Annotated in this window: 47 protein-coding genes, 1 CRISPR repeat array and 1 riboswitch (1 of these 49 running past the window's edge); of the genes, 19 read left to right on the top strand and 28 right to left on the bottom strand. The window is 63.7% G+C overall.

Annotation, left to right across the window (positions count from 1 at the left end):
* On the bottom strand, positions 1 to 921 hold the 5' portion of the coding sequence (locus tag DR039_RS10935; RefSeq protein ID WP_111837404.1) for an ABC transporter permease. The gene continues 843 nt to the left of window position 1, outside the view; the window shows 921 of its 1,764 coding nt (coding positions 1-921); its start codon is at positions 919 to 921; its stop codon lies off the left edge, out of view.
* A complete protein-coding gene (locus tag DR039_RS10930; protein WP_111837403.1) occupies positions 918 to 2,018 on the bottom strand; it encodes a thiamine ABC transporter substrate-binding protein in 1,101 nt (366 codons plus the stop codon). The genes DR039_RS10935 and DR039_RS10930 overlap by 4 nt, the downstream gene beginning before the upstream one ends.
* A gap of 282 nt (positions 2,019 to 2,300) precedes the next feature.
* Here DR039_RS10930 and DR039_RS10925 point away from each other — a divergent pair, with 282 nt between their 5' ends.
* The 8 genes from DR039_RS10925 to DR039_RS10895 all read left to right on the top strand — a co-directional run bounded on the left by DR039_RS10925 (position 2,301) and on the right by DR039_RS10895 (position 11,216).
* Positions 2,301 to 3,674, top strand: coding sequence for a DUF418 domain-containing protein (locus DR039_RS10925; protein WP_111837402.1), 1,374 nt, complete (start codon positions 2,301 to 2,303; stop codon positions 3,672 to 3,674).
* 105 nt (positions 3,675 to 3,779) lie between these two features.
* Complete coding sequence (locus DR039_RS10920; RefSeq protein ID WP_197719041.1) at positions 3,780 to 4,847, top strand: YeiH family protein; 1,068 nt, start codon at positions 3,780 to 3,782, stop codon at positions 4,845 to 4,847.
* Positions 4,848 to 4,921: 74 nt separating this feature from the next.
* Positions 4,922 to 5,239, top strand: coding sequence for a DUF4235 domain-containing protein (locus DR039_RS10915; RefSeq protein ID WP_111837400.1), 318 nt, complete (start codon positions 4,922 to 4,924; stop codon positions 5,237 to 5,239).
* 206 nt (positions 5,240 to 5,445) lie between these two features.
* A complete protein-coding gene (locus tag DR039_RS10910) occupies positions 5,446 to 7,965 on the top strand; it encodes a (Fe-S)-binding protein (RefSeq protein ID WP_111837399.1) in 2,520 nt (839 codons plus the stop codon).
* A 329-nt stretch (positions 7,966 to 8,294) separates the two neighbouring features.
* Positions 8,295 to 8,591: a hypothetical protein gene (locus tag DR039_RS11600; RefSeq protein WP_229116963.1), complete on the top strand. Its 297-nt coding sequence runs from the start codon at positions 8,295 to 8,297 to the stop codon at positions 8,589 to 8,591.
* Between the two features lie 21 nt (positions 8,592 to 8,612).
* On the top strand, positions 8,613 to 9,698 hold the full coding sequence (locus DR039_RS10905; protein ID WP_229116962.1) for a S8 family peptidase: 1,086 nt from the start codon (positions 8,613 to 8,615) through the stop codon (positions 9,696 to 9,698).
* A 4-nt stretch (positions 9,699 to 9,702) separates the two neighbouring features.
* Positions 9,703 to 10,212: a hypothetical protein gene (locus tag DR039_RS10900; RefSeq protein WP_126622391.1), complete on the top strand. Its 510-nt coding sequence runs from the start codon at positions 9,703 to 9,705 to the stop codon at positions 10,210 to 10,212.
* Positions 10,213 to 10,379: 167 nt separating this feature from the next.
* Positions 10,380 to 11,216, top strand: a complete 837-nt coding sequence (locus DR039_RS10895; protein WP_111837397.1) for a prepilin peptidase — start codon at positions 10,380 to 10,382, stop codon at positions 11,214 to 11,216.
* A gap of 32 nt (positions 11,217 to 11,248) precedes the next feature.
* Here DR039_RS10895 and DR039_RS10890 read toward each other — a convergent pair whose 3' ends face one another.
* The 3 genes from DR039_RS10890 to DR039_RS10880 form a co-directional block, all read right to left on the bottom strand.
* On the bottom strand, positions 11,249 to 12,109 hold the full coding sequence (locus DR039_RS10890) for a MetQ/NlpA family ABC transporter substrate-binding protein (RefSeq protein WP_111837396.1): 861 nt from the start codon (positions 12,107 to 12,109) through the stop codon (positions 11,249 to 11,251).
* Between the two features lie 104 nt (positions 12,110 to 12,213).
* Positions 12,214 to 12,930 carry a methionine ABC transporter permease gene (locus DR039_RS10885; protein ID WP_111837395.1) on the bottom strand — a complete coding sequence of 239 codons (717 nt, stop codon included), beginning with the start codon at positions 12,928 to 12,930 and terminating at the stop codon, positions 12,214 to 12,216.
* On the bottom strand, positions 12,927 to 14,024 hold the full coding sequence (locus DR039_RS10880; RefSeq protein ID WP_111837394.1) for a methionine ABC transporter ATP-binding protein: 1,098 nt from the start codon (positions 14,022 to 14,024) through the stop codon (positions 12,927 to 12,929). The genes DR039_RS10885 and DR039_RS10880 overlap by 4 nt, the downstream gene beginning before the upstream one ends.
* A riboswitch (SAM riboswitch) is annotated at positions 14,018 to 14,109 on the bottom strand. It overlaps the preceding gene by 7 nt.
* A 200-nt stretch (positions 14,110 to 14,309) precedes the next feature.
* Between DR039_RS10880 and DR039_RS10875 the strand changes: the two genes are divergently transcribed.
* From DR039_RS10875 to DR039_RS10865, 3 genes are all read left to right on the top strand, one after another.
* Entirely contained in the window at positions 14,310 to 14,837 is a 528-nt protein-coding gene (locus DR039_RS10875) for a hypothetical protein (RefSeq protein WP_111837393.1), read from the top strand.
* Between the two features lie 184 nt (positions 14,838 to 15,021).
* The gene (locus tag DR039_RS10870; RefSeq protein WP_111837392.1) at positions 15,022 to 17,031 is read left to right on the top strand and encodes a PKD domain-containing protein; all 2,010 of its coding nucleotides are present in this window, start codon (positions 15,022 to 15,024) and stop codon (positions 17,029 to 17,031) included.
* Between the two features lie 185 nt (positions 17,032 to 17,216).
* On the top strand, positions 17,217 to 18,434 hold the full coding sequence (locus DR039_RS10865; RefSeq protein WP_111837391.1) for an alpha/beta hydrolase: 1,218 nt from the start codon (positions 17,217 to 17,219) through the stop codon (positions 18,432 to 18,434).
* A 25-nt stretch (positions 18,435 to 18,459) separates the two neighbouring features.
* On the opposite strand, the gene DR039_RS10860 is transcribed toward DR039_RS10865, so the two are convergent.
* Positions 18,460 to 19,065 carry a low molecular weight protein-tyrosine-phosphatase gene (locus DR039_RS10860; RefSeq protein WP_111837415.1) on the bottom strand — a complete coding sequence of 202 codons (606 nt, stop codon included), beginning with the start codon at positions 19,063 to 19,065 and terminating at the stop codon, positions 18,460 to 18,462.
* A 207-nt stretch (positions 19,066 to 19,272) separates the two neighbouring features.
* Here DR039_RS10860 and DR039_RS10855 point away from each other — a divergent pair, with 207 nt between their 5' ends.
* A complete protein-coding gene (locus DR039_RS10855) occupies positions 19,273 to 20,979 on the top strand; it encodes a DUF885 domain-containing protein (protein ID WP_111837390.1) in 1,707 nt (568 codons plus the stop codon).
* Positions 20,980 to 21,078: 99 nt separating this feature from the next.
* On the opposite strand, the gene DR039_RS10850 is transcribed toward DR039_RS10855, so the two are convergent.
* The 6 genes from DR039_RS10850 to DR039_RS10825 form a co-directional block, all read right to left on the bottom strand.
* Complete coding sequence (locus tag DR039_RS10850; protein WP_111837389.1) at positions 21,079 to 21,858, bottom strand: formate/nitrite transporter family protein; 780 nt, start codon at positions 21,856 to 21,858, stop codon at positions 21,079 to 21,081.
* Positions 21,859 to 21,998: 140 nt separating this feature from the next.
* Positions 21,999 to 22,784 (bottom strand): hypothetical protein, encoded by a 786-nt coding sequence (locus DR039_RS10845; RefSeq protein ID WP_111837388.1) that lies wholly within the window; start codon positions 22,782 to 22,784, stop codon positions 21,999 to 22,001.
* Between the two features lie 43 nt (positions 22,785 to 22,827).
* The gene (locus tag DR039_RS10840) at positions 22,828 to 24,237 is read right to left on the bottom strand and encodes an LssY C-terminal domain-containing protein (RefSeq protein ID WP_172458384.1); all 1,410 of its coding nucleotides are present in this window, start codon (positions 24,235 to 24,237) and stop codon (positions 22,828 to 22,830) included.
* 20 nt (positions 24,238 to 24,257) lie between these two features.
* A complete protein-coding gene (gene nrdF / locus DR039_RS10835) occupies positions 24,258 to 25,232 on the bottom strand; it encodes a class 1b ribonucleoside-diphosphate reductase subunit beta (RefSeq protein ID WP_111837387.1) in 975 nt (324 codons plus the stop codon).
* 221 nt (positions 25,233 to 25,453) lie between these two features.
* Positions 25,454 to 26,125, bottom strand: coding sequence for a hypothetical protein (locus tag DR039_RS10830; RefSeq protein WP_111837386.1), 672 nt, complete (start codon positions 26,123 to 26,125; stop codon positions 25,454 to 25,456).
* A 20-nt stretch (positions 26,126 to 26,145) separates the two neighbouring features.
* A complete protein-coding gene (locus tag DR039_RS10825; protein ID WP_126622389.1) occupies positions 26,146 to 26,373 on the bottom strand; it encodes a hypothetical protein in 228 nt (75 codons plus the stop codon).
* Positions 26,374 to 26,675: 302 nt separating this feature from the next.
* Between DR039_RS10825 and DR039_RS10820 the strand changes: the two genes are divergently transcribed.
* The 3 genes from DR039_RS10820 to DR039_RS10810 are packed head-to-tail and all read left to right on the top strand — an operon-like array spanning position 26,676 to position 27,798.
* Positions 26,676 to 27,179 (top strand): ParA family protein, encoded by a 504-nt coding sequence (locus DR039_RS10820; protein WP_126622387.1) that lies wholly within the window; start codon positions 26,676 to 26,678, stop codon positions 27,177 to 27,179.
* Positions 27,176 to 27,520 (top strand): hypothetical protein, encoded by a 345-nt coding sequence (locus tag DR039_RS10815; protein ID WP_111837383.1) that lies wholly within the window; start codon positions 27,176 to 27,178, stop codon positions 27,518 to 27,520. The genes DR039_RS10820 and DR039_RS10815 overlap by 4 nt, the downstream gene beginning before the upstream one ends.
* A gap of 44 nt (positions 27,521 to 27,564) precedes the next feature.
* Positions 27,565 to 27,798 (top strand): antitoxin VbhA family protein, encoded by a 234-nt coding sequence (locus DR039_RS10810; RefSeq protein WP_111837382.1) that lies wholly within the window; start codon positions 27,565 to 27,567, stop codon positions 27,796 to 27,798.
* Positions 27,799 to 27,898: 100 nt separating this feature from the next.
* A CRISPR array of direct repeats spans positions 27,899 to 28,727; the repeat unit is 36 nt; unit sequence GCCTCAATGAAGTGCAGCTCTCGAAAGAGCTGCAAC.
* A 177-nt stretch (positions 28,728 to 28,904) separates the two neighbouring features.
* On the opposite strand, the gene cas2 is transcribed toward DR039_RS10810, so the two are convergent.
* From cas2 to cas7g, 6 genes are read right to left on the bottom strand one after another with little or no spacing between them, the layout of a single operon-like run.
* Positions 28,905 to 29,204 carry a CRISPR-associated endonuclease Cas2 gene (gene cas2, locus DR039_RS10805; protein WP_197719040.1) on the bottom strand — a complete coding sequence of 100 codons (300 nt, stop codon included), beginning with the start codon at positions 29,202 to 29,204 and terminating at the stop codon, positions 28,905 to 28,907.
* Positions 29,204 to 30,811 (bottom strand): CRISPR-associated endonuclease Cas1, encoded by a 1,608-nt coding sequence (gene cas1, locus DR039_RS10800; RefSeq protein ID WP_267489842.1) that lies wholly within the window; start codon positions 30,809 to 30,811, stop codon positions 29,204 to 29,206. The genes cas2 and cas1 overlap by 1 nt, the downstream gene beginning before the upstream one ends.
* Positions 30,802 to 31,842, bottom strand: coding sequence for a hypothetical protein (locus DR039_RS10795; RefSeq protein ID WP_126622386.1), 1,041 nt, complete (start codon positions 31,840 to 31,842; stop codon positions 30,802 to 30,804). Before DR039_RS10795 ends, cas1 begins: the two co-directional genes overlap by 10 nt.
* Before the next feature lie 4 nt (positions 31,843 to 31,846).
* A complete protein-coding gene (gene cas3g, locus DR039_RS10790) occupies positions 31,847 to 34,537 on the bottom strand; it encodes a type I-G CRISPR-associated helicase/endonuclease Cas3g (RefSeq protein ID WP_111837379.1) in 2,691 nt (896 codons plus the stop codon).
* Between the two features lie 5 nt (positions 34,538 to 34,542).
* Entirely contained in the window at positions 34,543 to 36,090 is a 1,548-nt protein-coding gene (gene csb2, locus DR039_RS10785; protein WP_111837378.1) for a type I-G CRISPR-associated protein Csb2, read from the bottom strand.
* A complete protein-coding gene (gene cas7g / locus DR039_RS10780; protein WP_111837377.1) occupies positions 36,090 to 37,292 on the bottom strand; it encodes a type I-G CRISPR-associated RAMP protein Csb1/Cas7g in 1,203 nt (400 codons plus the stop codon). The genes csb2 and cas7g overlap by 1 nt, the downstream gene beginning before the upstream one ends.
* A 458-nt stretch (positions 37,293 to 37,750) precedes the next feature.
* Here cas7g and DR039_RS10775 point away from each other — a divergent pair, with 458 nt between their 5' ends.
* The gene (locus tag DR039_RS10775) at positions 37,751 to 39,211 is read left to right on the top strand and encodes an RNA-binding domain-containing protein (RefSeq protein ID WP_111837376.1); all 1,461 of its coding nucleotides are present in this window, start codon (positions 37,751 to 37,753) and stop codon (positions 39,209 to 39,211) included.
* Positions 39,212 to 39,382: 171 nt separating this feature from the next.
* On the opposite strand, the gene nrdE is transcribed toward DR039_RS10775, so the two are convergent.
* Genes nrdE through nrdH form a run of 3 tightly spaced genes read right to left on the bottom strand, consistent with a single transcriptional unit; the run spans position 39,383 to position 42,203 of the window.
* Positions 39,383 to 41,536: a class 1b ribonucleoside-diphosphate reductase subunit alpha gene (gene nrdE, locus DR039_RS10770; RefSeq protein WP_111837375.1), complete on the bottom strand. Its 2,154-nt coding sequence runs from the start codon at positions 41,534 to 41,536 to the stop codon at positions 39,383 to 39,385.
* Positions 41,521 to 41,940, bottom strand: coding sequence for a class Ib ribonucleoside-diphosphate reductase assembly flavoprotein NrdI (gene nrdI, locus DR039_RS10765; RefSeq protein ID WP_111837374.1), 420 nt, complete (start codon positions 41,938 to 41,940; stop codon positions 41,521 to 41,523). The genes nrdE and nrdI overlap by 16 nt, the downstream gene beginning before the upstream one ends.
* 17 nt (positions 41,941 to 41,957) lie before the next feature.
* Positions 41,958 to 42,203 (bottom strand): glutaredoxin-like protein NrdH, encoded by a 246-nt coding sequence (gene nrdH, locus DR039_RS10760; RefSeq protein ID WP_111837373.1) that lies wholly within the window; start codon positions 42,201 to 42,203, stop codon positions 41,958 to 41,960.
* A 522-nt stretch (positions 42,204 to 42,725) separates the two neighbouring features.
* On the opposite strand from nrdH, the gene DR039_RS10755 reads away from it, so the two are divergent.
* The gene (locus DR039_RS10755; protein ID WP_111837372.1) at positions 42,726 to 43,235 is read left to right on the top strand and encodes a transcription repressor NadR; all 510 of its coding nucleotides are present in this window, start codon (positions 42,726 to 42,728) and stop codon (positions 43,233 to 43,235) included.
* Between the two features lie 171 nt (positions 43,236 to 43,406).
* Here the strand turns inward: DR039_RS10755 and DR039_RS10750 are convergent, their stop codons facing one another.
* From DR039_RS10750 to DR039_RS10740, 3 genes are all read right to left on the bottom strand, one after another.
* Positions 43,407 to 45,125, bottom strand: a complete 1,719-nt coding sequence (locus DR039_RS10750) for an L-serine ammonia-lyase (RefSeq protein WP_111837412.1) — start codon at positions 45,123 to 45,125, stop codon at positions 43,407 to 43,409.
* A gap of 253 nt (positions 45,126 to 45,378) precedes the next feature.
* A complete protein-coding gene (locus DR039_RS10745; RefSeq protein ID WP_111837371.1) occupies positions 45,379 to 47,481 on the bottom strand; it encodes an alpha-amylase family glycosyl hydrolase in 2,103 nt (700 codons plus the stop codon).
* 197 nt (positions 47,482 to 47,678) lie between these two features.
* A complete protein-coding gene (locus tag DR039_RS10740) occupies positions 47,679 to 49,022 on the bottom strand; it encodes a Fic family protein (RefSeq protein ID WP_111837370.1) in 1,344 nt (447 codons plus the stop codon).
* A gap of 164 nt (positions 49,023 to 49,186) precedes the next feature.
* Here DR039_RS10740 and DR039_RS10735 point away from each other — a divergent pair, with 164 nt between their 5' ends.
* Both DR039_RS10735 and DR039_RS10730 read left to right on the top strand, forming a co-directional pair.
* Positions 49,187 to 50,005 carry a hydroxymethylpyrimidine/phosphomethylpyrimidine kinase gene (locus DR039_RS10735; protein ID WP_111837369.1) on the top strand — a complete coding sequence of 273 codons (819 nt, stop codon included), beginning with the start codon at positions 49,187 to 49,189 and terminating at the stop codon, positions 50,003 to 50,005.
* A 119-nt stretch (positions 50,006 to 50,124) separates the two neighbouring features.
* On the top strand, positions 50,125 to 51,855 hold the full coding sequence (locus tag DR039_RS10730; RefSeq protein ID WP_229116959.1) for a DUF5635 domain-containing protein: 1,731 nt from the start codon (positions 50,125 to 50,127) through the stop codon (positions 51,853 to 51,855).
* Between the two features lie 149 nt (positions 51,856 to 52,004).
* Here the strand turns inward: DR039_RS10730 and DR039_RS10725 are convergent, their stop codons facing one another.
* From DR039_RS10725 to DR039_RS10710, 4 genes are read right to left on the bottom strand one after another with little or no spacing between them, the layout of a single operon-like run.
* A complete protein-coding gene (locus DR039_RS10725; protein WP_111837367.1) occupies positions 52,005 to 53,249 on the bottom strand; it encodes an AI-2E family transporter in 1,245 nt (414 codons plus the stop codon).
* Between the two features lie 58 nt (positions 53,250 to 53,307).
* Entirely contained in the window at positions 53,308 to 53,787 is a 480-nt protein-coding gene (locus tag DR039_RS10720) for a response regulator (protein ID WP_111837366.1), read from the bottom strand.
* Positions 53,784 to 55,832, bottom strand: a complete 2,049-nt coding sequence (locus DR039_RS10715) for an ATP-binding protein (protein WP_170166937.1) — start codon at positions 55,830 to 55,832, stop codon at positions 53,784 to 53,786. Before DR039_RS10715 ends, DR039_RS10720 begins: the two co-directional genes overlap by 4 nt.
* Positions 55,829 to 57,271, bottom strand: a complete 1,443-nt coding sequence (locus DR039_RS10710) for an SLC13 family permease (RefSeq protein ID WP_111837364.1) — start codon at positions 57,269 to 57,271, stop codon at positions 55,829 to 55,831. Before DR039_RS10710 ends, DR039_RS10715 begins: the two co-directional genes overlap by 4 nt.
* Positions 57,272 to 57,671: the final 400 nt, after the last annotated feature.

The following is a 57,671-nucleotide window of genomic DNA, read 5'->3' as shown; positions in this document are numbered from 1 at the left end:
CAGGGCGGGCGCATCAGCGCGACGCAGTCGGCTAGGGGGCACGTCGATGCGCAGGCGCAGGGCTGCCTGGGAGGCGCGCCGCGCCCGCTCGGCCACCCCCAGGGCCAGGGCGATAACCGCCAACTGCAGCACAGATAGGACGGCGGCGGCCCGCAGGTCCAGATATTTGGTGGTCAGGGTGTAAATCTCGGTCTCGATGGTGCCGATCCCAACCCCTCCGAGCACCAGCACGACGCCGTAGGCGGTGGCGCAAAACAGGAAGGTCATGGAGGCCGCGGAGGCAATGGCGGGCGCCAGGCTAGGCAGGGTGACGGTGCGCCAGGCTCGCCAGGGAGAAGCGCCCAGGACGCGAGCAGCCTCCACGGCACGCGGATCAAGCCGGGACCACATAGTGCCTACGATCCGCACCACCAGGCCATAGTTGAAGAAGACCAGGGCGGCGACCACCGCCGTCGTCGTGCCATCTAGATGCAGAGCGCCAAGCGGACCGCCCTTGGTGACCAGCGCGTGGAAAGCCACGCCCACCACCACCGAAGGCAGCACAAAGGGCACTGTGACCAGGGCGCGCAGCAGTTTGCAGCCGGGGAAACTGCGACGGTAGAGGACCAGGGCGCCGGGCACGCCCAAGACCACACAGATTGCGGTGGAGATGGTGGCCTGCAGCAGGGTTTGCCGGATGATGCGCCAGGTGCGGGGGCGGGTGAGGACCTCCCCGAATCCGCTCAGATCTAGGTGCCCGTCGGTGAGCAGGCCCCGGGCCACCAAGGTGGCGGCGGGCCAGGCGAAGAATACGGTCAGGAAGGCCAGGGGCAGGATGGTGGCGGCGGTCCAGCCGAGCCTTTGCGACCAGGTGGGGCGGGGGCCACGCGCACGCCGACCCCGAGAGCGGGGGGCTGCCGGGGTCGGCGTCAGGTGGTTCACGCGCCTACGGTCTCGGTCCAGGTGGTCAGCCAGGATTCACGCTTGGAGGCGATGTCTGCGGGGGCCACGACGATTGGGGCGTCGCTGGTCTTGCCGAATTTGCTTAGTTTCTCCGGGAGGGTGGCCTCAGGGTTGACCGGGTACATGTACATGTGGTCTGGGATGGAACTCTGCAATTCTGCGGAGAGCATCCATTCGATGAAGGCCTTGGCCCCCTCCGGGTTGGCGGCCTTGGTGAGGACACCGGCGTACTCGACTTGGCGGGTAGAGGTGCTCAAGAGGGCCTGGGTGGTAGTGGTGCCGTCCTCCGAGATGGTGGCGGCGGGCGAGGAGGCGTAGGAGACGACGATCGGGTAAGCGCCTTTGCCTTCTCCGGCGCTGAAGTCGGTCTCGTAGGCGGCGGTCCAGCCCTCGGCGATTTTCATGCCGTTGGCCTTGAGGTCCTTCCAGTACTGGGCGAAGCCCTCCTCCCCGAAGTGGCCGACGGTGGCCACCAGGAAGGCCAGGCCGGGTGAGGAGGTGGAGGGGTTGATGGCCACGAAGAGGCCCTGGTATTCGGGCTTGGTCAGGTCTTCAAAGCTGGCGGGTGGGGTTAGGCCTTTGTCCGCGAACCATTTGGTGTCCACGTTGATGCAGACTTCACCGAAGTCGATGGGCACTAGGCCCTTGTGGCCGTCCACCAGGTATTGGTCGGCGCCGGTGGGCAGGGTGAGGGAGAGGGTGTCGTCGATGACCTGCTCGCTGAGGGCGCGTGAGGCGAAGGTGTTGTCAATGCCGAAGACGGCGTCGCCCAGGGGGGCGTCCTTGGTGAGGACCAGTTTGTTGGTGAGCTCGCCGGCGTCGCCGGAGGGGATGAGCTCCAGGGTGTAGCCGGAGGAGTCTTCAAAGGCGGTTTTGAGGTCGTCGGGGACGTTGAAGGAGTCGTGGGTTAGGACGGTGACCTTCTTGCCGCCGGCTGAGGGGGAAGCCGCGCTGGCGCCGTCGGTGGCGGTGGAGTTGGTTTTGGAGCTGGAGCCGCAGGCGGCCAGGGTGGCGCCTAGGGCGGTGAGGCCCGCGCTGGCGAGCAGGACGCGGCGGGTGGGCTGGGGGTTGGACATTGCTTCCTCCTGGTTGGGGCCGGGAGGGGCCGGGCGCGGGTGCGTCCGAGGAGTGTCTCGACTTCCTTCGCCGGTGCTAGCCGGAGCAGGTTCGAGGGTCTGCGGTTCGCCGCACTCTCAGCGCCTTTGGTGGCGGCGGGCAGGATACTCGCCGACGCCGGGGCGCTCCCCTGTCGTTGTGGGGACAGTCTATGCCAGAGCCAGCGCACCCATTTCTGACGAAAACGCCCGTTTGTGACGAGGACGCCCGCACTGCAGGCGTTTTGGGCACGAACAGGCGTTTTGGGCACGAACAGGCGAACTCGTCGCGCGGGCCGGTTCCAGACCGACGCCGTCGCCAAGCGAAGGTTCAGCACCAGAAAGCCTGCCGCCCGCCGCAGCACCGGGCGCTTCTCCTCCTTCACCGGCGCCGCCGCCGTCCGCTTCCCGGGCCCCGACGTCGCCCGCGGCTTCATGCTGCTGCTGATCGCCTTGGCGAATGTGCCGGTGTGGCTGACTTTCTTCCACCACAACCCTGCGCCGGACGCGCTAGCCGAGGGCTGGGTGCTCCTGCGCGGTGCACTGGTGGACCTGCGCAGTTTCCCGCTATTCGCGATGCTTTTCGGTTTTGGGCTGGCCACTATGAGTCGACGGCGTATGGATGCTGCCGTCCAGCAGACTGCGGCGGCGCTGCCTGCAGGAATCGACGGTGCGCTGCGCGCTCAGCAGCTCGAAGAGGCGCGGGCGGCGGCGCTGGTTGACTCTCGCCGTCTGTTGCGGCGTCGCGGCTGGTGGATGCTGCTGTTTGGGGCGGCGCATGGGGCGGTGTTCCCCGGGGAGATCATCGGCACCTATGCGGTGATTGCGGTGCTGCTGGCGGGCGTGATCGCGGCGCGGCGCTGGTGGGTGATGGTGGCGGTATCGGCGGGGGTTTGCCTGGTGAATCTGGTGTCTTTCCTGAACTTGGGTTCCTTCATGAACACCTTGGCGGGAGAAGACGGTGGCGCAGGTGCGGGTGGTGCTGGCGTCCTGGGGCAGGAGTTGGCTGGCGCGACGCTTAGTCCGCTGTATCCGGTGCTGAGTCTGGAGATGTGGGCCATTGGCACCTTGCTGGCGGTGCTGGTGTCCTTGGCGATTCCCGCCACCTGCCTGGGGGTTTGGTTGGCCGACACTGAATTGGTGCGGCGTCCGGATACTCATCGCCGGGCGCTGGCAGTGGGTGGTGTGCTGGCGCTGACTGTTGGGGCTTTGGGGTCGGTGCCTTTCGACCTGCTGGTTCAGGGGCGCACGCTGGCACAGTGGCTGGCGGTTCCGAGCATGGCCATCTATAGCTTCACCGGCTTGGTGGGGGCGGCTGGTTGGCTGGCGTTGCTGCTGGCCTGGGCGGGTTCGGGCGCGGGTGGGCCACTGCGCGGGCTGCGGTGGTTGCTGGCGGCTGTGGGAAAACGGTCGATGACGGTGTATATCGGGCAGACGGTGTTGTTCGCGCTGGTCTTTGGGGCGTGGCTGGCCTCTGGGGTGCAGGGCGTCAGTGAGGTGACGGGGGCCTTGGTGGCCGTTGGGGTGTGGACGGCGCTCGCCCTGGGTTGTGCGTGGATGGAGCGCATGGGCTTCGCCCGCGGCCCCTTGGAGGTGCTGTTGCGCCGGGCGGTGACGACGTCGGCGCGGGCGCGCTGAAGCACCCATTTCTGACGAAAACGCCCGTTTGTGACGAGAACGCCTGCGGTGCGGGCGTTCTCGTCACGAACAGGCGTTCTGGGCAATGCTGAGAGGATGCAGAGCGTGAGTCCATCCCAAACCAACGCCGTCGCCCCACCCCACCACTCCCGCGCCGCCCTCCTCTCGCGCCTACGCTCCCTCGCACCCGGCCTGAGCCTGTGTCTTGCGGCGGCCGCCATCGGCTACGGCCTAAGCCGCCTCCTGCCGGTCAGCCCGCTGATTGTGGCCATCGTGCTCGGGATCGTGCTGGCCAATATCGGCGTGCCAGCCCCTGCCGCTGACGGCATTGACTTCTCCGCCAAAAAGCTGCTGCGGGCCGGGATCGTCCTGCTCGGCCTGCAACTCGTGCTCGCCGATATCCTCGCGCTAGGCGCGCCGATGCTGGCCGTGATCGCCTGCATCGTCGCAGGCGGAATCCTCGGCACCATCCTGTTGGGACGACTGCTGCGCGTACCAAGCGGACTAACCCTGCTGATCGCCTGCGGGTTCTCCATCTGTGGGGCCGCCGCCGTGGCCGGTGCCGCCGGGGTGCTTGATCCCGACGACGAAGCCGAGGAGGACACCATCGCTGCCGTCGCCTTAGTGGTCATCTTTGGCACACTCATGATCCCGCTAGTCCCGCTAGTGGCCCCACTCCTAGGCCTCGACGTACATCACGCCGGCATGTGGGCGGGCGGCTCAGTCCACGAGATCGCCCAAGTCGTGGCCGTAGGCGGCATCATCGGCGGTGGTGCGCTTACGGTGGCGGTAATCGTCAAACTTGCCCGTGTGCTGCTACTGGCCCCGGTGGTTGCCGTGCTCAGCATTCGGCAACGGCGACTGAGCGGCAACTCAAAGGAGCCCGACGCCGTAGCCGGCGCCGCCACCAAACTGCCCCCAATCATCCCCCTGTTCGTATTGGGCTTCTTGGCAATGGTGCTGCTGCGCTCCTTCGTGCCACTGCCGCAGGCCGCGCTGACAGCCGGTGCCACAGCACAGAGCGTGCTGCTAGCTGCGGCAATGTTTGGGCTTGGTTGCGGGGTGAAGGTCCGCAATCTGCTTCGCGTGGGGCTGCGCCCCTTCGTCTTAGCCGCGCTCGCAACGCTGCTCGTGGCGACCATCGCTTTCCTGGGCGTCACCCTGGCCGCGTAGCGCTGACTGTGGGCTAAAGCTCCACCTTTAAGGCATGATCTTCCTAGCGTCAGACCTACCCCAAGGAGCACCCCATGGCCAAGAAAACCAAGCACAACGACCTCGTATGGAAGGCCACCGCCGCTATCTCCACGGTCGTCGCGGGCCTAGTAGCAGACAAGGTGGTGGCTGCTGGCTGGCGCGCGTTCACCGGCCGCCCCGCCCCTAAGGAGCAGGAACAGCTGCTGGACTACAAGCTCCTGGAGGTCGTGACCTTTGCGGTCCTGTCCGGCGCAGCCCTCACCCTCACCCGCGAGTTGAGCCTGCGCCAGGTGGCCAAGTGGTACGGCGGCAAGGATCTCAACCCGCTCAACGGCCAGCGCACCCCCGCCCCCGAGTCCCTCACCGCCTGAAACTCGGCTACCGCCGCTGGGACCCGGCGGTCCGCGCTGACAACATTCGGCTCCCAGGCTGCAGGGGCGCCCCACAAGCACCGCGTCCTAACGGTCTCACCGGCACCACCGCCACCCGCACCCGGCCCCCACACGCGCCGCACCCCAGCCCGCCCCGCGCTACCACCAGCACCAGCCCACAGCCTTGCCGCAGCTAGGCTGAGGCCATGACTCCCCTCGCCGTCGTGCAGTTGGTGTGCGCGCTGATCACCGCCGCGCTTAGCGTCGTCGGAGTTGGGCTCTTTGCCCGCGCGGCCCTGACCATCGCCAACCGCGTCCGCGTGGGCCGCCCCGTCCCCCGCGAGCGCCTGAGCCCCGTGGCCCGCCGCCTCTGGCACACACTCAGCACAGTCTTGTCCCACCAGGCCTTCAAAGGCCGCCCGTGGATTAGAGCTGCCCACTGGCTGGTGATGGTGAGCTTCCCCTTGCTCTTCCTGACCCTAGTAACCGGCTACGGCCAAGTGCTGGCGGGCCCCGACTGGCACCTGCCCTGGCTGGATCGGCAGCCTTGGTGGACCTGGACGGTGGAGTTCATCGCTTGGCTCTCCCTAGCCGGAATCATCGCCCTGACGGTGGTGCGCATCCGTCTGACTCGCCGGGGCGCTACCCAAGCCCCCTACGCCCCGGACTCCGACGCTGGCCGCCGCACTCGCACCTCTCGCTTCACGGGCTCGACGGCGTCGCAGGCCCGCTTTGTGGAGGCGGTGGTGGGCGGCGTGGTGGCCTGCGTGCTGGTGTTGCGGATGCTGGAGCACGCCCGCTTAGTGCTCGCTGGCAACCCGGCAGATCTGAGCAACACCCCCTCCTGGCTGCTGCACCCCCTGACTGCCTGGGCCACGCCCCTGCTCACTCCCTTGGGGCCGGATGGTCTGGCTATTGCCATCACCATCACCGCCACCGTCAAGATCGCAATCTCCATGGTGTGGATGGTGGTGGTGGGCCTGCAACCTTCGATGGGGGTGGCCTGGCACCGCTTCCTGGCACTCCTAACCGTTTACGCGGGTCGCAATCTGGACGGCACCAAAGCTCTAGGCCCACTGGAGCCCATCAGTTTGCCCAGTGGCAAGTCCCTCACCCTGGAGACTCTGGATGAGCTAGATGAGGCCCTGGAGGCTGCGGAGGAGGGCACGGGCCCGGAGCCGCAGCTGGGGGTGGGCCGGATTGATGGTTTCACTTGGAAGGGCCTGCTGGACTTTTCCACCTGCACCGAATGTGGCCGTTGCCAGGATCTGTGCCCCGCCTGGAACACCGGCAAACCCCTGTCCCCCAAGCTCTTTACCCTGGCGCTGCGCGACCATCACGCCGCTGCCGCCCCCTGGCTGCGGGCTGCCGCCACGCTGGGGGCCGACGTCGACTCCCTCACTCAGGAGCAGCTAGATGCTCGCCGTCCCAACCTTCTGGGCCGCTTGACCGGCACACAAGATGGCCTGGCCACCAATACCAGCCTGGGCCTAGCCCCCGGCAGCGCCCACACCGCCGACGTGCTCGGCGCCCTGCTGGAGGCCAAAGCTGCCCCCACTGAGCAGGGTGTGGCCAGGCGCCCCGCAGAATTAATTGGGGAGGTCATCCCGCCGGAGGTGCTGTGGTCTTGCACCACCTGTGGCGCCTGCGTGGACCAGTGCCCCGTAGATATTGAGCATATTGACCGGGTGGTAGACCTGCGCCGCCAGCAGGTGCTGATGGCCTCAGCCTTCCCCAAGGAACTGGGGCAGATGTTCCGCAAGCTTGAGTCCAAAGGCAACCCCTGGGGCCTGCCCGCCCGCAAACGCCTGGAATGGGCTAAGAATCTGGACTTTGAAGTGCCGGTAATCGGTGTGGATGTGGAGGATGCCACCGGCGTGGACTACCTGCTGTGGGTGGGTTGCGCAGGCGCCTACGAGGACCGCGCCAAGAAGACCACCCGGGCGCTGGCTGAGCTGCTGCACACCGCCGGGGTGAGTTTTGCCGTGCTGGGCGACGGCGAGACCTGCACCGGGGACCCGGCCCGCCGCGCCGGCAACGAGATCCTCTTCCAGACGCTGGCCGCCCAGAACGTGGAGACTCTAAATGAGGTGGGGGCTAAGCGAATCGTGGTGAGCTGCGCGCACTGTTTCAACACGATCGCCCGCGAGTACCCGCAGATCGGTGGGAACTACGAGGTGCTGCACTACACCCAGTTGCTCAACACCCTGGTGCGCGACGGCCGCCTGCGCCCAGTCCCCCCAGCTAGCAAATCGCACCCAGCTGCCAGCCCGGCCCAGGCTGCCAACTCAACCCCATCCGACGCCGAAGGCGACCACACCCCACCCCCCACCGAGGCGACGCCGTCGTCGCCCCAAAACAGCGTCCCGCAAACGGTGACCTACCAAGACGCCTGCTACCTGGGACGCCACAACCAGGTCTACTCCCCACCGCGCGAACTCATCGAAGCCACCGGCGCCCAGACCGTGGAGATGCCACGCAACCGCGAGCGCGGCTTCTGCTGCGGTGGCGGCGGGGCGCGCGCCTTCATGGAGGAGTCGATTGGCACGCGGATCGCGGTGGAGCGCTCGCGGGAAGCAATCGGCACGGGCGCCCAGGTGGTGGCCACCGCCTGCCCCTTCTGCACCGCCATGCTTTCCGACGGCGTCGCCAGCGAAGGCGCACAGGTCCGTGTAACTGACGTGGCCACGCTCATGCTTGAGGCCGTCAAGCGCGGGCAGAACTGAACGGAGCCCACTGAGCAGCGCCGACCCCACTGCGCCAAGCAAACCGGGCTGCCCTAGCTACTCCACCCACTCCGTTCTTGGCGACCTGTTTCCAGTAACCTGTTTCTGCCGCGCTGCCGCTCCCACTACCCATGCGACCCCGCAGCTGGGCGCAGAGCTCGCCGCACCATTGCAGGCCTTCGGGCCGGTGGGGCCCCTACCCATCTACCTAAGCCCAAAGGCCAGTAAGGATAGGACCATCCAAGAGAACGGTCCTCGCTGGCCAGCTCTCAACGGCTCCCCCTAGGAGCCATCCAGTCCCGCCTGAGGCCCTAACGGAAAGTCCTCCCATGACATCGACATCTCGCCGGAATGCCGGACCACTGGCTGCAATCGCCGTGATTGCAGTCGTTGCAATCCTTGCCGTCGTAGCGACCATGAGCGGCGTCTTCAGCTCCAAAGCCGCAGGCCCCGAATCCCCGAAGCAATCCACCGCACCGCAGGCTGGCGCTGCCGACGGCGTAGAGGCGGTGGAGCCTGACCTGGTGGTGGAGTCCATGGATGAGAACGTCCCCAACGACCAGTACTTCAAACACCAGTGGGACCTGACCTCCGCTAACTTCGGCATGAACGCCACCAATGCTTAGTCCCAGTCCAAGGGCCAGGGCGTGACCGTGGCCGTAATCGACTCCGGCATCCTGGCCCACCCCGACCTTGAGGGCCAGGTCCTGCCCAGCTACGACTTCATCTCTGACCCACAGGTCTCTGGGGACAATGACGGTCGTGACGCCAACCCGGCCGATGAGGGTGACTACTACGCCGACAACCAGTGCCAGCAAGGCATGCGGGGTCACGCCTCCTCCTGGCACGGCACACACGTGGCTGGCACCATCGCGGCAGCCACCAATAACCGCACCGGCATCAGCGGCGTCGCCCCGGACTCAAAGATCCTGCCAGTGCGCGCCCTGGGGCGCTGCGGTGGGCGCAGCTCAGACATCGTCGATGCCATCACTTGGTCCGCCGGTGGCCAGGTCTACGGCGTGCCGGACAACCCCAACCCGGCCAAGGTCATCAACCTGAGCCTGGGTGGCGCCCGCGCCTGCCCCGCCTACTACCAGCGCACCATTGACGCTGCCGTAGCCCGTGGCGCCATCGTGGTGGCCGCCGCTGGCAACAATGCGGAAGACGCGAAGAACGCGGCCCCGGCCTCCTGCAACAACGTCATCACCGTGGGTGCCACCACTAATACGGGGCAGCGCGCCATCTACTCGAACTTCGGTTCCACGGTTGAGGTTTCTGCGCCCGGTGGCTTCATGGATAAGAACACTCCCGACGGCGGCATCCTGTCCCTGGGTGACACCTCCGAGACCACTCCGCAGGGCTACACCTACATGTACATGATCGGCACCAGCCAGGCCGCCCCGCACGTTTCTGGCACGGTGGCTCTGATGACTGCCATCGACCCGAACCTTGACACCACGCGCGCCACCCAGCTGCTGCAGAGCACTTCCACCCCCATGACCTGTGACCAGGACTCCTGCGGCACTGGCGTTATCAACGCGGCCAGCGCGGTGGCGGAGTTGGCCAAGCAGAAAGGCGTGAACCCGGCGCCGTCGCCGGCCCCGGCACCCCCGGTTGAGACTGCGCCTCCGGCCGATCCTGCCCCTTCCCCAGCGCCTGAGCCCACTAAGCGTTCAGTCAAGGAGCGGTTGGACGACCTGATCCGCAAGATCAAGGCGAAGAAGGGGAAGTAAGCAGATGAGTAGCTCGGCCCGCCATCGAATCCACCACACCACGACGACACCACGAGGCAAGGTTTCCCCAGCCTCAGCCTCCGCAACGGTGCTGACTGCACTCATGCTGTCCGCTGCGGTCACCGGCGTCGCCACTGGGGCCACTCAGGAGCAGAACATGAAGGATGCAGGTATCAGCGTGAGCCACGAGCCGTTCCAGCCAAGCACAGCCACGCCTTCCACTGGCCCGGCAGAGGCAAAGCCCAAGGGCCCGGGGGTGCTGGTGACCTTGGACCAGGATCTCAAGCAGATTGAGGCCTCCGGGCAGGCTCAAGCGGTGTTCAGCGTGTTGGAGGAGTCTTTGCAGCGGGCCTCACTGGCCTGTGGCACCACGATTATGGCCGGGCAGGTGGCCGGTGGCGGCATCGTGGTTTACCTGCAGGATCCGTCCGCGAATGCATGCTTCATCAAGAACCTCAAGGGCACGAAGTATGTGCTTGATGCGGAGGAGGACCTGCATGTAACCGGCCAGTAAGTGGTTGGGACTGCTACAGGTCAATTTAGCCGTGGAGGCGTCACCGGAGCCCTGGACCGGTGACGCCTCCACTCATGTCTTAGGGGCGCAGGTTTTGCAGCCCTGCGATATTGGGCCCGCACGTTCTGGCGCTCACCTTTGGGGTGGGCACGTGAAAGACTCTGCGAGTGCCCTTCTCCCTGCCCTTAGCCGCGCTGGCTTTAACACTGCTCGGAGGCCTCGCCCTGATCTTGGGGCCGGTGCTGGCCTACGCGCGCGCCTATGTGGAGCGCCTGGAAGCAGCCTTTGCGGCCACAGGTGCTGCTGCGGCCACAGGTGCTGCTGCGGATACAGGTGCTGCTGAGGCCGCAGGCAGCGTGGCGCACCAGGCTAGTTCGGGCCCCACTCCGCCCCAGCCCACGGCTCCGGCGATTCGACGGCGGTGGCTCCTGCATCCCGTGGCCCAGCTGCTGCTGGCTCTGCTGCTGGGTGGCAGCACGGCGCTGTGGGCTTGGCATTACGGGCAGGTGCACGACGGCGTCGTCGCTGTGCCCACAATCATGCTGCTAGGCACCGCGGGCAGCATTGATGCGATCTGCCATCGGCTGCCCAACCGGATCCTTGGTGGGGCGGCGGCCTGGCTGGGCCTCGGCTTGATGGCGCAAATCGTGGTTTTGCTCCTGCGAAGCGGGTCTTTGGCGACGGCGAGCCTGGTGCCGCTGCGAGCTGGCCTGGTGGCTTTGGCGCTAGGCGGAGCGGTGTTTCTGATGGCCTGGCTGCGCGCCGGACTGGGCGCAGGTGACGTGAAGCTGTGCGCCGTGACCGGCCTGTGGTTGGGGCAGCTGGGCTGGAGCGCGGCCTTGACGGGCTTTGTGATTGGCTTCTTCCTGGCGGGGCTGCTCGCCCTCGTGCTGCTGGCAACCGGCCAGGCCAAGCTCAAGACCCGCGTCGCCCTGGGCCCGGCGTTGATCCTGGGAGCTTGGTTAGCTTGGTTGTTGCAAATGGCTGCGGGGGCGGCGTCTTAAATCGACCCCGCCCCCGCCTAGCCTTTGCTTACTCAGAAGGCCGGAATGACAGAGCCGTCCGTCCAGGTGCTCTTGATGTACTCGCGGAACTTGTCAGAGTTCAGTAGCTCGGCGAGCTTCTTGAGGTGCGCGTCGTCCTTGTTTTCGGTGCGTACCACCAGGAGGTTGGCGTGCGGGGAGCCTTCGCCTGGCTCCAGGGCGATGGCTTCCTTTGAGGGCACTAGGCCGCCGTCGATCGCGTAGTTGCCGTTGATGACGGCAATGTCGGCGTCGGCCATGGAGGTCACCAGCAGGGAGCCTTCAATGGGGGTGAAGGTGAGTTTCTTAGGGTTGGAAGTGACGTCCGTGTCGGCGGGGAGCTTGGCGTTCTTATCCAGCTCGATTACGCCGTTGGTGGCCAGCAGCTGCAAGCCGCGCGCAAAGTTAGCGGGGTCAGAGTTGAGGATGACCTTGGCGCCCTCGGGCAGCTCCTCGAGGCTCTTGTAGCCCTTCTTGGTGTACACGCCCATGGGCTCCACGTGCACATTGGCGATGGAGGTGAAGTCGTACTTCTTCTCGGCTTTCTGGGCCTCCAAGAAATCGGGGGTTTGGTAGAAGTTCGCAGCGAGCGAGCCGTCCGCCAGGGAGGAGTTGGGCGTCTGGTAGTCGTTGATCTCCTTGATTTCCAAGTCTAGGCCGGCGTCTTTGGCCAGGTTCTCCTTGACCCACTGGAGCATGGTGACGTGCGGTTGGGGGGTGGCGCCGATGGTGATGGTGGCGACGCCGTCTTTAACGCTGAGGCCTTTGACGGAGCTGCCGGAGTCCTTGGCGGAGCCGCAGGCGGCTAGGGTCAGAGTGAGGGCTCCGGCCAGGGTGCCGGTGAGGACGTGGCGGCGAGTGAACTGAGTGGACATGGGGGTTCCTTTCGGATGGGCGGCCAGCTGGCCAAGTCTTTTGCTTTGGGTTGGCTGGTGGGGCCCGGCGTCGTCGTTATTGGTGCCGACGGCGGGGCCGCGGCTCAGCGGTGGTCTACTGCCCGGCTGAGCAGGTCGCCGATCACCTGGATGATGGCGACGATCAGGAGGATCAGGATCACGGTGCACCAGATGACGTCCGGTTGGGAACGCTGGTGCCCGTACTGGATGGCCAGGTCACCGAGTCCACCGCCGCCGACGGCTCCCGCCATTGCGGAGTAGCCGAGCAGGGTGATGAGGGTGACGGTGGCTGACTGGATTAGGACGGGCATGGCTTCGCGTACGAGCACACCCCAGGTGATCTGGCTGGAGGAGGCACCCATCATGAGGGCTGCTTCCACTTTGCCTTGCTCCACGTTGTTTAGAGCGGTTTCAACCATGCGTGCGTAGAAGGGGATCGCGCCGATGGTCAGGGGCACACTGGCCGCCTGCCAACCCAGCGAGGTCCCCACGAGCATTCGAGTCAGGGGTAGCAGCAGCACCAGCAGGATGATGAAGGGCATGGAGCGCCCGATATTCACCAGCTGGGAGAGCACCTGGTAGAGGGCCTGGTTGGGGTGGCGTCCGCGTGGCCCCGTGGTGACTAGGGCGATGCCTAGGAGCAGGCCTAGCGCGATCACTAGGACGCTGGAGACGATGGTCATGGCCAGGGTCTCGAAGGTGGCGGGCCAGAGCTTGGTCTGGATGACTGGGTTGTTGAGCCAGGTCCGGTCTGGGTCGGAGGCCAGGGGGAGCAGCTGCGTGAGGGTCAGGGGGGTCATGCGCGCACCTCCGCGAGGGTTCCGGCTGCGGTGAGGGCGGCGAGTGCGGCGTCAGCCCGCGCCTCGGGGATAGCTAGGGCTAGGCGGCCGATTTGGGCGGTGCCCAGGGTTTGGAAGACGCCGGCGGAGACGTCAGCACCGTGGTCTTTGGCTAGGGACATGATGGCTGCGGCGGCGGGCTGGCCGGGGTGGGCGGTCAGGGCGACGTCGATCAGCACTTCGCCGTCGCGCCGCGCCTCGGCGGGCACCTCCGGCAAGGGCACTAGTTCAAGGGCTAGGCGGGAGGAGGGCTGGGAGACGATCTGCTCCACGGTGCCGGATTCGACCACGCGCCCGGCCTCAAGCAGGCTCACGGAGTCACAGATCTGGCGGACTACGCCCATCTCGTGGGTGATGATGACGACGGTGACGCCGAGGCGGTCGCGCACGTCGCGGATCAGTTCAAGGATTTGTCGGGTGGTTTCCGGGTCTAGGGCGCTGGTGGGTTCGTCGCATAAGAGGACGTCGGGGTGGTCCGCGAGGGCGCGGGCAATGCCGACGCGCTGTTTTTGGCCGCCGGAAAGCTGAGCGGGGTAGGAGAAACCGCGGTCGGCCAGGCCCACGAGGTCCAGCATCCGCTTGACGCTCTGGTGGCGTTCGCCTTTCTTCACACCGGCTAGGGCCAGTGGGTAGGCGATGTTTTGGGCGGTGGTGCGCGAATCCAGCAGGTTGGCGTGCTGGAAGACCATGCCGATCTTGCGGCGGGCTTCGCGCAGCTCGGTGTGGTTGAGGGTGGTTAGGTCTTGCCCGGCTACGCGCACTTCGCCGGAGGTGGGGCGCTCTAGGGCGGTTAGGCAGCGCACCAGAGTGGATTTTCCGGCGCCGGAGGAGCCGACGATGCCGTGAATGGAACCGGCGGGAATCTCTAGGGAGAGGCCGTCTAGGGCGCGGACCTGGCTGCCGTCGCGCAGGGTGTAGACCTTGTGGACGTCTTTCAGGGAGATCATGGGAGCGGCAGCGGCGTCAGTCTGGGGGGTGGCGACGGCGTCGGGGCTGCCGGAGGCACTGGCTGCCTGCTCAGGGGACGTAAGTGCTGGACTCATACTTTCCTCCATCGGTCCTGGCGGAAGCACCCTCACCGCTGCGCGGGGGTTGCTGCAACGTCGTCGAGCCAGGTCTCTCGGTTGCTCTGGATGGTTGCAAGCAAAGTAGTCGGAGGATGGGGCTGAAGGCAAATACCGTCTCAGGCAACGGACGAAAGTCACGTGCTGTGAGGGTGACCCGGAGCGCTTCGCGCTAGCTTCGCCATTGCCACAGCGAGTGACCTGAACTTACAGTCGATTTCGACTCAGCCAACCGCCCTCAACCTGCACAGTCCCGCCACTTAGACCTGCGAGCCTATGAACCACACCTTCCACCCTAAGGACCGCGCCACTGAGCCCGCCCTTGCTAGCCGACGCCCATCCCGCCGCGCCGCGCTAACCCTGGGCGCCTTAGGCACCCTCACGCTGGGTGGACTAGCTACCTGGGCCTACCTGCCGGGCGGCTATCTGAGCTACGACGCTCGCCTCTTCCGAGCCATGAAAGCCGACCCCATGGCAGCAATTCCGCTACTGGGACGTAAGCCGGTCTTCGTCATGGACCACGAGCCCGCTGGGCTATTGAGCATTGAGAACACCAACCCAAGCCTTGAACGGCTCTTCCGGGATGACTCGATCGGGCAGGACGCCCTTGTGCAAGAGCTAATCACCCGCGCTCAAGAGGTTGGCTGGACTCACGATCCGAGCAATTCCCAGAACGACTGGTGGTCTAGCACCCGCACACATAAGACCTTCTCAGCCTTCTCACTTTCTATCCATCCATTGAAGTCTTTGAAGCCGGAGGAACAGTTTTACAACAGCGTCTCTATCTCTATCAGTCAACGATGATCTTGACAGGTCTCGGACCGAACGATTCCCCACCCTTGCCAGGAGGCACTTCCCATGCCAATCCCTCAACAAGCCAAAAGGACCCGACTACCGATCCTGCTACTGCTGCTCACGGCCATAATCAGTCTGGGAACAGCAGGCCCACAAGTACACCGAGTGGCTAAACGATCAAGGTCATCCCACTATCCTGACAAACTTGGCCCATTCTGGAGACACCACCGCCAACCTGCTCGAGGACCAGCAGGGCCGCCCCAGTCAGATCAGCCAGCTTCCGGAAGACACTAACGTCGTTATGTTCACCGTCGGTGGCAACGACGTTAAATTCGCAGAAATCGTTTCTCAGTGCTTTGCCCTAGGCATACGCGACCCAAAGTCTTGCCGCAACAACGTCGAAGCTGCCCAGAAGGGCCTAAGTGTGGTGCGGGACAAAACGGAGCAGATCCTGAACAAGATCGACGCCCGACTCCCTGACGGCGCGCAGGTGATCCTGGTTGGTTACCCACGCCTTGCCACCGACAGGAAGTATATCCTCAATGAGTGGGGACAATCTTATGATGCTGGCACCAATGTACGCGCCCTTTCTGACCAATCCCGCCAAGTACAGTCCGACCTGGTCCGGCAGTGGAACGCCTCCCACCCCGGCCTGAAGGTCACTTACATCGACGGCGTCGTAAATGCTTTCGACGGCCACGAGCCAGACCCCTCAGCGTTCTCCAGGAACCCTCACCGTTGGATTAATGAGTTCCTGGAAACAAATGGGCGTCAAGGGCCGGACGGCACAACTATCAGCGAATCCTCATATGAGCAAATGCACTGGTACCACCCCAACCTAATTGGACATGCCCAAATCGCTGAACTCATCAAGAATCAGGTGGGGGTACCCAGCCCAGGCAACACTGATCTCGGCGTCACTAAAGGCGATATCGACATTGCCTTTGTAATCGACTCCACCGGCTCAATGCGAGACGACGTAGATGCGGTACGCAGCCGGGTACACGACATCGTCACGCGCGTTCAGAAGAGCGCCTCCAGCTACCGCTTTGCCCTGGTGGACTATAAGGACCACCCCAAGTACGACTCGGAAAACTACCTAGCCAAGACTCGGCTCGACTTCACCTCTGACGGAAAAGCACTTGAAGACACGCTAGGCACCCTCACCTACGAGGGCGGCAACATCGGCAATGTGGCCGCCTCCTCACACTCTGGCGTGATGCAGGCCCTCGGGCTCAAATGGCGTGACGGCGTGCGCAAGATCGTCATCGTCATCGGAGACGCACCACCACGCGACCCGGAGACTGAAACCGGTTACACCTCCGCCTCCGTCGCCAAAGCCGCCTGGGAGGTTGACCCGGCAGTAGTGTACGGAATCGACACTGGAGGCCTTAGCTCCGCTGCGTTTAAGGACTTGGTGGACCGCTCCGGTGGCACGATCGCTGAGTCTGCTTCACCTGACAACGTGGCCACTCTCATCAATCAGGCGATCGAGTCCGAACTGTCCAAGCCTTTTGCCTGGATTCAGGGCCCATACGTGATCAAGGTTGGTGACTCGCTCACGCTGGACGCTCGGGGTTCCTATGCCACCAGCGGCACAATCACCAGCTACGAGTGGGACTTCGACGGCGACGGCACCTACGACCAAACCACCACCGAAGCCAAGGTGACCCACACTTTCCCCAGCGAGATGAAGGGATACCTTGCCCTGCGCGTCACCCAGACCGATGGGCAGACCAACGTGGCTACCACCCCAATCATGGTGACCGACGACGAAGACTCCACCCCGGCAGCCTCTGACAACTGTCCAACGGTCTACAACTACAGTCAGTCCGACTACGACCAGGATGGCATCGGTGACGAGTGCGACCCGGAGCCCGGCTACCCCCAGGCGGACAAGCCCGGAGTCACAGAGACGACGGACAACCAGCCCGCCCCTGTTGCGCCAACCAGCCCGAGCCCGTCAGCCACTGCCACCCCGTCGGATAGCACGCAGGCACCGTCACCGACGGCTACTAGCAGCCCGTCCGGAGTGGTCCCGCAGCCAGCACCTACGGCTGGCCCCGCGAACCACAGCGGTTCCAACAAAGCGCTGTCGAACACCGGCGTATCCACCGCAGGCGGGTTGGGAGCCGTGGCGGCACTGCTACTTGCTGGATTCGGGATTCGGCAAGCGACACTGCGACGGCGGCGTCTGAGTTGACCGGTCCTTGCTGACTCAAGCTGCTGACCGGGAGCCCTAAACCCCTCTGAAGGCTTCCGTTCACAGCCGCTGCTGGTGCGGCCCAGAGGCCTGACAGGCCTCTGGGCCGCACCAGTCACCTTGTGATAGCCCACATTCAGGACACCTATCGGCCCTAGTCCCCCCTCGGATGGCAGGATCGAGTCATGACGCAGACCGACCAGTCCACGCCAACTACGCCACCGGCTCCTGAGCTCACCCCGGACATCCTGGGGGAGCCTTGGGTGGCCAGGCGTATCAACGTGACTGTCGACCAAGAGGCCGCACCCGGCGCAGACCACGCCGTACTGGTGTACCAGCGCGGCGCCACCACCGCCCCGCGATCCGCGCCCCGGCACACGCGCGCCGTCCTCTATCTGCACGGCCGCAACGACTACTTCTTCCAGACCTGGCTAGCGGAAGCCTTCCTAGACGCCGGCTACGAGTTCTACGCCCTGGACCTGCGGGCCTGCGGCCGGGCTGGCGCGCAGCACCCCTCGCCACACGACGTGCGCGACCTGCGCGTGCACGACGAGGAGATTGCTGAATCCCTGCGCATCATTAAGGAAGAGCACGGGCACCACACGGTTATCCTCAACGGTCACTCCACCGGTGGCCTACAGGCCGTCATCTGGGCGGCAGACCACCCCGGGTCCGTGCGCGCCCTAGCCCTCAACTCCCCCTGGTTGCAGCTGAACTCCAGCAGTCTGGTCCGCTCCTACGGTTCCGCCTACGTGGACCTGCTCTCCCGCCGCGACCCGAACCGGATCATCGGCAACCCTTCAGAAACCAAGGCTCACAAGGCCGCGCGCCTGGCCGCGCAAGCAGCTTTGGAGGCCAGGGCCACGCAGGCAGAGACCGCCGACCCCGCTCCAGCCGACTCCGCTCCAGCCGACTCCTCCGCAACCGAAGCCACCAAGACGCCGCAGGCCACAGCCAGCGACGCCGTCGCCGCGCTTACAGCCGCGGACCCGGGGGCAGTAGAGGATGACCTGTACGTCCGGGTACTGCACCAGCGCTGGGGCGGGGAGTGGGACTGGGACCTTAACCTCAAGGCCTCGCCCTCTTTCCCTGTGCGGGCTGGCTTCATGGCGGGTATCCGCCGTCTGCACCGGGAAATCAAGCATGGCCTGGACCTGAAAGTGCCGGTGCTGGTGTGCTGCTCTACCACCACCGGGCAGCCGGATGCCACCCCCGAAGAGGCGCTGCGCAGCGACATGGTGCTGTCTGTGGAGCAGATGGTGGAGCGTTCCGCCTGCCTGGGGCGAGACGTCACTATCCGGCAGATTCCCGGCGGGGTGCACGACCTAGTGCTCTCCCCCAGCCCGGTCCGCGAGGACTACCTAAACACCATGATGGGCTGGCTGGCGGTGCGCCTAGGTTAAGGCGCCTGAACTAGCGCATCGCGGGCTAGCTAGGCTTGGGCGGCTCAGCGCCAAGCTGTTCGAGCCGCGGGCACAGCGCCTCTGAGACGCGCTCCACGACCTGCAGAGTGTCTACAAAATCCGCCATAGTGCCGTACCAAGGGTCAGGCACGTCCAGGCCCCCGCCCGCACCCAGGCCTCGGGCAGCATCCAGGCCCCTAGCTGCAGTCGCTTCTGGACTCGCTGCCTGCTGTGGCTCAGAAGGTTCGTAGTGACGGAACATGCGTACGCGCTCCGGATCCAGGCCCAGGCTTTCACAGCGACGACGCAGTTCGCGCTGGTGGGAGGCGGTCATGGCTAGCAGCAGGTCGGCCTGTCGCAGTTCGGCGTCACTGATGCGGTGCGCCCGGTGGTGGCTGAGACGCTGGGCAAGTAGGCGAGCTGGCTGGTCCGCGCCTTGACCGTAGCCGCGCTCGGCCAGCAGGCGCAGAGCCCGGGAGTCCATTGGGTTACCGGTCTCCTCCGCGGACACCCCCGCTGAAGTGACGACGACGCCCTTCGGCCCGCTAAGCGGCACCCCGGCAGCTAACAGACGGTCCGTAAGCACCATTTCCGCCATGGCCGAGCGGCAGATATTGCCGGTGCACACCATAACGATGCGGTAGGGCTGACCGGGATGGCGCGGGTTGGGCAGGCTGGGTGGCTCAGCGGGAGCGACTGGTGCATTCACGCCACAGAGGGTCTCGCGCCTGGCCCCAGCCCACAAGTCCAGGCCGCCGCAGCGCACCCCCTGGCCACGAGCCAGCAAACCCTGAAGTACGCGCAAACCCGGAGCTTGGGCATGCCCTAACCTCAAGGCATGACTGCTACCACCGCACCAATCCGCCGCCAGCCCACCGCCGTCGACGCCGTAGCTGAGGCGCATGTGGCCCGCCTAGCTGAGCTCTCCCCCGAGTTCGCTGTCTACAACGGCCTGCCAGGCCGCCGCGGCGCCCTAGATGACCACTCCCCCGCGGGCCTAGCAGCACTCACGGAGCTTTCACGGGCCACGCTGCGCTCCCTGGACCAGCTCCAGCCTGCCGACGACGTCGACCGTGTAACTCTGGCCGCCATGCGTGAGCGCCTGGGCCTAGAGCTGGAACTGGCGGAAGCCGGTGAGAACCTGCGGGTGCTCAACAACATCGCCTCCCCGGCCCAGAGCGTGCGCGACCTATTTGACAACCTGCCCACGGACACCGTGGGCGACTGGGAGACTTTCGCTTCCTGTCTGCGCGCTGTGCCCGGCGCCCTAAAGGGCTATCTCAGCGCGCTTGGTGAGGCGGCCTCGCGTGGCGACGTCGCCGCCCGCCGTCAGGTTGCGGCAGTTATCGCCCAGGCCCGCGACCAGGCCGAGGCGTCCACCTCCTCCTACAGCGTCCTAACCGCCCAGCCCACAACTGGCGACGGCACCACCCTCCCCGCCTCCCTGACTGAGGAGCTGCGGGAAGCTGCCGCTGCCGCACGCGCTGGCTACGCCACCTTTGCCGAGCAGCTGGAACGCGAGCTCCTGCCCCAAGCGCCCACTGAAGACGCCGTCGGGCGTGAACGCTACCAACGCTTCAGCCGTGAGTTCCTGGGCGCCACAGTGGACCTAGATGAGACCTACGAGTGGGGTCGCGAGCGCCTGGCCGCCATTGATGCCGAGCAGCGTCAGATCGCCGCTGAGCTCTATGGCCCTGGCACCACGGTGCGCCAGGCGCTTGAGCGGCTTAACGCTGACCCAAGCCGTTTGGTACACGGTACCCAGGCGCTCCAGGAGTGGATGCAGGCAACTTCTGACGCGGCAATCGCGGCCTTGGACGGCACCCACTTTGATATCCCCTCCCCGCTGCGCACCCTGGAGTGCCGCATCGCCCCGTCCCAGACTGGCGGGATCTACTACACGGGCCCCAGCGACGACTTCTCGCGCCCGGGCCGCATGTGGTGGTCGGTGCCTGCGGGCACAGCAGACTTCGCGACCTGGCAGGAGCGAACCACGGTGTTCCACGAGGGGGTGCCTGGCCATCACCTGCAGTGCGGCATGCAGACTTTCCTGCGTGAGGAGCTCAACTCCTGGCGGCGCCTGGCCTGCTGGGTCAGTGGTCATGGTGAAGGCTGGGCGCTTTACGCGGAGCGGTTGATGGCGGATTTGGGTTTCCAGGCGGATCCGGGGGACCGCTTTGGGATGTTGGACTCCCAGCGGCTGCGAGCAGCCCGCGTGGTGTTGGATATTGGTGTGCATCTGGGCAAGGAGCGTCCTGCGGAGTTGGCGGGCCTGCCCGGTGTGGGTGAGGGGCGTTGGGACGCGGAGTCAGCCTGGGCTTTCTTGCGTCACAACGTGGCTATGAGCGAGGGCTTCTTGCGTTTTGAGTTGGACCGTTACCTGGGTTGGCCGGGGCAGGCGCCGTCCTACGCGATTGGGCAGCGGTTGTGGGAGCAGACGCGCGACGCGGCTTTGGCGGGCGGTTCCTCCCTCAAGGAGTTCCATATGCGGGCGCTGCGGCTGGGGTCGGTTGGTCTGGAAGTGCTGCGCCAGGCTTTGGCCTGACGACGGCGCGGCAGGCTGGCGGCGGCCCGGGCGCGCATAACCCGGGCTGCCTGGTTTTCTCTTGGCTGCCTGCGCCCTCTTAGCGCCGCCCTTTAGATCTCAGTGCTGCTCGGTGCGTGCGGCCAGCAGGTAGGCGGCGCCCACAAAAATCGCGCCACCCACGAGGTTTCCTATGCCGGAAACCAGCAGGTTGCGCAGAGCCAGGGTCACAGAGGCGCCGTCTACGCCGTAGAACAAGCCCAGGCTGAAGAAGGTCATATTCGCCACCACGTGCTCAAAACCGCAGGTGACGAAGGCGCTGATGATCGCGAACACCGCCACGGCTTTGGCGACTTCACTGCTGAGCCGGGTGACGCACCAGATGGTCAGGCACACCAGGATGTTGCACATGATGCCGCGGAAGAAGATCACCGTCAGCGGCAGATTCCCCTTGGTGGTGACCACCGCCGCCAGCATCGCACCGGCAGCGTTCCCGGAGTTGAGGATGTTGGTGCCCCAGAGCAAGGCGGCCAGCAGCATGGAGCCAGCTAGGTTGCCCAGCAGCATTAGGAGCAGCACTCTTCCGGCTTTCAGCCAGGTAATGGCCTTGCGGAAGGAGCCGATGGCGAAGGTCATCATGGCGCTGGTCCCCAACTCGGCCCCACCGTAGATACACAACAGGAGGCCCACACAGAAGGGTGGGCCGGAGATAAGCGCGGTGGCCGGGCTGCTTGCAGCTTTAAAGGGGCCTGCGGCCATCAGCATGAAAGTTCCGCCGATGCCGACGAAGGCCCCGGCGAGCATGGAGGAGACCAGGAAGGGCAGGAGGCGGCTGGCGCCGTCGGTGCGGGCGACGGCGGACTTGGCCTGGGCCTGCAGGTTCTCGGTAAGGGTGAGCATGTCTCAACCTTCACCTGTGGGGGCTCAGGCGAGTAACCACTTTGGGCCTAGGCTGCCGGTGAGGTCAGTCACCGTGAACTGCTGCGGTTGGGCAGGCTCTGTGCATATTGGCTGGGCGGGCCTCGCTGGCCTCGCAAACTTCACTGGGCTGGGGTCGGCGTCGCGTCCTCAGGCAGGATGAAGGAGTAGCCCAGGGCGAAGGGGAAGCCGGGCTTGAGCAGGCAGTCCACCACCGGTCGGGCCATATCCACTAGGCCGCCGGCGTCTAGCCCGGGCTCACCCTCATTGCTTCCGGCCACCAGCAGCGGCTCGAAGGGCACGTCTAGGTCCAGCAAGCTCATGCCGTCCTGGCGGGTGGCCTGGTCCCAGGCGCCGCCTTCCATCTCTAGGAGGGTCCCTAGGTGGAAATGCATGACTAGGTCGTCGTCCACTTCGGCGGGCATTGACAGGAGGTGGTGGGCCTCCGGGTCGCGGGGGGCACGCAGGGTGAACAGCAGGATGGCGGAGTCGCGGGCGGCACGGATCATAAGGCGCCCCACGTGGACCGCCATGGCGACGTCGTCGACCTGGCTCTGCATGTATTCCTGGGGGCTGAGTGGGCCACTCAGGGGTATGGGGGCGCCGTCTCCAGCCTGGTTGACGGCGCGCCGTCCGGTGGGCGCTGCGGCCTGCAGGAACAGCGTGGGTGCGCCGTCGTCGTCGTATCTCAAGGTGCCGATTTCAACCTGCTCGCTCCAGCCTGGGGGCGTAGGCGAGGGGCCCCGGGTGGTCTGGATGTGTCCCAGTCCCAGCAGGGTGGAGAGGTCGGCTTGCAGGCTGTGGTGCCAGGTGATGTTTTCACCCTCGTACCACAGCGGGACGACGCCGTTAAAAGGCAGGCCCATGCGGACCGTGTCACCGCCGGGAACTTCGGGCTGCTCGCTCATGCCCTCAGCCTAGCCAGACCGGTGCCACCTAGGGCTGCCTGGCTCAGGCTGGCAGTTGCGAACGTTCTTCCTTGCGCTCACGCACCCAGCGGTGGCAGGAGCGGGTGGAGATAGTAAGCAGGGCCAGAACGCCTAGCGCGCAGGAGAGCAATACGTTGACTGGGGCCTGCCCAGCGCCGGAGGCCGAAATCTCACTCATATCTGCGAGTACACCCAGGGTGAGCACTGCCATCAGGGCGATCCGGCTGCGTGGATGCCCACGCCATACCGCTACCGCCAGGATGGCGGTCAGCAGCGTCACTGTGACGACAATTATTGCTAGCACAAGCCGGACGGCCTGCGCCGGGTCGATCTGTGAGAGTTCCTGCGGGTCTAGTTCGACTTGGGCCAAGGCAGCTCGGTCATACAGGGCTTTGCGCACCAGATCTCCGGTGTCCAGGAGCACGCGCAAGGTCATCAGCACCAGGGCGGCAACCAGGGCTAGGGGGCGCCTGCGGTCGGCCTCGGCGTCAGCCTCCTGTGAGGACGCCAACTCTGCTGCGCCCTTACCTGTGACCACTTCGGATAGGTCTAGGACGTAGAGGTCGCCGTCGGTGAAGACGCGGTCACCGCCACCGTTTTTGTCGTGATAGGAGGTGAAGAAGTCAGCCCAGGAATACAGTTTGGCTTCGGGGTTGGCCCACAGCACCTCGTCAACCACGAAGTTGCGCTCAATGTCGATATTCGCGTCGATTTTGTGGGTGACCTGGAAGGTCAGGGTGCTCAGTCCGACGGCGCGGTCGTAGGTGGCTGCCGCCAGCCAGTCCACCCGTTTACCTCCTGGCAGCACCCAACCCTCCGGGGCGTGCCAGAAGCGGATGTGGTGGCGCTGGGCGGGGTTGCCTTCAACCTCTTTCTGGTAGGCAAAGTTCTGCTTTCTGCCAAATAGCGTCAGGGTGGATACTGGCGCCGCCGGGTAAGAGCGTCTCATCAGTGAAGAGGCGATGATTCCCCAAGAGCTGCGCAGGGTGATCGGGTCTGCGCGCACCCAACCTGCTGCCCGCATGCTCTCGTGGATCGCTTCTTCGCTGCCCCATACCGCCAGGTTCACCGGGTCTCCGAGCAGCCCGTCGGCGGTGCGGGTGCGCCCAATGAAGTAGTCGGGGACGTAAAGCCAGGTAAGCACTTGGTGCATGCGGGGCAGTGCCAGGTAGGCCAAGACGGCCCAGAACAGCAGCGCGCAGGCCACGGCGCGTGGGCGCAGGTAGAGACCAGCACTCAGGAAGATCCAGGCGAGCCACAAGGTGAGCAGGGCGGAGACCACGAAGAACACGGCGTCTACGACGTCGTCCAAGCGCCAGGTACGGGTCCCTAGCTCACCGATTTTGGTTGCGCCAGAGTGGTAGACGGGAGGTGAGGTGGGCCGGGGGCGAGGCACGATTTCCTGCTCGGTGGTGGGCGGGAGCTCGTGCATTTGCGGCTGCGCACCGGGCATCAGAAGTCCCAGTCCTCGTCCTCAGTGGCCTCAGCGGTGCCGATCACGTAGGAGGACCCTGAGCCGGAGAAGAAGTCGTGGTTCTCGTCGGCGTTGGGTGACAGGGAGGCCAGGATCGCCGGGTTGACGTCTACAGACTCTGCGGGGAATAGCGCCTCGTAGCCCAGGTTCATTAGGGCCTTGTTGGCGTTGTAGCGCAGAAATTTCTTGACGTCTTCGGTTAGGCCAAGCTCGTCGTAGAGGTCCTCGGTGTACTGCTCCTCGTTGTCGTAGAGCTCCATGAGGAGGTCAAAGGTGTAGTCCTTAAGCTCTTGCTGCCGTGTGGCGGAGGCCTCCTGTACCGCCAACTGGTACTTGTAGCCGATGTAGTAGCCGTGGACGGCCTCGTCGCGGATGATGAGGCGGATCAGGTCAGCGGTGTTGGTGAGTTTGGCGTGGCTGGACCAGTACATGGGGGCGTAGAAGCCTGAGTAGAACAGGAAGGATTCCAGCATGGTGGAGGCTACTTTGCGTTTCTCGGGGTCATCGCCGCGGTAGTAGCTGAGGATGATCTTCGCCTTGCGCTGGAGGTGTTCGTTTTCTTCGCTCCAGCGGAAGGCCTCGTCGATCTCCGCGGTGGAGATGAGCGTGGAGAAGATGGAGGAGTAGGAGCGGGCGTGCACGGACTCCATGAAGGCGATGTTGGTGTAGACCGCTTCCTCGTGGGGGGTGCGTGCGTCTGGGATCAGGGAGATGGCGCCCACGGTGCCCTGGATGGTGTCCAGCAGGGTTAGGCCGGTGAACACGCGGGTGGTCATGTTCTTCTCAGCCTCGTTGAGGGTGGCCCAGGAGGGGACGTCGTTGGACAGCGGTACTTTTTCCGGCAGCCAGAAGTTGCCGGTGAGGCGGTCCCAGACCTCCAGGTCTTTGTCGTCAACAAGGCGGTTCCAGTTGATGGCCTGGACGCGGTCAATGAGTTTGAGCGGCTCGGGCATGGGGGCTCCTCCGAAAGGGCTGGTGGTGCACTCATGCTACCGACGCCGACGGCGCTAGCCGCCCAGCCTGGCTGTGAGGTACAGGTTGTGATGTACGGGCGGTGGTGTTCTTGATGGCGTCGTGCGGACTGGGGGCTCATGCTCCGGGCGATGCGGGGGTTAACCTGCGCGGGCCGTGGCCGTGACTGCGGCCCCGCCTCATACTCCAGGCGATGCGGGGGTCAACCACCTAGGACACTGTGCAACTCCCTGGTGCAGACCCCGCCCCCGTCCTTCCTGGTAAAACCGTCCCAAGAACCCGTGAAGGGAACATAGGTGAAAAGCTCACCTTTATGGCTGGGGATGTCCCCGGTGAGGCGAACACGTAATTCGTTCTTGCCAATGCTGCGCAGCTTCGCTTTGCCAAAACGTTTGTCTGCCCCAACGAGTAGCTCGCAAACGTCTTGATCAGAGACGCCTGGAGCCAGCCTAGCTTCTATCTGCAGATAGTATCCGTGCAGGAAGTCGCCGCCAGAGGTTAAGGATGCGTCCTCAATGATGGCGGAGTCATCAAAGTAGTCCTCAATCTGATACTCTCCCCACCCCCGCTGCAAGGCTTTAGCGCATTGCACCCCGAGAAACATCATCCCAGGCAGACATATAAACGCATAGATAATCGCGACCGCAAACCATCTTTTGTCTCTGGCTGACCATTCAAAACCCTCATTGTCCTCTTTTGGTTCGTCTGGGTCTTCGAGGTCTTCGTCGGCCTCCGCAGTGTCGTCGGGGTCAGGGGTGTCGGGTTCGGCGTCGGGTTCTTCAAGGGATGCTTCAGGGGCTAGGGCTGGGACTTCGGCGTCTTCAGGCAGTTCAGGGCGCATGTAGACCAGGCTAGCCAGCTGCTCTTTATCCATCTGCTGATTCGCGAAAGGTCTTACAAGCTTTCTCCACTGAGCCTCACTTGTGGAGCGCTGGCCGAGCGCTGCCGGCCCTGGCCTTTAATCTCGGTAGAGGTGCCAGCAGCGCATTGATCGATGCTCCGCAGCAGGTCTATGGCTTTGGGCTCCAGTTGCGAGCCCTCCTGAGCCTCGGCGTAGGCGAAAACACGCTCTATTCCGCCTAGGTATGCAGTGTTGTAGACGGAGCTGGCTTTGGTGCTCACCCGTTCAAAATAACCAGGAACTCCCAACTGTTCCAGGATGACGGAAGCCAGGCCACGGACTGCCTGGCACACCCAGCCTCAGGGCGAGCCCTCGTGGGCGGGCTGGCGCGCCCGGTAGGCGTGCCAGCGCCGAGAGACGGCGCTGCCAGAGTCCCCTAAACCAGCACGGCCCTAAAAGGCGCTGCAACCTGAGGGGCGCCCGTCACCGTCACGTGCGAGGAGCCAAGCTCAATGAAGTGCAGCTCTCGAAAGAGCTGCAACCTGATCTGCCAGACCTTCGAAGCAGCCAAAACCAGGCCTCAATGAAGTGCAGCTCTCGAAAGAGCTGCAACGAGGCCGACAACCAGCCAGGCAGAGAGCACTGCCTGCGCGCTGCCCTAGAGGGGGCTGCGGAGGACTACGACGTCGTGCTCATCGACTGCCCACCCAGCCTAGGCACCCTAACCCTGGCCTGCTTGACGGCAGCCAGTCACGTCCTGGTGGTGACAGAGCCCAGGGCCTCCTCCGTGGAGGGCGTGGACGAGCTCATGGCCACCATCAACACCGTGAAGCGCTACTACAACCCTAGCCTGGAGACTCTGGGGGTTGTCGTAAACAAGTGGCGCAAGGACCGGTTGGACCGTGAAGCTTGGATGGACGTGCTACGGGAGGTTCACGGAAGCCTCCTGCTGCCTGAACGCCTGCCCGAGCGTGAGGTGGTGGCCACAGCCGCCACCAACCGTGTTCCCGTGCCCAGGGCCGAGGCTCGTGACTACACGAACGCCTTGGAGTCCATCGTCGAGCTGCTCACCAAGGAGAACGCATGAAGCCAAAACCCAAGCCCCGCAAGGCAATCACGGTCCCCAAGGCCACCGGCCCCGACCCCGCCGAACTCCCAGCTGCCACCAACGCCAGCAAGACCAGCAACGCTGGTCAGGGTGAGATGCGGCGGCTGACCGTCCGAATCAGTGCCGATGACCTTGGGCGCGCGCGTAGTGCGTGGCGCCTCGTCTGCGCACGCGGTGCGGGTGACTATCCGGCTTTTGGTGCGTGGGTGGTCGCCGCCTTGAACTCTGCCACCGCCGAGGTGGAGGAGAGCCTTAACGGCGGCGAGTCGTTGGCGCCGACGCCTGCCGGCGTCATCCCAACGGGGAGGACCCCACGATAGGCGTTAAGCGGGTAGTCTCAATTACTGGAGCCAAGGAGGAAAGCATGACAGGAATGCAGTTGGAGGAGCGTTGGCCAGACCTATTCGAAGGTCTTGATGAGGGCCAGAGAGACCGTATCATTGAGGCGTGCGCCGATAACTGGCACGAGGGTTGGGAACCTAACCGTGAGGATCTCGCCTTTCTAGTCATGCGCGTTCGTGGCCAGATCACGACGCAGGAGTACCTGCACCGCATCCTGAAACGTGCAGGTGTGGACGCGGTTGCAGCGCATGTCTGATGGATGATGAGCTCGCGCGGTGGAAGGCCTACTTCTATCCACCGCCGCATGACGCGACAATGCTCAACCTGCCAGGCATTACTAGTCCCGGCGACCTTCGGGCCTCAATGAAGTGCAGCTCTCGAAAGAGCTGCAACACTGCGTCCATATGAGCACGGCGTGTCCAGGCAGGTGGCCTCAATGAAGTGCAGCTCTCGAAAGAGCTGCAACGATGAGGGTGAGGGTGGGAGCGAGAGTCCCCTCTTGCCTCAATGAAGTGCAGCTCTCGAAAGAGCTGCAACCGGGGATGTGACGGCGGGATATGCTGAACCCCACTGGGCCTCAATGAAGTGCAGCTCTCGAAAGAGCTGCAACAAGTCTGAATTGATCGCACGTGAACGCGATTTCGTTGCCTCAATGAAGTGCAGCTCTCGAAAGAGCTGCAACTCGGCGTCCGTGATCGTGGGGCTGGTGGTGCTTGCGCTCGCCTCAATGAAGTGCAGCTCTCGAAAGAGCTGCAACTCCAAGATGGTGAGCAAGGACGTGCCCGCCGCATAGCCTCAATGAAGTGCAGCTCTCGAAAGAGCTGCAACAACGTTTGTCCAGGCTTTGTTTCCCACTATACTTTTGCCTCAATGAAGTGCAGCTCTCGAAAGAGCTGCAACCAGGAAGTCCGTGAGCGCACGACGGATAATTTCGGGCCTCAATGAAGTGCAGCTCTCGAAAGAGCTGCAACAACGCCTACAATGTCGGATTCTAAGTCTAACGACTTGCCTCAATGAAGTGCAGCTCTCGAAAGAGCTGCAACCCCACAACAGGGCGGTAACAGCGGCGGCCGTGCCGAGGCCTCAATGAAGTGCAGCTCTCGAAAGAGCTGCAACTTGCCGTCGACGCCAGCATTGCTGGCCGGTCTGGCCTCAATGAAGTGCAGCTCTCGAAAGAGCTGCAACAGTCCCTTCAGAATACCGCAAGTTTCCGCCGCTGTACGGCACTCCCGCGAGCGCTCCACCAACTGGCCCCCTTGAACAGCCTGGAAGCAGTTGCTTCCTGCCCAAGACCCTCGCAACCGCAGGCCAAACGGACCGCGAGCACTCCCCGGGCAAATCAGGACCATCGGAGCGCTCGCGTCAGGCGATGAGCGGACCGTCAGGCGTGATCGTGCGAGTCAGCCCCACGTAGCTGAAGCGCTTGTTGTCAACTGAGGACAGCAAGCCCACGTCACACAACAAAATCGAATCCTCATCGGGTTTGACGATCGCATTTAACTCATCACGCATCCGCAGAAGCTTCGCCGGGGTCGCATCCACTACAAAAACCGAGTACTGGATTCGATCCCCGTAAGTGAGAAGCTTCTTGGCTACCTTTGACCGCCTCCGGTCAGACGGCACATCGTAAGCAACAACAAGCCTCCGGACGTCATCGCGCATCAGCGGACAGTCACTCCCTTGTATGCGGGCTGTGTACCGTCAATAACCCCAAGGATCATCCGAGCCTGAATCTCAATACAGCGCCGCCACGTCGTGTCATACCCATACACCGGATGCCTGAAGGCCGTCTCCACACGCCGCTCAAAACTAGCGATGAGCTGCTTGCGTCCCCGATCCGTCATCCGACACGCACGCATGACGCTCAAGAAGTCACCCTCACCCAACTCCCCATTCCTAAACGCCCTCACTACCGCGGAGTCCGCAACCGGCGCCCGGAACTCCTCCATAAGATCCAAGGCGAGAGCTGGCTTGTTCCTTGAACTTGAGTGCAGAAAACCCGCATGGGGATCCAGACCACACGCGACCAGCCCACGCACACACTCCCCAAGCAACAACGCATAGGTGTAGTCCAGAGCCGCATTAGCGGGATCTGTTGCCGGTCGACGTCGTCGCCCCCGCCACCTCTCGGCCGCGAAACCAGCCGCCTTTCCTTCAAGCATCGTGGCGAAGGACCCGAAGTACGCACCTGCCGCCTCCCCTTCAATTCCAAGTAATTCGGTAAGCGAATGCGCCTCGCACGCCTCACGCTGCAATCGACGCATAACAGCCACGTCTTCCGCAGCATTACCATTTCTACGCAACAGGGTCGCCTGGTTAGCGATCTTCGCACTCACCATCTGTTGTGCAATGTCCAAACGGCCCTCTGAACTAGCCACATGCTGCTGTACCCGCTGCAACCCATTGGGTGCATCTGCACCCCGCGACCAGCCCACAACCCTGCCAGACCAAGAGCACCACACAACACACCGGTCCCGCCAGCACAGTTCACGTAACAACGCAGAAGAGACATCGGCGTTCCCATGCACCACAAGCCCAAGCACCCGCTCAACCGGCACGCTCAACAGGGTCTCCCCGGACTTCAACACCTCCAACCGTCCGCCCCTAAACGAGGCCCTAGATCCCGGCGTGGCCAGGTGAACAACCTGCGCATCGGGAGCCGGGGCCACCACCCGGCGTCGAACCGCTTCATAACGGTGCTCATCAGGCAGGCAAACCGAGGCGTGCGAACACCACTGACAACGACGGTCCTCCACCAACGGCGCAGGTGCCTGCTCCGCAGCGATCAACTCCCGAGTGCGACCAACCAGAGCCTCAGCCCCAACAAGATCCTCGGCAGTGAGCTCTACCTCCACCCGTCGCCGATGTCCCGTGAAGTAAACCTCCGTGCCCGCAAGCTCGTAGCCCATCTCCTCCAGACACAAACGCTGCAACGCCAACTGGACGCGGTTTGCCTCTGTCACTTCTGGCCGGTTTCTAACTGGAGTCGCCTTGTACTCCACAATCGTCAGCGGTCCTCCCGCCAGGCCTTCAACCACGTCACAGCGCCCCGACAAACCCAACCGTTCAGAGCGCAGGTCCACAGAGCGATGCTCGGATGGCGTGCTCTGCTTAGCGTCATCCACACGCCGATGCGCCGAAGTACCTGCCTGCATCTGCATGGTGTCAGTGTGTTCACCCACCGACTCAAGCCATGCGCGGCGAGGACAGAAGACCGTGTGAAGCACCAGACTGATTGGAATCGGATCAGCACTAGCCTTCAGTTCCACCGCTCCTGCCCCCCGTCAACCACCAGAACCTTGGGTTCTAGGCACTCACCAAGTGAGCGCTCTGGAGCGTTAGCACTGCCACCAAGCATCACTGGGTGGACTGCCAGCGCCCAAACCCCATGGTCTAGAAGCCACCGCTCCGCTTCAGCACAGGCAACACCGCTGCTCCCCACGCAGTCATGGAGTTGCCCTGAGACCAGCACTGACCGCCATCTGGCCAAAGAGTGACCGCCAACCAACAGCGGCAGCACCAGATACTCCGGTGTGTACTTGCCAACTGGCAAGGCGGCAGCAGTGACTGACGCCTTGCCCAACTGATGCAAGACAGGGAAGCAAGATATCCCCCACAAGGCACACCAAGCTAAGGCACTATCCGTGAAGCGAGGCCCCGTGAGGCCAGTGGAAGTACGCGACTCATCAGAGCGTTTGCCCTTGTAAGCCTCATCAACAACAGAGACGCCGGTCAGACCGTCACGCACCTGCTCCACCGACCGCTTAGACACAATCGCCGTTAATTGCCGCAAACGATTTCCCACGAACTCTTCGCCCCGGTTGCGGGTCTTCATCTCCCAGCGACTCGCTCCCTCATCGGGTTTGATCTCATTCATGCGCACCGGCCAGTAGGCCGGCTCACCAAGTGCACCAATTAACTCAAGTTCAGTCCCAAAACCGCCTAGAGCCCTAAGCCGGTCAATGCCGTCATGACGAGCCTTCTGCAGGTACATCCACTGCTCTGTCTTCTCGGCCTTCTTGATCCGAGGACTGAACACGGCTCGCTGGCCGCCCCACGGAGCGGAGTCAAGATTCGCTTGAATCCAAGAGTCCGCTTGAGCGTTGGACTGTGCGTGTTGAAGCACCGCAGCGGCCACGGCGTCGTCGTCATAGCCAGCGGCGCTCACCACCAACTGTGGTTCCAGCGAGTCTGTCCAACCTACTCTGACCCGGCTGGCTCCCGCCCCTTCCAGGATGAGACCCAGCCCCAGGCCCCCGAAGGTAGTCAAGGCGCTCGATGTAGTTCCGGTAAGAATCATGGTGCTACTTCCCTTCCGCCGAGATCGTGCAGCCAGCCGCTCGCAGTAGGCCCTCCAAATAAGCGGTGCCCCAAGGCCCCCAGTTGCGGTCCGTCCTGGCCACAACCGACTCCCATTCGCCCTCGCCAATCAGTTCGGCTAGTGCTTCCACAGGTCCCGGCCCGGCCTGCTCAACGCTGTGGTCGAACATAGGGCGCCCTCGGCCATGGCTAGTGCCAACCAACCTGGTGACGAGTTCACGGTCCTCCACAGGCTGCCCGGCGGCCTCACAGCTGTCCCAATAGGCTGCCGCTGAAGCAAGTTCATGCCGCCAACCTCCCGGCAACCCCGAGTCCGCCCATGCTCGCTTGATCACCTTGGGATTGGTGGCACCGCTCTTTGCGAGCAGTTCGCACCCTTCAGGATCCTTTCGCCAAAGCGCCCGTTGGAAACGCACATCCGCCTTGCCGACGTCGTGCCATCGCCCCGCCTCGGCCAGCAGCCCAGAAACCTGCTCTGCCACCCCCAGGCTCCTCCCAAAGGCCAGTGCCCGCTGGGCAACGGCGGCATTGTGTTCCTCTAGGCCTACACGCCCCCGAGCTGACAACATCGAGTGCTGGTCAGCTTCGCAGGAGACCGTGTTTGCGTCACGCACCACCACCCAGGCTGGGGCTTCTCCCTCTTGCCACCCAGGAGGCAAGGCGATTGTCCCGCCGAGTCGCGCAGCAATCTCCTCTTCTGTGAGATCGGCAAAGGCCTTTAACTCCTCGGGATCCGTCACCACGCCTACGACGTCGCTGACCAAACTGGCGCCCTTGCCAGCAAACTCACGGAAAGCCGCCAACGGCACCGCGTGCCCCTTCTCCTTGCCGTCCGAAGTGACGACGTTCTCCGTCAGCAATGGGACTCCGGAATCCAGGACCAACAGGTCACCCGGGCGCAGCTCCCGAGAAGCCTTATCCTCACCCTGATCAACTAGCGCCTGCCAGCTCGGGAATGGCGCGCCGTCCCGCCAAAGCACTGAACGTTCCAAAGGCCCGGACTTAACTTCCGCAATCCGCCGAACGAGTTCGCGGAGCGCACCGATGTTGGTCGGGAAGACCTCCTCGTCCTGCGGCTCCAGTTCCCTCAGCAGCGACTCACAAGCCAAGGAGTCTGGCAGTTGCGCCAACTCCCTCAGCACAACTCCCACGCCATCAACCTCTGGGTCCAGGTCATCGCGCAACCACAGGTCAAGCTCTGGCTCAATCACGAGTCGCTGTGAAGTCCTAGCCCACAGGTTCACATCCCATGGCTCAGGCCGCTGCCAAAGGATTCTGCGAGGCTCTTCTGCCGGTGGCGGCGCAGACACCACCGCCAACGGCGAAAGGTCACCCACAGCCTGGCGTTCCAGCACCCAAGCCCGCGCGGATCGCAGATCAGCTGCCTGGTATGGCAGAACATCATCCGCAAGCTTGGCTTTGAGCTCTGGCCCGACCACCACCACCGGCCCGCGCTGCCTGCGCGCCATACGGTTAACTCGACCAGCCCGCTGAGCGATCGCGCTACCTGAAGCTAGCTCAGTCACCAGGGCCGCTAGGTCTAGATCCACCCCGACTTCCACAGTCTGGGTCGCGATCAGCACATCAACTTGATCTGAACCCACTGTGGTGAACAGGTCAGGGTCCTCCCGCCGCATCATCTTCAGATCCCAGGGACGCATCCTGCCCACCCAGGTGCGGCAACGCAGGCCTCGCTCGCGCAGAGCCTGTGCCACACGGATCGCTGAATCAACCCGGTTCAGGACGCAGCCCACTGTCCGCGGTCCCGTCGCTGCCCAGCTCTGCGCCTCAGCCACCTGAGTAGCCACTTGGTCCACGATTACCTCAAGGTACTTTTGAGTCATCTTGCCGTTGGTGGGCCAGGTGCCGGTCGGGACATATAGGACCGACTTGGGTGCACCGACTCGTGCAGCCAGACACGAGTCCTTTAAGACCGCCTGCTCCGTCACAGCGACGACTCGGCCCTGGTTGCTCGTCGGCGTCGCCGTCATCTCCACTGCTTGTAGGGCCGGAACGCCGAGCTTGTGCGCACTGGCGCCCACGAGTTCCGCGACCCGCCGGGCCGTCACAAGCAACTGCCGACTCAGGTGAGCCTCGTCAACGACGACGGCCGCATCTAAGGCAAGCAAACCAGCCAGGCGTGGCCGTGCGAAGGGCCAGGCCCCATATGACCGGAATAGCAGGCTTGACCCCCACATCGCAGGAGTCATACACAAGACCCCACAGGCCTCAGGCGCATCCAGCCAGTCACGGTCAATCGCCGCTGCGCCGCGCATTACTGCCAGCATCAGCGGGCCGCTCTGATTGCGCCCCTCCACCCACAAGCTCGCAAGTGCCTCCCGGACTCTTGCCACAACGCCGCCATCTGGGGCCTCTTTAAGCAGACGCTGGAGTTGGGCGGCCCGGTCTGCGTGCGCGTCAGTTAGCGCGCGCCGATTCACGACGACGGCGAGCCGCCTAGGTACACGCGCCCCCTGACCGCAGGCCGCAAGAGCGTTGGCAAAGACGTGGATCTCAACGACCGCTGACTTGCCAGAGCCTGTTGGTGCTGCGATTTGGTCTGGCCAGCACCCATCGTTCACGAGGGCATGGAGCAATTCCTCCTGCCAAGCAAAGGGGCGTTCGCCGTCGTGAATGGCCGCGAAGAAGTCAGCAAACTCATCAACGCTGATCATGTTCCTCACCTCTTCAGGGATTCAGCTAGTTCTGCGGGCAGGTCTACCGGCGCGAGCAACCCACCGCCCAGGTGTCGGCTCTGTCCGATTGCCACAAGTTCCTGGTTGCCCGTGAGCTCCCCAGAACTCAGCACAGCCGTATATGGCTGGGCGACCATGCCTTCGGGCATGCGGTGCGCATACGAGGACGGGCTCTTGACAGTCCGGCGATACCAACTCACCCCGGCGCCACGCTCCCTAACCTGTTTAACCAGGGACCGGTACCCCTGCGTGCCTTTGCCCACCGGCTCAAGCCGGTCCCGCCAGACAAAACCAAGGGACAGCAAAATGGCGTCCTCAAAGGTCCATGGGCCTTTTTGTCGAGTCACCTCTGGCACGGCGACGGGCGTTGGGGACCACAAGCGCACCGCCCCCGCAGCCGGGGCATGCCAGAACTCTGATGTCAGGACCAACTCATCGTGGCGCCGCAGGCGCAGCCTTCCCCAACGCGAGGTCACGTAGGTCATGCCTGCTAGAGCCGCAATAAGGACATTCAGGTCATCCGTGCTGATGTCACTTGGAATCATCACCAAGAAGACGCCTGGTGCCGGATGATCCAGCTTGATATTCGACAGAGAGAGCAAGCTCTCCGGAAGATACTGAATAGCTACGCGGTTTGCTGGCACTGAGCGGTCAGTCGGGTAGCGACCAGTGATGACGGACGGCGTCCCGTCACCAATCCGACTAACTAGCGCGCGGTGGAAGCCGACACACCAATCAAGCCGCTGCTCGGCAGGAAGCACACCCGCGCCTGCCTCAGTGCGGAATACAAGCACATCACTCCAAGGTGAGCCCATGCTTGGACGTTCCAGGCCCCTGGGCGCGTAGTGAAGCACTCGTGTGCACTCTATGGACACAGGAAATGGCCTGACGGCGTCGCTGGTCTCACCTAAGCGGTCAGCGCTCTCTGTCGGTGCCTTGCGTGGCCGAGAATCTTGGTGCAAAGCCTCCAACACGGCCCGGCGCCCAACAGCAGGCACGGGCACGCGCCGTCCACCGGGGGTGAAGGCCGTGGCTTCTGGCAGCCAGGTCCAGTTCGGCTCGGCCTTGCTCACCTCCAACACGACCGGACTGTCCATCTCACCAAGGCAAGGAACATCTTCACAGAGGCGGGCCAGGATTTCTCTTACGGAGTCCGGCATCTCTTCCCAAATCCAACCGAATTTGCCTGCCAGGGCAATGCCATCGGAGATCATCTTGGGGGCGATCTTCGGTTGTTTCTTTTCTATGGTGCCGGTCTTGCGGTAGGCGACCCTGCTAGTTTGACTTGGATTAACAGGACTGCTTGGTGGCAGGTACAAGCCCCTTGGCGGGTTGTTTTCCAGCCAGTTCAGCGCTTCCAAGGTCGCTGCTGACAAGGCGCCATCGGGGCCAGTGGTTGTGCCTGTGTAAGCCGAGTTAACCAGGGCGGAAAACAGGCGCAACGGCGTCGGGAATGAGTCGGCGCTGCCGTCTGCTGCATGCCCGTGGTACACCCCCAGCGGAAATCTCGCGGTGATGCCGACGCTTGTCATCAGGCGTCCTCGTCACGGTCAGCGTCGCCCGCCGCCTCCTGAACGTCAGGGTTTCCGTCAACCCTGAGTACGGAACCGTCCCACACCAGCCCTGCTTCCTTCTCCGCATAAGCGATGGCCTCACTGAGGAGTTCCTGGGCCTGCTCGATTGTGAGGGGGGAGAACTCCTCCTTCTCGCCATAGCGCTTGTCCAGGGTCACGACGGCGGGGCCTGCCTCAACCAGGTCGCAGTTTGCGCGTAGGAGCAACTCGGCGTCAGAGCGTGCCAGGGCGTTCAGCGCGAGGGCAGCGAGCACCATCCGGCAGGCGACGTCACCCTGTGGCGTGACGGAGTCGAAGCGCAGGGCGCGCAGAGCCGCGAAGCTGAGCACATGCGAGCGGATAATCTCCCGGCAGCTGACGCCGCCGAGCTGTTCAAGCATCGGTGGGATTCCCCCCAGACCAAGGTTGGAGGGTTTGCCTTTCGGGCCGACGGCACCGTCGTAGGTCTTACGGGATAGCTCAGCCTTCTGCGCATCAGCGATCGCCTTGCGCTGTTTGTCCGGCAGGTCGATGTGCATGCCTAGGGGGTCGATCCGGGCACCACCGCGCTTCGACTGGTTGACCTCGGCAGCACCCTCCTGGTCAGCAAGAATGCCGATGATCTCGCCCACCAGGATGCTGCGGTAACGGCCCTGGTGACTCTTACGGGAGGCATCCCAGCCACCCAGCAGCAGTGTCATGGGGCTGCGCTCGAGCAGTGGGCGCGCGTGGGTGACTGTGGCATCCCGAAGGCTCCGGTACTCAGGCGCCGCCGTCACTGACTTCCCGTTTATCGCGCCAGCCCTGATCTGGCCATCAAAGGCACGGTGAGGCAGGTCCAGGTCCGTGAAGCTCGCACCATCCGGGAAGACGAGTTCGATGCGGGGGATGCGCGAGAGGATTGGGTCTCCATCGGCGATAGCCGTGGCGATCGCCGCCTCACCGCGGTTGTTCTGCGACTGCTTGGAATCAATTAGGACTACGTTGACCGGGGCGCCGTCGTAGAAGCGGCGCTCGTAGGCGAAGACCGAGTTCCCGCGGGCGCTGAACTTCGCAGGGGCGACGGAGGCGTGTGGGCCAGCCGCTGGCTCGAGTTTGGTTACGGAGGTCAGAACACTGGCGCCGCCCGGGCTGCAGGCTGCTTGAAGGTGCTTAAGAGTGATGACGTGTACGGCAGACATGAGATCTCCTCGTCGAGATAGGCCGGATCGATTACAAACAGAGATGCTAGGCCTAGATCACCGAGTGCGCAAGTCTTTCCCTACCCCTTTCAAGCACACTACATAGTAGATCCGATTGATAGGACCCCTCGCGGAAGCGGTCTGAGTGAAGTGCCACCTAGTGGCGGCAACAGCTCGGGCGCCCCATTCGACCGCACCACATACCCTCAATGAAGCAGGCGATCACGCCCAGCTAGATGCCGGACGCGAGCCTTGGCGCTCCCCCAGTCTACGGCGTCGTCGCTCACAACCCGCCGATCCCAGCCCCCACCCTCCAACGCACCTAACTTCCACCTTGATTGAGATAACTGACCGCAGTTATGAGATAACTATCCCTTGTTATGAGATAACTAGAGTGTGGACATAGATAACTACCCAACTTATTGAGATAACAACCCCTCTTGAGAGATAATCGATCCATGATCACGACAACCAACGAGCTCCAGGAGGCGCTCGCGAGGCTCTCTCTCGAAGGTGGCGACTGCCTGGACCTAGAGGTCAAGACCTTCTCTGAGTACTCAGCTAAGAGTCTGGGGCCAACGCTTTGCGCCTTCGGCAACCTGCCTGGGGGCGGCTCGGTCCTTCTGGGCGTCAACGAGCGCGGCGACGCCCCGGTGGTCGGCCTCGACAATGCACACGACACCGCTGAACGCGCCACCAATCAGGCTCGCAGCGGGTTGAGCGTGCCGCTGACAGTGGACGTCCGCGTCCTGACCCTTGACTCCCGCGAAGTGGCTGCACTCAACGTCTCCGAGGCGCCGGTTAACCAGAAGCCTTGCACCTGGAACGGCAAGGCGTATATCCGGCAGTACGACGGCGATTACACAATGTCACTCCAAGAACAGCAGCAGTTGCTACGGCGGCATAACCGCCCGCGCGATGACCGTGAACCCGTGCCTGGCACGTCTCGGGCCGACCTAGATGACCAGGCCGTCAAAGACTTCGCAATCTCCGTCAGACAGACAACCCCAGCACTTAGAGCCTGCACCGATGCGGAAATCCTGCTCCGCCTCAACGCCATCACAGACAGCGGAGAAGCGACAGTCGCTGGACTTTATGCCTTGGGCACCTACCCACAACAGCATCTTCCGCACCTAAGCCTCACCGCAGCCATTGTCTCGAAGCAGGCAGAAGCAAAAGGCGAGCGGGGTCGCAACCGCAAGGATTTCACCGGAGCACTGCCACAGATTCTCGACGGCGCCGTCGAGTGGGTGTCACAGAACATCGGCAGCACCCTGGTCGTCTCCAGGGATGGACGCTCACAGACCACCTTCGCCATCCCCCTAGTGGCAGTCCGCGAAGTTGTGGCAAACGCCCTGGTCCACCGTGACCTGTCAGAGGCAACGGCAGGTCGCGCTGTAGAGCTACGCCTAACTGATTCGGGCCTAGTTCTGACCAGCCCCGGCGGCCTGTGGGGCTTATCGGTCGACCAGCTTGGAACCCCAGATGGTAAGAGTGCTGTAAATGAGTTTCTCTACACGATCTGCCGACACGTCGGGGGTGCGGGTGACCGAGTGATCGAGGCCATGGGCACCGGCATTCGGGCAACCCGCCAAGCACTTGCCGAAGCTGGCCTTGAGCCGCCGCGCTTCACAGACAACGGCGTGCGTTTCACCGTGCGCTTCCCCAACCATGCGCTTCACACCTACAAGGACCTGGCCTGGCTAGGCTCCCTTGATCTCGCAGGCCTATCTGCCGGACAGAAGGAAGCCCTGCTCAGGATGCGTTCGGGGGCGGAGCTCTCAAACAGCGACTATCGACAATTTGCCCAGGTTGACTCAACGACCGCTCGCGCTGAGCTCGGCGAGCTCGTTAGACGTGGGCTCGCCGAAAGAATCGGGAAACACAGAGGGACCCGCTACCGGTTCCCGACGGCCTGAGGACCCCCTGGAGCGTCTTATGCGCTAACTGCACCTAGTTATCACATAAGCACCCTCAGTTATGAGATAACTAAGGTCCGAGAGGAGATAACTAGCCTTGGCAACTACATAACGTGGGGCTGGACTGAGATAACTCAGTCCAGCCCCACGCTCTGCTTACTGCTCAGACACTCACAACATGCAGGACACGCAGCCCTGGACTTCGGTGCCCTCCAGCGCGGCTTGGCGCAGCCGGATGTAGTAGATCGTCTTGATCCCCTTACGCCAGGCGTAAATCTGGGCTTTGTTCACGTCACGCGTCGTGGCTGTGTCTGGGAAGAACAGAGTCAGGCTCAGGCCCTGATCCACGTGCTGAGTGGCCACGGCGTAGGTGTCAATAATTTTCTCTGGGCCGATCTCATAAGCGTCCTGGTAGTACTCCAGGTTGTCATTGGTCATGTAGGCAGCCGGGTAGTAGACGCGCCCAATCTTGCCCTCCTTGCGAATCTCCACCTTGGATACAATCGGGTGGATCGAGGAGGTGGAGTTGTTAATGTAGGAGATCGAACCGGTGGGCGGGACCGCCTGCAAATTGCGGTTGTAAAGCCCAGTCTTCTTGATCTTCTCCGCCAACTCAGCCCAGTCAGCGCGTGTAGGCACGTGCACCGAGGACTTAGCAAATAGCTCCTTGACGCGCGCCGTTACTGGCACAAAGTCCTGCGTCATGTACTTCTCGAAGAACTCTCCAGTGGCGTACTTGGAATCCTCAAAGCCCACAAAGCTCTCGCCGCGCTCCACAGCCAGCTCATTAGACGCCGTCAGCGCCTGGAAAAGCACGCTGGCAAAGTACACATTGGTGAAGTCCAGCGCCTCCTCCGAACCGTAGAACACCCGCTCCCGAGCCAAATAACCGTGCAGGTTCATCTGGCCCAGACCAATTGCGTGGGATTCACGGTTGCCGCGGTCAATAGAGGGGGCAGAAGGCAGGGAAGTCTGGTCAGAGACGGCGGTCAGACCCCTCACCGCTGTACGAATAGTGCGGGCGAAGTCCGGAGAGTCCATCGTCTTGGCAATATTCAATGACCCCAGGTTGCAGGAAATATCCTTGCCAATGTGCTTGTAGGTCAAGTCCTCGTTGAGCTCGCTGGCCTCAGAAACCTGCAAGATCTCTGAGCACAGGTTGGACATAATCACCTTGCCCTTAATCGGGTTCGCCCGGTTAACCGTGTCCTCAAACATGATGTACGGGTAGCCGGACTCGAACTGCAGCTCAGCCAAGGTCTGGAAGAACTCGCGGGCATTAATCTTCTTCTTCTTAATGGCAGGGTTGTCCACCATCTCCCGGTACTTCTCCGTCACGGAAATATCCGCAAAAGGCACCCCGTAGAAACGCTCGACGTCGTAGGGGCTGAAGAGGTACATGTCCTCGTTCTTCTTGGCCAACTCGAAAGTAATATCCGGGATGACCACGCCCAGGGAGAGAGTCTTGATGCGAATCTTCTCGTCAGCGTTCTCCCGCTTGGTGTCCAAGAAACGCAGGATGTCCGGGTGGTGGGCATGCAGGTACACAGCACCGGCGCCCTGACGCGCCCCGAGTTGGTTGGCGTAGGAGAAGGAGTCCTCCAGCAACTTCATAACCGGAATTACGCCGCTGGACTGGTTCTGGATGCGTTTGATGGGGGCGCCCATCTCTCGCAGGTTAGTCAGCAGCAGAGCCACGCCACCACCGCGCTTAGACAGCTGCAGGGCAGAGTTAATGCCGCGCGCAATGGACTCCATATTGTCCTCAATGCGCACCAGGAAGCAGGAGACCGGCTCACCGCGCTGCGCCTTGCCCTCATTGAGGAAAGTGGGGGTGGCGGGCTGGAAACGCCCGGTCATGATCTCCTCGATCAGGTCCATCGCCAGGGCCTCATCACCATCACCGAGAGCCAAGGCCACCATGGTTACGCGGTCCTCAAAGCGCTCCAGGTAGCGCTGACCATCGAAGGTCTTGAGGGTGTACGAGGTGTAGTACTTGAAGGCACCCAGGAAGGTCTCAAAGCGGAACTTGTGGGCATAGGCGGATTTGAAGGCGGACTTGATGAACTCTGGGGAGTACAAGTCCAGCACGCGCTGCTCGTAGTAGCCCTCCTCAACCAGGTACTCGAGCTTCTCCTCCAGGTCGTGGAAGAAAACGGTGTTCTTGTTGACGTGCTGCAGGAAATACTGCCGAGCGGCGTCGTGGTCCGCCTGAAACTGAATCTTGCCGTTGGCGTCGTAGAGGTTCAGCTTCGCATTGAGGGCGTGGTAATCCAGTTCCGGGGGGACTGTCTCGGACCCAGTGTCCGTCAGAGTGTCTGCCAAAACTCATCCAATCCTTGCTTGACCCGCTCCACGTCAGTGGGCGTACCCAGCAGCTCGTACTTGTACATATGCGGGACGCCCAGCTTGGCGGAGACGATGTCCCCGGCAATGCAGTAGGCCTCGCCAAAGTTTGTGTTCCCAGAGGAGATCACGGCCCGGCAAAGCATCCGGTTGTGCTCATTGTTCAGGAACTTGATGACCTGCTTGGGCACGGCTCCACGCGTGTTGCCACCGCCATAGGTGGGCACAAGCAGCACGTAGGGCTGGTCCACCACCAGAGGCTCCTCGCGTGGCAGCATCGGGATGCGTGCGCTACGGAAGCCCAACTTGGTGGCGAAGCGGTGTGTGTTCTCCGAGGTGGAGGAGAAGTAGACGACGAAAGGTCCGTCTGAGGCGAGAGCCACGACGCAGCTCCACAGACTCAGATCGCGACGGCCTCAACGGCGGCGACAACGGCCTTGATCTTGTCCGGGCGGAAACCAGACCAGTGATCCCCGCCGGCCATAACCACCGGAGCCTGGGCGTATCCCAAGGACTTGACCTGCTCGAGGGCTTCAGCGTCCATCGAGATATCCACCGTCTCGTAGGACAGTCCAGCCTTGTCCAGGGCACGGTAGGTGGCCGAGCACTGCACGCAGTTGGGCTTGCTGTAGACGGTGATGGTCATGTCAGTCCCTTCCGGGGAGTCGCGGCCAAGTGTTTGACCCAGCCGCGAGGCTATACCTTCAGACTCCGGAACCACATGGATGTAGTTCCAGGGAGGGCAAATCACCCTCGCGAGAAAAGACACTACCCCTAGTGGTGGTTGCCCGCCAGCACCCCAAGATGATGTGTCTGCCACCAAACTGTGCATAGCGCCCTCCCCTCCTGTGGACAACCCCGACCGCCCATGTGGACGGGGTGTGGACACCACCCCGACGTCACCACCGGGGCCACGGGAGCAACCCTGCACAACCCGCAGAATCATGGTCTCCCGGACCACTGACACGAACTCCTGCACACTCCCCAGGCCCCACCCCACCCAACCGCCACCCCTATCCACCACCTGGGGACAAAGTTGACCAAATTGCCACCCGCATCTGTGCACCCTCGGCGTGTCGCACCCCGCCCCACCTTCTCCCCCACCAACCCACCCGTAAGAGACAATCACTCCAAAACCACCGCCTGTCTTCCAGAAAGGGCCGCCGCCGTGGACGCTGACAGCCGCCGCAACTGCATCCGTCGTCGTCTGGAATCCGCCACCAAACCGCTGTCCGCCGGGCGTCTGGGCCAAGACCTAGGCGTCTCCCGCCAGGTAATCGTGGGCGACATCGCCCTCCTGCGCGCCTCCGGCACCCCAGTGCTCGCCACCAACCGCGGCTACCTGCTAGCCCGCCCCACCGAACGCCCACGCCGCTCCATCCACGTGCGCCACAGCCGCGAGCAAGTAGCCACCGAACTAGAAGCCATAATCGACGCGGGGGCCGCCGTCTTAGACGCCTCCGTGGAGCACCGCCTCTACGGGCAAATCACCGTGGACCTCCAAATCCGCTCGCACACAGATATCGCCGCCTTCTGCAAGCGCATGCCGGTGTCCACCACCCTGGCTGAACTCACCAACGGCTGGCACACGCACACCATTGAGGCCGCAGATGAGGCCACGCTTGACGCGGTGGAAGCCCACCTGGGCGAACTCGGTTTTCTCTGGCGGGACCAGTAAACGCCCGGCACTCTCCGGGCCAACGTGGCACAGATTGCAGTACTTTGAAGCTGCGAGCCTAGAACCCGAGCTGGCAGCTCGTTGGAATCACGCCAAATCTGCGCGCAGCTGAGCAGCCGCGCAAATCAAAGTGCTGCATTTCGGGACACTTACCAACCTGAACAGCTGCATTCAGCACTCCACCACGTTCACGGCCAGCCCACCCGTAGCGGTCTCCTTGTACTTGGAGAGCATGTCTTGCCCGGTCTGCCGCATGGTTTCAATGACCGCGTCCAGGCTGACGGCGTGGCGCCCCTCCCCCCACAGCGCCATACGCGCCGCGTTGATCGCCTTCACCGCAGCCACCGCATTGCGCTCAATACAGGGGATCTGCACTAGCCCGCCCACCGGATCGCAAGTGAGCCCCAAATTGTGCTCCATGGCGATCTCGGCGGCATTCTCCACCTGCGCAGGCGTCCCACCCAGGGCCTCGGCCAAGCCAGCAGCTGCCATAGACGAAGCCGACCCCACCTCACCCTGGCAGCCAACCTCCGCCCCGGCAATTGAGGCATTGGTCTTGATGAGGCCGCCCACGGCTGTTGCCGCCAGCAGGAAGCGATGCACACCGGCGCGGTCAGCTCCGGGGATAAAGCGCTCGTAGTAGGCGAGCACGGCAGGCAACACCCCGGCTGCCCCGTTAGTGGGGGCAGTGACCACCCGACGCCCGGCAGCGTTTTCCTCGTTGACCGCCAACGCAAACAGGTCTACCCAGTCCATGCCGCGCAGCGGGTCGGCTTGGGCGAAAGCCGCGTCGGGCCCGGTGGCGCGGGATAAGAGGCGCTCGTGCAGGGCCTTGGCGCGGCGGCGTACGCCTAGCCCGCCAGGCAGGACGCCGTCGGTGGCTAGACCCGCGTCGATGCACTCGCGCATGGTGCGGTGCAGCAGGTCCAGGTAGGCGTCCACCTCAGTCTCAGGGCGGGCCGAGCATTCATTAGCGCGCACCAGGTCGGAAACGCGCATGCCAGTGCGGGCGCAGAGGTCCAGGAGGGTGGCGCCGCTGGTGAAGGGGTAGGGGGCAGCTTGGGCGTGGGCACGAGTGGCTGCGGCGGTTGCTAGGGCGTGGACGGCAGGCTGGCTGGGGCTGCCTGTGTCTTCCATGACGAAGCCGCCTCCCACCGAGTAGTAGGTGCGGCGGGCCAGTTGGGTGCCGTCGCCACGGTAGGCGGTAAGGGTGAGGGCGTTGACGTGGTAGGGCAGGACGCGGCCGGGTAGGAAGCGGATGTCACTGGCGGTGAAGGGCACGGGGCCGACGCCGTCGACCTGCAGTTGGCCGGTGTTGGCGGTCTGCTCCAGGAGGGTGGTGCAGACGTCGGTGGGTACGGTCTCGGGGGCGTATCCGGCCAGCCCCATGACGACGGCGCGGTCGGTGGCGTGGCCGCGACCGGTGGCCCCCAGGGAACCGAAGAGTTCAATGCTGATGCGGGCGACGGGCCCGCAGCAGGTACCGCTAAGCGTTGGGGTAGGTGGAGTTGCCGAGGCGGTGGGTGAAGCTGGTGCGGTGGGTGGAACCAGAGGTGTGGGTGAGACCTCAGCGGATGATTCCGGAACGGCGGGCGGAGCCGGGTTAGCGGGCGAAGCCGCGCTATCAGGCGACGCTGGTCCACCAGCAAGCGGTGCAGGGGCTTCGCTGTGACGCACGGCTTGGGCGAGTACGGCGGCAAAGGCTCGCCCGGCGCGCATGGGGCCAACGGTGTGGGAGGAGGAGGGCCCAATGCCCACGCGCATGAGGTCGAAGACGCTCAGCGGTCGGGCTGCTTCCTGGGCTGGCACCTCCCCGGCGACCAGGTCCGCCGGGGTGACGTCGCGGGCAGTGCTGCTCGTGGCGGCTGCTGCGGGAGCCAAGTCGTCCATGACTTGACCATCTAGGCCCAGCTTGTCTGCAGCGAGGCGCGCCGGGGCTAGACCTTCGGCCGCCGCGACGTCGGCAGCCTGACCGGTGGGAGCCAGTCCAGGGCCAGTCTGGCCGGTCGTACTGCCGACAGCTGGGTTCTGGGCGCTAGCAGCCTCGTCGGTGCTGTCGAAGGCAGGCACAAAAGGCGCGGCGGGCACGGTGGTCATCCCTCTATGATGCCGCCCCGCAGCCCAGCACCTGCAGCCGGCCCACTCAGTCTGTGGGCCGCACCAGCCACCAGGCGGCGAAGGGCGGCACGGGCACCAGCCCATCACCAGCCCCCTCCAAGGTGGTGGAGCCGGAGGGCACGGTGTCGGTAAGCACGTCCACAGCCCCCAACACCCCGTACTCGGCGAGGCGGGCTGCAGGCACAGAGCGCCACTGGCCGGTCACGTTGTACACGCCCACAAAGCTGCCGCGCGGGTGGTCACGGTAGGTGACCAGCACGCCTTCGTCGTCCACTGGTGCTACCTGGGTGCGCACCTCTGCGCTGAGTTGGGGCAGGCTGGCGCGCACCCGGCCCAGATGCGCGAGCTCTCCAAATACCCGCCCGGCTACGGTCCCGGCGTCGTGCCGCTCCGCCATGGCGGTCTGGTTGAGCACGGGGCGTCCAGCCCAGCGGCAGTCGGATTCGTGCCCCGGCTCAGTGTCCCAGTTGGGGTCATTGAACTGCCCCAGCTCGTCACCGCTCCACAGGACTGGGATTCCGCCCCAGCCGTAGACGATGGCGTAGGCCAGGCGCAGGGCGTTGAGCCGCTGCTCGTACCAGTTGCACAGTTCTTCTTCCCGCCAGGCGGGGGTCTCGTCGCCCAGGCCCGCGAGCGCCTCGGCGGCCGCCTCGATGCCGATCAGGCTGGCGGCGGTGCCGGCAATGCGGCTGTCACTGTTGTGGGGGTTGCGCTGGAAGACTAGGCCGCGGGCGTCGCTCATGGGGTAGACGCCGCGGTACCAGTCGGCTAGGAAGACGCGGTGCCAGTAGCCATTTAGGCCTGCGGCCTCGGCGTCGGCGTCTCGGATGGCCCAGCGGATTTCGTCGTGACAGCGCAGGCGGGTGATCCAGGTGGCGGTGGGTGGCGCCTCCGGGAGCGCACGCAGGGCCTGGGCACCCAAGACCACGCTGCGGCTGGCGAGCATGGACCAGATTTGCACCATGAGTGGGTTGTGCTGGGCGAGGTCGGCGGTTTTCCCGGTGTAGCGGCCTTGGCCGAGGTACTGGAGTAGTTCGGCGGGCACGGCGTCGGCGTCGGTTTCTAGGGCGACGGCGGGGCAGGCTATGCGGGTGAGGGCTTTGAGCACCTGGGTGATGGCGTGGACTTCGGGTTCACCTTGGCAGTCGGTGCCTTTGCGTTTGATGGTGAAGGGCAGGCCGTCTAGGCGCAGCACCTCCACGCCGCGGTTGGCCAGGTCTAGGACGATGCGCACGAACTCGTCCATGACGTCGGGGTTGCGCCAGTTCAGGTCCCACTGGAAGGAGTTGAAGGTGGTCCACACCCAGCCGTGGGCTTCAGCGTCCCAGGTGAAGTTGCCGGGGGCGGAGTCTGGTAAGACCTCGGGCAGGGTGGCCTCGTACTCGTCCGGTTCGGTGCGGTCGGGGAAGATGTGGAAGTAGCGGCGGTAGCGTTCCTCGCCGGTGCGGGCGCGGTGGGCCCACTCGTGCTCGCGGGCGACGTGGTTGAGGACTAGGTCCAGGCTCAGGCTGATGCCGTTGTGGCGCAGGGCGGTGGTGAGGTGGGTCAGGTCTGCCAGGCTGCCTAGGTCGGGGCGGATGGTGGTGTAGTCGGCTATGGCGTAGCCGCCGTCGGAGTCTCCGGGGCGGGGGGTGAATAGGGGCATGAGGTGCAGGTAGCTGATGCCGAGTTCACGCAGGTAGGGGATGCGTTCCGCAACCCCGCGCAGGTTGGTGGCGAAGCGTTCGGTGTAGGCGGCATAGCCGATGCGGCTGGGGTTCTGCGCCCAGTTGGGGTCCAGGCTGCGGGTCAGGTCTAGGCGTCGCAGCTCGGGGTCGCGGCTGGCGTAAGCGTGGGTGGCGGCCGCGAGGATGGTTTTGGCGGCTTGGGTGGCGGCGGGTTCGCCGTAGAGGGTGGATAGGCCGTCGGCGAGGTCTGGGTACCAGCGTTCGATGCGGGCGTGGAGGAGTTCGCGGGCGGTGGCGTCCAGGTTGGTGGCGACCGGGTTGGTGGGCCCGCTGCTGGCATTGGTGGAAGCGGTGGGGGTGTGGGCGAGCGCGGCGTCGACGGCGTCGCGCACGGCTCCTGGTAGCCGGGTTCCCCAGGCGGGGGCAGCAGGCATGGGCTCGGTGTTGCGCATCACAGTCATGTATCCATAGTGACGGATCGGCAGGCCAGGTGGGAGAGGTTCGTGGAATCCGACGCAACTTTGGCCTGCAGCTTGGCCCGTCTAGTAGGTGGCGTCGTAGACAGCGCGGGCTCTCAGCTGGCCGCTCTGCCTACCACCTAACTGCTATTTACTGCTAATTTAGCCTAAATTAGCAGTAAATAGCAGAAGACAATCCCTCAAGCCCTCACTTTGCCGCCAAGGTCCGGCGCCGGGAACCACACCACTCGCCTGCCAAGCCGGTTACTGCGCAGCAGACCACGATCCTCCAGGTCACGCAGGTCTGTGCGGGCAGTTTGCGGTACGACGCCGAAGGCTGCCCGGTGACTCTCGACTGTGGCACTAGCGCCCGGGTCCCGCAGGAAGGACTCGACCACCACCACCTGCCGGTGATTAAGGCCCAGATCACACAGGAGCCGCGCTGCTTCACGGACTCTTCTGGACTTGTCCGCTAGATATGTATCCAGTTCGTCAATTGCTTTGGCTATCACCTGGGCCTGCGCCAGGAAAAAGTAGGTCAGGTCCCCTTCATCTTGCTCAGTGAGCAGGAAACTGCGGGCGTACTGAGCTGGGGCCTTGCGCAGCAGCCTGGAGATCGAGAGGAACTCCGTCAGGAAGAAGCCTTGGTGGAGCATGGACCAATAGAAGACGGCCCGCGAAGTCCTGCCGTTGCCATCAGCGAAGTAGTGGTCGTAACCCATCATGAAGTGGAGGGTGATGGCCCGCAGCAAAGGAGGCATATAGGTGCCTTTGCTAGAAACCTCATCTACCGCATTAGCAAAGGCACAGAGTCCTTCTAGCCGTTCAGGCAGTTCTACCGCAGCAGGTGGCACATGGAGCACTTGCTCCTCGGTGATGGTGCCATACACCCTCACCCGACTGTCGCCCGGAACCTGGAGTCTGCCAGCGTCAGCGGGATCATCCAAAGTGCCGTCAGTGACGATCCGGTGAACCTCACGCACCAGGTCAGGCGTGAGCGCCTCATTCTTCAGATCGGCTATGCGCTGCATGGCCTGGTAGTTATTGGCAATCATCCTCTCGCTGCGGTCTCGTGGAGCCCGACCTTCTCGCAGCATCTCCTTGGCTCGCACTCGTGAGGTGGAGGCTCCTTCCAACTGGGAGGAGGTGATCGCTTCCTCCACTAGGGAGCGCACCAGGTAGGCGTCGCGATTAGCTGTATTTGCAACCGGTTCCGCCACTTGAACCTGCCCACGAGCCCGGGCGGAGACGTCATCAATGAGACGCAACAGTGGGTCTGGAAGGTTGTAGGTCAGGGGCGTTCCGTCCTTCATCGTGAAGGGGGTCGACCTGGCGTTTTGCGCTCTGGCGATCCGTACTGCCGCCCACCAATCTTCACGGGTAAAGCCTTTGGGGGACTCGTGCCGGAAGAACCACTCCCAGGGGTGGTAACCCTGGTCAACAGACAGTCCTGGCTCAGCCAGGACCCGCGCCAGCATCCCTCGGTCTGCCAGATTTCTGAGCAGCTCAGCCCGGGGAGCGGGCGGCGGAACTGGGGTCTTCATGCTGCTCTCCTAAAGGACAGAGTAACTGCTATTTACTGCTAATTTAGCCCAAATTAGCAGTAAATAGCAGTTACTGTGGTTTGAGCCGGGCTGCGAACTCACTCCGCCCACACCGCGCAAGGAAACGCTTGGCGGCACTGCCACCAGCGGGGCAGAGTTGGCGTATGGCCACACAGCACACCCCCATCACCCTCGCCATCGCCGGCTCAGAAGCCTCCGGCGGAGCGGGCGCCCAGACGGACCTCAAAACCTTCACACAGCTCGGCGTCTTCGGCTGCGTCTCTCTTACCTGCATCGTCTCTTTTGACCCCAAGCAGGGCTTCGACCACCGCTTTGTGCCTATCGAGCCACAGATCATTGCCGACCAAATCGAGGCCGCCGTCGGCGTGCATGGGCAGATCGACGCCGTGAAGATCGGCATGCTCGGCACCATCCCCACCATTGAGACCGTGGCGCAGGCTTTGCGGAAGCACCAACTGAGCCAGGTCGTGGTGGATCCGGTGCTGATCTGCAAGGGCCAGGAGCCAGGGGCCGCCCTGGACATCGACAATGCCTTGCGCGAGCAGGTGCTGCCCTTGGCCACCATTGCCACCCCAAACCTCTTCGAGACGCAGATTCTCGCTGGCGTCCAGGAGATCAACACGCTGGCCCAACTCAAGGACGCCGCCAAGCGCATCCACAACCAGGGCGTCCCCAACGTGCTGGCAAAGGCCGGCACGCTGCTGGGCACCGGCACCGCTCTGGATGTCTTCTACGACGGCACCAACCTGGAGGTCCTGGAGGTCCCGGCCATTGGTGAGGAGCGCGTCTCCGGGGCGGGCTGCACTCTGGCTGCGGCGATCACTGCGGAGCTGGCCAAGGGGGCGACGCCTTTGGAGGCTGCACGCACCGCTAAGGAAGTGGTGGTCTCCGCGATCGAAAACCGCATGCACGGCCAGGCCCCCTTCGATTGCGTCTACCAGGGCCGCTACGGGCGCGCCTGAGGCCCGGCCCGCGAGCTAAATCATCACGTTTCCCCCAAAAACGCCAAACCGTGTTGATTTAGGGGTATGCTAAATCAACATTCGTTGCGATCGCGGGGGATAACGTGGCTCTTACTGGCTTGGACCGCAGAGACCAGCTGCGCCAGGAAGTCTCAAGGATTCTGGCTTCAGAGGTTGCCGGAGTCCTAACCTCACACTCGGAGTCAGCCAGCATTGACTTCAAGGAGGAAGCTGGCAGACGCAACGGCACCAGCTTGGAGCCAGGAAGCACCGAGAATCCAGCAGCAGCTACCAAACTGGCCGATGAAGTCGCGTGCATGGCCAACTCTCCCGGTGGGGGCGCACTGATACTGGGGGTGGAGGATGGCTCCGGCGTCATTCTTGGTACAGAACTGAACCTGGACTGGCTTCGCCAACGCATCCACCAAGCCATCGACGTCGCCCCTGCAATCGAAGAACACCACGTAGGAGGCCAACGGCTGCTGGTCCTCTATGTAGCGGAGTCACGCGAGCCGGTCCCCGACACCCACGACCGCTTGCGCTGGAGGGTCGGGGATTCTTGCCGCCCAGTGGATCGAACAGAGTGGTGGCTGCACCGCGAGCAGGCGCAGAACCATGACTCCATGGCCGACACCTCGTCGCTCACTATCAAGGATGTCACCCCTGCGGCAATGACCCTGGTCCGCGCCAGCCTGAACGCGGAAACCACACAAACTAACCGGGACCTACTGCGCCAAATCGCAGCCCTCAGGTCTGACGATCATCTATCCCAAGCCGCCCGACTCACACTCACTCCAGCCCATGCCACCTTGCTGGAACTAACCGTGCTTGACGTCTTCGGCGGTTCGGTAACCAACCGCATCACCCCAGCACCAGAGCTGTCTTTGCTGGAGCAGGTAAATGTCATAGAACAGGCACTGGCTAGCCTCAACGAGTACTCAGCCCAACCCTCAGAACGCTTTTCCCTGACGCCACAACGCAAAGTCCCTCCAAGCGCCATTCGCGAAGCGATCCTCAATGGCGTGATCCACCGCGACTGGAACTCCCCGGAACCCACCGAGGTCAGGTGGATCACCTTGGACTCTGCACTCATTGTGCGCAGCCCAGGAGGGTTCACTGGCGGAATCGACGCCTCCAACGTCCTGAGCAACCGGCACGCCCGTTACCCCGCCCTGGCCGACTTATTCCGGGCCCTGTCACTAGTGGAGAAGCAAGGCTTAGGGGTGGATCGCATGTATGCCGCCATGATTCCCTTAGGTCACCGCCCACCCAGCATCGTGGAAGAGTCTGGACCACATGTAGTGTGCACTTTGCGTGGTGGGGATCCGATCTTGCCTGTTGCTGAACTGTTCAAAGAGATCCGCCCTCTGCCAAGACAGCGGGACACCAGGGTGGCCGTCATAATTGACCAGTTACTGCGTTCCGCCTTTGTGACCGCTACCTCTGTTGCCCAGGCCCTGCAAACAGACCAAGAGGGCGCGGAAGCGGCTTTACGAGCCACCGGGCAGTGCACAGTTGGCAGCACCCCATTGATTGAGAAGCACAACAATGCCTGGCTACTAGGACCGATCGCGCGCGAGACGGTGCGACCTGCCAGACAGTCCCCTTGGTTCGCCGAAGTGCTGCCTTACGCCTCCACCACACTGGAGGACTGCATCAGCACAGCACTGGCTTGGTGTCATGCCTTCGAGACAATCAGCACTGGAGATCTGATGCGCTTGGCTGGAATCTCTCGAGGCACCGCCCAAAAGGCCTTAGTCGCTATGACGGAACGCCGTCAGTTACGCCGTGTGGGCTCTGGCCGTTCAACCGCCTACCGCTTGGCGCCTGAGGCCCGGCCCGCGAGCTAAATCATCACGTTTCCCCCAAAAACGCCAAACCATGTTGATTTAGGGGATGCCTAAATCAACATTTGTTGGAGTTGCAGGGAAAACAGGCAGCCTCTCAGAGGGTTTGCCGCCACTGACACCCTAGTTCTGGCGCCCACTCCAGCACTGGGCTACCGCGGTGGCAGCGCCTTTCCGGTGGCCGCTGCCGCAGCAGTGCGGGCAGCCTCACGAGCCACACCCTCCACCTGCTTGCGCTCAGCCGGATCCAAGCCCTCGACGTCGTCGCCATCCAGGTCGCGTGACGCCAACTCTGCGGGCTCAGAATCTGGCTCCAAGTCCAGGGAATCCCCCGCGGAGAGGAACAACCTCACCCAGGCTGCCCGCGGGTCGGAGTCAATAAGCACAGCCTTGGCGAACAGGGTGAGCGGCACCGCGAGGATCGTGCCCAGGGCGCCAATCACCGTGGACCACAGCACCAGGGACAAGAAGGTGGTGGTCATATTCAGGCCGACGGCGTCGCCCGTGAACTTCGGCTGAATAATCGACTGGATCACGAAGTTCGCCACCGCATAGGTCACCACCACCCACAGTGCTGTCCACGGCCCGGAGTCAACCAGCGCCAAGATGGTCGGCGGGATCACGCCAATCACAAAGCCGATATTGGGGATGTAGTTGGTGATAAAGGCAACCAGCGCCCAGGTCATCGCCATCGGCACGTCAAGCCACCACAAGGACACCCAGTTGATGGCCGCAACGATCAAACCGAAAACCGTGGACACCATCCAGTAGGAGCGGACGGACACAGCAAAGTCCGCCAGCGCTGTAGCCAGCCCCGGCTTAAGCTCCACCAAGGCGGCAGTGCGCCCCTCAATGCGCGAGGTGTCAAAGATGATGAAGGCAATGGTCAAGGCCAGCAGTGTCAGCATGGAGCCCGCAGAGGAGATCTGCCCGAGCAATTCCTGGGCCACAGAAACCACTTTTTGGGTGTCGATCATGGAGCTGAACTGCTTCATCAGCGTGTTCTGGTCCACGCCCATCTTGGCCAGCAACCCCAGGGCCTGCTTCCAAAGCCCTTCAAATTTGTTCGAATAGTCCGGCAGCGTGTCTACCAGCTGCGCAATCGCCACACCCATAGCCACGAACATCGCCACCACAAAGGCGTAGATGGCGGTAAGCGCCACCGTTGCCGCCAAAGCCCGGGGCACGCGGTGGCGCACCATCCAGGTGACCATTGGCCGCACCGTGATGACTAGCGTCAGCGCTAAGAACGCCGGTCCCACCAGGGTGCGCACAAAATAAAGTCCCACGGCTGCCACAGACAGCATGGCCAGCACCGTGGCAATCGACTCCCCCTGGCTGCGGGGCGAGGGGACGTCTGGAACCACGGGGCGCGAAGGCTTAGTTAGGGCGGTCATAGGCCGATCCTCCCATACCACCCGGCTGCGTGCCCTTACCGAGGGTCGGATGCCCCGCCTAGTCGGTCCCGTGGATGACCTCCAGCGCGCGTGCGCCGTCCAGGGCGCGCAGATGCGGCAGGGGGTCTAGGCCCTCCGCCAGCACATAGTCCGTCAGCTGAGTGCGCACAGTGTCTTGGAGATCAGCGGGGTCCCAGGGCTTGGCAATGTAGTGGTCCAGACCCGCCTGGTTGACGGCTCGGATTGTGTCTGCCTGGTCGGCCTGCCCGGTTACCAGCACTTTGCCTGCCGCAACAGTGCGCTCATCCCCAGTCATCTCCACCAACATGTCGACGCCGCTGCGCCCCGGCAGGCGGTGGTCAGCCAGAACCAGCGCCAACAGGTCGCCGTCGTCAATCACCTCCTCGACCACCTCCCAGGCGTCATCAACATCCTCAGCTGGCTCAATGCGCACTGTGGATGAAAAAACCTCCAGGTCCCCCACCACGGCGTCACGCACCTCCGGCTCATCTTCCACAACCAGGATGGTCAGCTTCATGGCTCCTCCTTATCTGGTGGCTGTTCAGCCCTTGGAACTGCTTTGGACCGGCCGCGGCCGGGGGCCTTAGGGGCGGTGGTCTGCAGCACTACGGTCACACAAGTGCGGCCCGGCTGCGAGACCACCTCAATGGTGCCCCCGTGAGAGTCCACCACGCTCTTGGCCAGGCCCATGCCTAAGCCCAACCCAAAACGCACCTGCCCATGCTTGGTGGTGAAGCGGGGCTCAAAGATATGTGGCAGCACAGCCGGATCGATTCCGGGCCCGTTGTCCTCCACCTCCACCCGCACCGCCTCGCCTTGCCGCAGGGCCCGCAGGTGCACGCAGGGCTGGCAGGTTCCTGTGGGCTCCTTCGCCGTGCGAGCCGCGAGCGCGTCAGCGGCGTTGGACAAAATATTGGTCCACACCTGGGCAAGCTCCCCGGAGCGCCCTGGCACGGTGGGCACTTCCTCGTATTCGCGTACCAGTTCGACGCCGTGAAGGCGGTGGGCGGTCAGGCGCAGCGAGTCTTCTAAGACCTCGCGCACATCAACGTCCTGACTCATCTCACCCTCGGGGCGGACGTAGGCAGATAGGGAGGAAACCAGCCCCCGGATGCGATCAGTGGCCAAGGTGGCGTTGCGGGCCTCACGGCCAATGGAGGCGGCCAGCAGGGCTACTGACAGGCGGTCTTCATTGGCTGCCAGGGCCCGCACTTCTGCGGGGTCGGTGTGGGCACCTATCCCTAGGGTCACCAGGCGCCGGGCCAGTTCGCGGTCACCCACCACGGCTTCCAGGGCGCGCCGGTCTGCGCGTTCCTGCCGGGTGGAGGCCGCTGGGCGGGTGCGGGCGGCAGCGGCCGTGGTGTTGATGAGTTCGCCGTCGGGGTGGCGGGCGAGCAGTGCGGAAAGGTCACGGCGCAGGTGTTTATTGGCGCCTTCTAGGGCCGCCACGGGGTTGTTGAGTTCGTGGGCAACGCCGGCGGCCAACTCACCCAAGGTTGCGAAACGCTCCTGCGCCAGCAACTCCAGGCGGGCTTGCTCTAGGGCAGCCAGCGCCATGGTGGCCTGCTTGCGTTCTTCTTCCAGGGCGGATACCAGCTCGATCTTCTCCACCTGGAGGATTTCGGAGCGGGCTAGGCGGGTGGTTAGGGATCCGATCAGCAGTGCGGCCAGGGTTTGTTCGGTTACGGGGTTTTCCCGCAGTGAGCGGTCCAGTTGCTCAATGGATAAGAGGATTAGCTCGACGTCGGTGGTGGTGGTGGAGGTGACGGAGGCGCGCCCCTGGGAGGCCAAGGCAACCAAGCCAATAATGCGGCCAGTGGTGGCATGGTGCAGGGTCACTTCACCCACACGGGTCTCGCGGGTGAGCGCCACGGCCCCGTTGATGACGATGTAAACACCGGCCACCGCCTGCCCTTGGTGGGTTAACCGCACGCCGGCGGGCAGGTGCAGGCGGGGGCGGGGCCCTAGCACCTGCTCGCAGGCGGCGATGAACTCTCTGGTGAGCGCATCGGTGCTGTGGCTGAGGGCGCTAAGCAGGGGAGACAGGTGCTCGTCGGGGTCGGCGTCCTCCGCCACTGCCTGACGGCGTAGTTCCTCCTCGGACAGGTGCTCCTGCATCCAGCGCCAGGTTTGGGCGGCGGCCCGCTCTCCGATCGCCCCGGGGGTCCAGGGCACGGCCACCACCTCGCGCACTAGTTCGTCGTCGATGGCGCGGCCTAGGTCCTGCAGGTCTGTGCGTTCGGTCAGCAGGATTAGGCGGGCGGAGGCCAGGGCGGGGCTTTGGGCCACCAGGGCGGCGACGTCGTCAAGATTGCCTACCTCATCGGTGACGATGATGAGGGCGACGGTGCCCATGGCGGGCTCATCTTGCCGGGAAGCGCGAGCTACCAGCTCAGCCAGGGAGCGCATCCGCACCACCTGCGCGATTTGTCCCACACCAGAGTCCACCTCATGGGCAGCTTGACTGCCCAGGGAGGCGGAGGAGACCACTGCGACCACCAGTCTGGCGCGCCCTTCGGCCTGCACCTCAGGGGATGGGCCTGACGACGCTGCGGTGCTCATAGCAGCCCCAAAGCGGACCATAAGGGCGGCATCACCAGCACCAGCAGGGCGGTGCCCGCCAGCCCAATAACCACCCCAACCTTGGCCATGTCGTTGGTGGCAACTTCACCGGTGGCGTAGGCGATGGCGTTGGGCGGCGTGGAAATTGGCAGGCTCATGCCCAGCGAGCAGGCCAGGGCCAGCACCACGGCGATAGTCACCGGCTCAAGCCCTTGGATTCCGGTAGCCAAGCCCATGGCTAGGGGGATGAGGAGGTTAGCGGCAGCGGAGTGGCTAATGACATTGGACATGCCCAGCCCCAAGGCCCCCATCACCAAGATCACCGCCATGGCTGGCAGCGCCTCCCAGTTGATCAGGCTGAGGATCCATGCATCCAGTTTGGAGGCGGCCACGCCTTGCCCCAGGGCAATACCCCCGGCCACAAGCCACAGCACTGGCCAGGAGAGTTTGGCAATGTCTTCCCCACCCATAACGCGAGTCACCAGGAGGGCCACCACCGCCAGGAAGCCGACCACATTGGCGCTCATCCCATGCAGGGCTTCAGTCATCCACAGCAGGATCGTCAGGGCGGCGATCACGTAGAAGGTGACTGCCTGCCGGTCGGTGTGCCAGTTAGTCGTCATCTCCAGGTCCACCCCCAGGCCCTGGGGAATGAACAACAGTGACAGCAGCAGCCAAGCCCCCAGCAACACCACCAGCATTAGTGGCACCGCCATCACCATCCAACTGGCGAAGGACACGTGGTAGCCCCGGCCAGCTAGTGCCTGCAAGGCGATGGCATTAGGGGGTGTGCCTACCGGCGTGCCGATGCCGCCCACATTGGCGGCCACCGGGATGGATAAGGCGATACCGGCGCGGGGTTTGCCTTCTGGCACAGCCGCCAGGATCGGGATAACGACGGCGAACATGGTTGCGGTGGTCGCCGTGTTGGACATGAACATGCTCAGCAGGGCGGTGATAACCATCAAGCCTAGGACGGTGCGGCGGGCGGAGCCTGTGAATGGCCGGATGAGCACGGCGGCCAGGTTTTTGTCCAGATGGTATTTGGCGGCGCCGTCGGCAATAAAGAATCCCCCTAGGAACAGGATGATCACGGGGTTTGCCAGGGCACCGAGGAACTTGCTGTAGGGCGTGGCGTCTTTAGGTACGGCCAGCAGCGCCTGGTCGGAGATCAGTAAAACCTCCAGGCCGATCACGAGCATTGCGGTGGCCACCAGGGGGATGGCCTCGGAGACCCACAGCACGATGGCCAGCAGGAAGACTGCCAGCATCCGTTCGCCTAGGTCTTCCAATCCGGGCACGTCCACCACTAGTGGCGTGACGAAGGCGATAACTGCCAGCACTAGGCCGATTTTTTGCCTGGTGTTCAGGGGCTCAGCCTTGGGGTGTGTGGACTTGGGGCGCTTTGGGCGGGCGCGGGTGACGTTTTGCGTCTGCATGTGTGTCTCCTGGGCCTCTCGGCGTCAGGAGCCGAAGGCTGGTGAGGCGCACGACCTCGTCGTCGGCGCTTGCTACCCGATGGTAGGTGCTGCGGGCGGGATTCGTCTGGCATATGTGCCGACAATCGCGGCGGATGGGTGCTTGGGTGCCGCGCCGCGAAGAGCAGCTGGGGCGCGGAGGCGAGGCCGCAGCCTCGGTCAGAGATCCCCTGCCGCAGTTGGGCGCCGCTGCCAAAGCCAGCAGCGCAGTCGCATGATTTCGTGTTTTCAGCGGCCCAGCAGGCGCGCCAGCCAGGACTCCACCGCCGCGTAGTATCCCACGGGGCGGGTGCCGCGCACCTGGTGTCCGGCACCGTCCACCAGCACGGTTTCAATGCTCGGGTTGAGCTCATGGGCGCGC

The sequence above is a fragment of the Actinomyces bovis genome (genome assembly GCF_900444995.1).
Classification (GTDB): domain Bacteria; phylum Actinomycetota; class Actinomycetes; order Actinomycetales; family Actinomycetaceae; genus Actinomyces; species Actinomyces bovis.
Note: the sequence above shows the minus strand (reverse complement) of the source record. Positions and strands in the feature narration are given on the sequence as shown.

Excerpts from the sequence above, each read along its gene's own strand:
- DR039_RS10930 (WP_111837403.1), bottom strand. The coding sequence starts at position 2,018 with ATGTCCAACCCCCAGCCCACCCGCCGCGTCCTGCTCGCCAGCGCGGGC.
- DR039_RS10915 (WP_111837400.1), top strand. The coding sequence starts at position 4,922 with ATGGCCAAGAAAACCAAGCACAACGACCTCGTATGGAAGGCCACCGCC.
- DR039_RS10910 (WP_111837399.1), top strand. The coding sequence starts at position 5,446 with ATGACTCCCCTCGCCGTCGTGCAGTTGGTGTGCGCGCTGATCACCGCC.
- DR039_RS11600 (WP_229116963.1), top strand. The coding sequence starts at position 8,295 with ATGACATCGACATCTCGCCGGAATGCCGGACCACTGGCTGCAATCGCC.
- DR039_RS10900 (WP_126622391.1), top strand. The coding sequence starts at position 9,703 with ATGAGTAGCTCGGCCCGCCATCGAATCCACCACACCACGACGACACCA.
- DR039_RS10890 (WP_111837396.1), bottom strand. The coding sequence starts at position 12,109 with ATGTCCACTCAGTTCACTCGCCGCCACGTCCTCACCGGCACCCTGGCC.
- DR039_RS10885 (WP_111837395.1), bottom strand. The coding sequence starts at position 12,930 with ATGACCCCCCTGACCCTCACGCAGCTGCTCCCCCTGGCCTCCGACCCA.
- DR039_RS10880 (WP_111837394.1), bottom strand. The coding sequence starts at position 14,024 with ATGGAGGAAAGTATGAGTCCAGCACTTACGTCCCCTGAGCAGGCAGCC.
- DR039_RS10875 (WP_111837393.1), top strand. The coding sequence starts at position 14,310 with ATGAACCACACCTTCCACCCTAAGGACCGCGCCACTGAGCCCGCCCTT.
- DR039_RS10865 (WP_111837391.1), top strand. The coding sequence starts at position 17,217 with ATGACGCAGACCGACCAGTCCACGCCAACTACGCCACCGGCTCCTGAG.
- DR039_RS10860 (WP_111837415.1), bottom strand. The coding sequence starts at position 19,065 with ATGGTGTGCACCGGCAATATCTGCCGCTCGGCCATGGCGGAAATGGTG.
- DR039_RS10855 (WP_111837390.1), top strand. The coding sequence starts at position 19,273 with ATGACTGCTACCACCGCACCAATCCGCCGCCAGCCCACCGCCGTCGAC.
- DR039_RS10850 (WP_111837389.1), bottom strand. The coding sequence starts at position 21,858 with ATGCTCACCCTTACCGAGAACCTGCAGGCCCAGGCCAAGTCCGCCGTC.
- DR039_RS10845 (WP_111837388.1), bottom strand. The coding sequence starts at position 22,784 with ATGAGCGAGCAGCCCGAAGTTCCCGGCGGTGACACGGTCCGCATGGGC.
- DR039_RS10840 (WP_172458384.1), bottom strand. The coding sequence starts at position 24,237 with ATGCACGAGCTCCCGCCCACCACCGAGCAGGAAATCGTGCCTCGCCCC.
- nrdF (WP_111837387.1), bottom strand. The coding sequence starts at position 25,232 with ATGCCCGAGCCGCTCAAACTCATTGACCGCGTCCAGGCCATCAACTGG.
- DR039_RS10830 (WP_111837386.1), bottom strand. The coding sequence starts at position 26,125 with ATGGATAAAGAGCAGCTGGCTAGCCTGGTCTACATGCGCCCTGAACTG.
- DR039_RS10820 (WP_126622387.1), top strand. The coding sequence starts at position 26,676 with ATGAAGTGCAGCTCTCGAAAGAGCTGCAACGAGGCCGACAACCAGCCA.
- DR039_RS10815 (WP_111837383.1), top strand. The coding sequence starts at position 27,176 with ATGAAGCCAAAACCCAAGCCCCGCAAGGCAATCACGGTCCCCAAGGCC.
- DR039_RS10810 (WP_111837382.1), top strand. The coding sequence starts at position 27,565 with ATGACAGGAATGCAGTTGGAGGAGCGTTGGCCAGACCTATTCGAAGGT.
- cas2 (WP_197719040.1), bottom strand. The coding sequence starts at position 29,204 with ATGCGCGATGACGTCCGGAGGCTTGTTGTTGCTTACGATGTGCCGTCT.
- DR039_RS10795 (WP_126622386.1), bottom strand. The coding sequence starts at position 31,842 with ATGATTCTTACCGGAACTACATCGAGCGCCTTGACTACCTTCGGGGGC.
- cas3g (WP_111837379.1), bottom strand. The coding sequence starts at position 34,537 with ATGATCAGCGTTGATGAGTTTGCTGACTTCTTCGCGGCCATTCACGAC.
- csb2 (WP_111837378.1), bottom strand. The coding sequence starts at position 36,090 with ATGACAAGCGTCGGCATCACCGCGAGATTTCCGCTGGGGGTGTACCAC.
- cas7g (WP_111837377.1), bottom strand. The coding sequence starts at position 37,292 with ATGTCTGCCGTACACGTCATCACTCTTAAGCACCTTCAAGCAGCCTGC.
- DR039_RS10775 (WP_111837376.1), top strand. The coding sequence starts at position 37,751 with ATGATCACGACAACCAACGAGCTCCAGGAGGCGCTCGCGAGGCTCTCT.
- nrdH (WP_111837373.1), bottom strand. The coding sequence starts at position 42,203 with ATGACCATCACCGTCTACAGCAAGCCCAACTGCGTGCAGTGCTCGGCC.
- DR039_RS10750 (WP_111837412.1), bottom strand. The coding sequence starts at position 45,125 with ATGGACGACTTGGCTCCCGCAGCAGCCGCCACGAGCAGCACTGCCCGC.
- DR039_RS10745 (WP_111837371.1), bottom strand. The coding sequence starts at position 47,481 with ATGACTGTGATGCGCAACACCGAGCCCATGCCTGCTGCCCCCGCCTGG.
- DR039_RS10740 (WP_111837370.1), bottom strand. The coding sequence starts at position 49,022 with ATGAAGACCCCAGTTCCGCCGCCCGCTCCCCGGGCTGAGCTGCTCAGA.
- DR039_RS10735 (WP_111837369.1), top strand. The coding sequence starts at position 49,187 with ATGGCCACACAGCACACCCCCATCACCCTCGCCATCGCCGGCTCAGAA.
- DR039_RS10725 (WP_111837367.1), bottom strand. The coding sequence starts at position 53,249 with ATGACCGCCCTAACTAAGCCTTCGCGCCCCGTGGTTCCAGACGTCCCC.
- DR039_RS10720 (WP_111837366.1), bottom strand. The coding sequence starts at position 53,787 with ATGAAGCTGACCATCCTGGTTGTGGAAGATGAGCCGGAGGTGCGTGAC.
- DR039_RS10715 (WP_170166937.1), bottom strand. The coding sequence starts at position 55,832 with ATGAGCACCGCAGCGTCGTCAGGCCCATCCCCTGAGGTGCAGGCCGAA.
- DR039_RS10710 (WP_111837364.1), bottom strand. The coding sequence starts at position 57,271 with ATGCAGACGCAAAACGTCACCCGCGCCCGCCCAAAGCGCCCCAAGTCC.